General features: G+C 67.6%; 55 protein-coding genes and 1 tRNA gene. 13 read left to right on the top strand and 43 right to left on the bottom strand.

Annotation, left to right across the window (positions count from 1 at the left end; all coding sequences use genetic code 11):
• Window positions 1-16: 16 nt before the first annotated feature.
• On the top strand, window positions 17-994 hold the full coding sequence (locus A5706_RS14340; RefSeq protein ID WP_068131613.1) for an NAD(P)H nitroreductase: 978 nt from the start codon (window positions 17-19) through the stop codon (window positions 992-994).
• 61 nt (window positions 995-1055) lie between these two features.
• Entirely contained in the window at window positions 1056-1490 is a 435-nt protein-coding gene (locus A5706_RS14335; protein WP_068131610.1) for a pyridoxamine 5'-phosphate oxidase family protein, read from the top strand.
• A gap of 1 nt (window position 1491) precedes the next feature.
• Here A5706_RS14335 and A5706_RS14330 read toward each other — a convergent pair whose 3' ends face one another.
• From A5706_RS14330 to A5706_RS14280, 11 genes are all read right to left on the bottom strand, one after another.
• The gene (locus A5706_RS14330) at window positions 1492-2841 is read right to left on the bottom strand and encodes a bifunctional lysylphosphatidylglycerol flippase/synthetase MprF (RefSeq protein ID WP_369831867.1); all 1350 of its coding nucleotides are present in this window, start codon (window positions 2839-2841) and stop codon (window positions 1492-1494) included.
• Window positions 2842-2919: 78 nt separating this feature from the next.
• Window positions 2920-3762: a slipin family protein gene (locus tag A5706_RS14325; RefSeq protein ID WP_068131646.1), complete on the bottom strand. Its 843-nt coding sequence runs from the start codon at window positions 3760-3762 to the stop codon at window positions 2920-2922.
• A gap of 95 nt (window positions 3763-3857) precedes the next feature.
• Window positions 3858-4352, bottom strand: a complete 495-nt coding sequence (locus tag A5706_RS14320; RefSeq protein WP_068131605.1) for a hydrogenase maturation protease — start codon at window positions 4350-4352, stop codon at window positions 3858-3860.
• Window positions 4349-5641, bottom strand: a complete 1293-nt coding sequence (locus A5706_RS14315; RefSeq protein WP_068131604.1) for a Ni/Fe hydrogenase subunit alpha — start codon at window positions 5639-5641, stop codon at window positions 4349-4351. The genes A5706_RS14320 and A5706_RS14315 overlap by 4 nt, the downstream gene beginning before the upstream one ends.
• Window positions 5638-6396 carry an oxidoreductase gene (locus A5706_RS14310; protein WP_068131602.1) on the bottom strand — a complete coding sequence of 253 codons (759 nt, stop codon included), beginning with the start codon at window positions 6394-6396 and terminating at the stop codon, window positions 5638-5640. The genes A5706_RS14315 and A5706_RS14310 overlap by 4 nt, the downstream gene beginning before the upstream one ends.
• On the bottom strand, window positions 6397-7212 hold the full coding sequence (locus tag A5706_RS14305; protein WP_068131600.1) for an FAD/NAD(P)-binding protein: 816 nt from the start codon (window positions 7210-7212) through the stop codon (window positions 6397-6399).
• A gap of 31 nt (window positions 7213-7243) precedes the next feature.
• Window positions 7244-8308: a 4Fe-4S dicluster domain-containing protein gene (locus tag A5706_RS14300; RefSeq protein ID WP_068131644.1), complete on the bottom strand. Its 1065-nt coding sequence runs from the start codon at window positions 8306-8308 to the stop codon at window positions 7244-7246.
• 66 nt (window positions 8309-8374) lie between these two features.
• Window positions 8375-9352 carry an NAD(P)H nitroreductase gene (locus A5706_RS14295; protein WP_068131598.1) on the bottom strand — a complete coding sequence of 326 codons (978 nt, stop codon included), beginning with the start codon at window positions 9350-9352 and terminating at the stop codon, window positions 8375-8377.
• 127 nt (window positions 9353-9479) lie between these two features.
• Window positions 9480-9704 carry a hypothetical protein gene (locus A5706_RS14290; RefSeq protein ID WP_068131596.1) on the bottom strand — a complete coding sequence of 75 codons (225 nt, stop codon included), beginning with the start codon at window positions 9702-9704 and terminating at the stop codon, window positions 9480-9482.
• A 98-nt stretch (window positions 9705-9802) separates the two neighbouring features.
• Window positions 9803-10957 carry a cation:proton antiporter gene (locus A5706_RS14285; RefSeq protein ID WP_068131595.1) on the bottom strand — a complete coding sequence of 385 codons (1155 nt, stop codon included), beginning with the start codon at window positions 10955-10957 and terminating at the stop codon, window positions 9803-9805.
• Window positions 10954-11391 carry a cupin domain-containing protein gene (locus A5706_RS14280; protein ID WP_068131593.1) on the bottom strand — a complete coding sequence of 146 codons (438 nt, stop codon included), beginning with the start codon at window positions 11389-11391 and terminating at the stop codon, window positions 10954-10956. The genes A5706_RS14285 and A5706_RS14280 overlap by 4 nt, the downstream gene beginning before the upstream one ends.
• Before the next feature lie 133 nt (window positions 11392-11524).
• On the opposite strand from A5706_RS14280, the gene A5706_RS14275 reads away from it, so the two are divergent.
• A complete protein-coding gene (locus tag A5706_RS14275) occupies window positions 11525-11914 on the top strand; it encodes a heme-binding protein (protein ID WP_068131591.1) in 390 nt (129 codons plus the stop codon).
• Between the two features lie 14 nt (window positions 11915-11928).
• Window positions 11929-12219 (top strand): hypothetical protein, encoded by a 291-nt coding sequence (locus A5706_RS14270; protein ID WP_068131589.1) that lies wholly within the window; start codon window positions 11929-11931, stop codon window positions 12217-12219.
• Between the two features lie 14 nt (window positions 12220-12233).
• Here the strand turns inward: A5706_RS14270 and A5706_RS14265 are convergent, their stop codons facing one another.
• From A5706_RS14265 to A5706_RS14240, 6 genes are all read right to left on the bottom strand, one after another.
• Window positions 12234-14453, bottom strand: coding sequence for an acyltransferase family protein (locus A5706_RS14265; protein WP_068131587.1), 2220 nt, complete (start codon window positions 14451-14453; stop codon window positions 12234-12236).
• Between the two features lie 75 nt (window positions 14454-14528).
• Entirely contained in the window at window positions 14529-15035 is a 507-nt protein-coding gene (locus tag A5706_RS14260; protein WP_068131585.1) for a MarR family winged helix-turn-helix transcriptional regulator, read from the bottom strand.
• Between the two features lie 41 nt (window positions 15036-15076).
• Entirely contained in the window at window positions 15077-16018 is a 942-nt protein-coding gene (locus A5706_RS14255) for an NADP-dependent oxidoreductase (RefSeq protein ID WP_068131583.1), read from the bottom strand.
• Between the two features lie 122 nt (window positions 16019-16140).
• Entirely contained in the window at window positions 16141-16524 is a 384-nt protein-coding gene (locus tag A5706_RS14250) for a DUF4267 domain-containing protein (RefSeq protein WP_068131581.1), read from the bottom strand.
• A gap of 19 nt (window positions 16525-16543) precedes the next feature.
• Window positions 16544-16855: an NIPSNAP family protein gene (locus A5706_RS14245; RefSeq protein ID WP_068131579.1), complete on the bottom strand. Its 312-nt coding sequence runs from the start codon at window positions 16853-16855 to the stop codon at window positions 16544-16546.
• A gap of 33 nt (window positions 16856-16888) precedes the next feature.
• Window positions 16889-17365 carry a DUF1772 domain-containing protein gene (locus A5706_RS14240; protein ID WP_068131577.1) on the bottom strand — a complete coding sequence of 159 codons (477 nt, stop codon included), beginning with the start codon at window positions 17363-17365 and terminating at the stop codon, window positions 16889-16891.
• A gap of 101 nt (window positions 17366-17466) precedes the next feature.
• Between A5706_RS14240 and A5706_RS14235 the strand changes: the two genes are divergently transcribed.
• Window positions 17467-18057 carry a TetR/AcrR family transcriptional regulator gene (locus A5706_RS14235; RefSeq protein WP_068131575.1) on the top strand — a complete coding sequence of 197 codons (591 nt, stop codon included), beginning with the start codon at window positions 17467-17469 and terminating at the stop codon, window positions 18055-18057.
• Window positions 18058-18487: 430 nt separating this feature from the next.
• Complete coding sequence (locus A5706_RS14230; RefSeq protein WP_068131573.1) at window positions 18488-19177, top strand: alpha/beta fold hydrolase; 690 nt, start codon at window positions 18488-18490, stop codon at window positions 19175-19177.
• Between the two features lie 58 nt (window positions 19178-19235).
• On the opposite strand, the gene A5706_RS14225 is transcribed toward A5706_RS14230, so the two are convergent.
• From A5706_RS14225 to A5706_RS14200, 6 genes are all read right to left on the bottom strand, one after another.
• Entirely contained in the window at window positions 19236-20078 is an 843-nt protein-coding gene (locus A5706_RS14225) for an MBL fold metallo-hydrolase (protein WP_068131571.1), read from the bottom strand.
• A gap of 103 nt (window positions 20079-20181) precedes the next feature.
• A tRNA-Met gene (locus A5706_RS14220) sits at window positions 20182-20255 on the bottom strand.
• Between the two features lie 66 nt (window positions 20256-20321).
• A complete protein-coding gene (locus A5706_RS14215; protein ID WP_068131569.1) occupies window positions 20322-20933 on the bottom strand; it encodes a DsbA family protein in 612 nt (203 codons plus the stop codon).
• Window positions 20926-22071: a glycerate kinase gene (locus tag A5706_RS14210; RefSeq protein ID WP_068131567.1), complete on the bottom strand. Its 1146-nt coding sequence runs from the start codon at window positions 22069-22071 to the stop codon at window positions 20926-20928. The genes A5706_RS14215 and A5706_RS14210 overlap by 8 nt, the downstream gene beginning before the upstream one ends.
• Window positions 22071-23759, bottom strand: coding sequence for an L-lactate permease (locus tag A5706_RS14205; protein WP_068131566.1), 1689 nt, complete (start codon window positions 23757-23759; stop codon window positions 22071-22073). The genes A5706_RS14210 and A5706_RS14205 overlap by 1 nt, the downstream gene beginning before the upstream one ends.
• Window positions 23760-25130, bottom strand: coding sequence for an FAD-binding oxidoreductase (locus A5706_RS14200; RefSeq protein WP_068131564.1), 1371 nt, complete (start codon window positions 25128-25130; stop codon window positions 23760-23762).
• 249 nt (window positions 25131-25379) lie between these two features.
• Here A5706_RS14200 and A5706_RS14195 point away from each other — a divergent pair, with 249 nt between their 5' ends.
• From A5706_RS14195 to A5706_RS14180, 4 genes are all read left to right on the top strand, one after another.
• On the top strand, window positions 25380-26240 hold the full coding sequence (locus tag A5706_RS14195; RefSeq protein WP_068131561.1) for a hydroxypyruvate isomerase family protein: 861 nt from the start codon (window positions 25380-25382) through the stop codon (window positions 26238-26240).
• Window positions 26237-27121 (top strand): 2-hydroxy-3-oxopropionate reductase, encoded by an 885-nt coding sequence (locus tag A5706_RS14190; RefSeq protein WP_068131559.1) that lies wholly within the window; start codon window positions 26237-26239, stop codon window positions 27119-27121. Before A5706_RS14195 ends, A5706_RS14190 begins: the two co-directional genes overlap by 4 nt.
• A gap of 4 nt (window positions 27122-27125) precedes the next feature.
• Entirely contained in the window at window positions 27126-28892 is a 1767-nt protein-coding gene (gene gcl / locus A5706_RS14185; protein ID WP_068131557.1) for a glyoxylate carboligase, read from the top strand.
• 90 nt (window positions 28893-28982) lie between these two features.
• Complete coding sequence (locus tag A5706_RS14180; RefSeq protein ID WP_068131554.1) at window positions 28983-29753, top strand: IclR family transcriptional regulator; 771 nt, start codon at window positions 28983-28985, stop codon at window positions 29751-29753.
• 8 nt (window positions 29754-29761) lie between these two features.
• On the opposite strand, the gene A5706_RS14175 is transcribed toward A5706_RS14180, so the two are convergent.
• The 7 genes from A5706_RS14175 to A5706_RS14145 form a co-directional block, all read right to left on the bottom strand.
• Window positions 29762-30763 carry an LLM class flavin-dependent oxidoreductase gene (locus tag A5706_RS14175; RefSeq protein WP_068131553.1) on the bottom strand — a complete coding sequence of 334 codons (1002 nt, stop codon included), beginning with the start codon at window positions 30761-30763 and terminating at the stop codon, window positions 29762-29764.
• The gene (locus tag A5706_RS14170) at window positions 30760-31383 is read right to left on the bottom strand and encodes a DsbA family protein (RefSeq protein ID WP_068131552.1); all 624 of its coding nucleotides are present in this window, start codon (window positions 31381-31383) and stop codon (window positions 30760-30762) included. Before A5706_RS14170 ends, A5706_RS14175 begins: the two co-directional genes overlap by 4 nt.
• Window positions 31383-32273, bottom strand: coding sequence for an alpha/beta hydrolase (locus tag A5706_RS14165; protein ID WP_197517828.1), 891 nt, complete (start codon window positions 32271-32273; stop codon window positions 31383-31385). The genes A5706_RS14170 and A5706_RS14165 overlap by 1 nt, the downstream gene beginning before the upstream one ends.
• 74 nt (window positions 32274-32347) lie before the next feature.
• Window positions 32348-33940 carry a UbiD family decarboxylase gene (locus A5706_RS14160; RefSeq protein ID WP_068131550.1) on the bottom strand — a complete coding sequence of 531 codons (1593 nt, stop codon included), beginning with the start codon at window positions 33938-33940 and terminating at the stop codon, window positions 32348-32350.
• 30 nt (window positions 33941-33970) lie between these two features.
• Window positions 33971-34678 carry a UbiX family flavin prenyltransferase gene (locus tag A5706_RS14155; RefSeq protein ID WP_369831866.1) on the bottom strand — a complete coding sequence of 236 codons (708 nt, stop codon included), beginning with the start codon at window positions 34676-34678 and terminating at the stop codon, window positions 33971-33973.
• A gap of 51 nt (window positions 34679-34729) precedes the next feature.
• Window positions 34730-35713, bottom strand: a complete 984-nt coding sequence (locus tag A5706_RS14150; RefSeq protein ID WP_068131546.1) for a methyltransferase — start codon at window positions 35711-35713, stop codon at window positions 34730-34732.
• A gap of 162 nt (window positions 35714-35875) precedes the next feature.
• Window positions 35876-37240, bottom strand: a complete 1365-nt coding sequence (locus A5706_RS14145) for an NAD(P)/FAD-dependent oxidoreductase (RefSeq protein WP_068131543.1) — start codon at window positions 37238-37240, stop codon at window positions 35876-35878.
• Between the two features lie 450 nt (window positions 37241-37690).
• Between A5706_RS14145 and A5706_RS14140 the strand changes: the two genes are divergently transcribed.
• Window positions 37691-38377 carry a helix-turn-helix domain-containing protein gene (locus A5706_RS14140; RefSeq protein WP_068131541.1) on the top strand — a complete coding sequence of 229 codons (687 nt, stop codon included), beginning with the start codon at window positions 37691-37693 and terminating at the stop codon, window positions 38375-38377.
• A 55-nt stretch (window positions 38378-38432) separates the two neighbouring features.
• Here the strand turns inward: A5706_RS14140 and A5706_RS14135 are convergent, their stop codons facing one another.
• From A5706_RS14135 to A5706_RS14095, 9 genes are all read right to left on the bottom strand, one after another.
• Entirely contained in the window at window positions 38433-39335 is a 903-nt protein-coding gene (locus A5706_RS14135; RefSeq protein WP_068131639.1) for an SDR family NAD(P)-dependent oxidoreductase, read from the bottom strand.
• Between the two features lie 129 nt (window positions 39336-39464).
• A complete protein-coding gene (locus A5706_RS14130; protein ID WP_197517827.1) occupies window positions 39465-42227 on the bottom strand; it encodes a LuxR family transcriptional regulator in 2763 nt (920 codons plus the stop codon).
• A 74-nt stretch (window positions 42228-42301) separates the two neighbouring features.
• Window positions 42302-45013: a LuxR family transcriptional regulator gene (locus A5706_RS14125; protein ID WP_082964367.1), complete on the bottom strand. Its 2712-nt coding sequence runs from the start codon at window positions 45011-45013 to the stop codon at window positions 42302-42304.
• A gap of 167 nt (window positions 45014-45180) precedes the next feature.
• Complete coding sequence (locus A5706_RS14120; protein WP_231985295.1) at window positions 45181-45642, bottom strand: cupin domain-containing protein; 462 nt, start codon at window positions 45640-45642, stop codon at window positions 45181-45183.
• Window positions 45643-45707: 65 nt separating this feature from the next.
• On the bottom strand, window positions 45708-46412 hold the full coding sequence (locus tag A5706_RS14115) for a nitroreductase family protein (protein WP_068131539.1): 705 nt from the start codon (window positions 46410-46412) through the stop codon (window positions 45708-45710).
• 25 nt (window positions 46413-46437) lie between these two features.
• Window positions 46438-47088: an HD domain-containing protein gene (locus A5706_RS14110; protein ID WP_068131628.1), complete on the bottom strand. Its 651-nt coding sequence runs from the start codon at window positions 47086-47088 to the stop codon at window positions 46438-46440.
• Between the two features lie 109 nt (window positions 47089-47197).
• The gene (locus A5706_RS14105; RefSeq protein ID WP_068131538.1) at window positions 47198-48568 is read right to left on the bottom strand and encodes an NAD(P)/FAD-dependent oxidoreductase; all 1371 of its coding nucleotides are present in this window, start codon (window positions 48566-48568) and stop codon (window positions 47198-47200) included.
• 88 nt (window positions 48569-48656) lie between these two features.
• Window positions 48657-49307 carry an HD domain-containing protein gene (locus A5706_RS14100; RefSeq protein WP_068131626.1) on the bottom strand — a complete coding sequence of 217 codons (651 nt, stop codon included), beginning with the start codon at window positions 49305-49307 and terminating at the stop codon, window positions 48657-48659.
• A gap of 145 nt (window positions 49308-49452) precedes the next feature.
• Window positions 49453-50154 (bottom strand): alpha/beta fold hydrolase, encoded by a 702-nt coding sequence (locus A5706_RS14095; protein ID WP_068131535.1) that lies wholly within the window; start codon window positions 50152-50154, stop codon window positions 49453-49455.
• Window positions 50155-50651: 497 nt separating this feature from the next.
• Between A5706_RS14095 and A5706_RS14090 the strand changes: the two genes are divergently transcribed.
• On the top strand, window positions 50652-51566 hold the full coding sequence (locus A5706_RS14090) for a GlxA family transcriptional regulator (RefSeq protein ID WP_068131624.1): 915 nt from the start codon (window positions 50652-50654) through the stop codon (window positions 51564-51566).
• 24 nt (window positions 51567-51590) lie between these two features.
• The gene (locus A5706_RS14085) at window positions 51591-52607 is read left to right on the top strand and encodes a TIGR03617 family F420-dependent LLM class oxidoreductase (RefSeq protein WP_068131533.1); all 1017 of its coding nucleotides are present in this window, start codon (window positions 51591-51593) and stop codon (window positions 52605-52607) included.
• A 20-nt stretch (window positions 52608-52627) separates the two neighbouring features.
• On the opposite strand, the gene A5706_RS14080 is transcribed toward A5706_RS14085, so the two are convergent.
• The 4 genes from A5706_RS14080 to A5706_RS14065 all read right to left on the bottom strand — a co-directional run.
• The gene (locus A5706_RS14080; protein WP_068131532.1) at window positions 52628-53959 is read right to left on the bottom strand and encodes an FAD-binding oxidoreductase; all 1332 of its coding nucleotides are present in this window, start codon (window positions 53957-53959) and stop codon (window positions 52628-52630) included.
• Between the two features lie 7 nt (window positions 53960-53966).
• Window positions 53967-55664: a thiamine pyrophosphate-dependent enzyme gene (locus tag A5706_RS14075; RefSeq protein ID WP_068131531.1), complete on the bottom strand. Its 1698-nt coding sequence runs from the start codon at window positions 55662-55664 to the stop codon at window positions 53967-53969.
• A gap of 76 nt (window positions 55665-55740) precedes the next feature.
• Entirely contained in the window at window positions 55741-56406 is a 666-nt protein-coding gene (locus A5706_RS14070) for a helix-turn-helix domain-containing protein (protein ID WP_068131529.1), read from the bottom strand.
• 98 nt (window positions 56407-56504) lie between these two features.
• The coding region (locus A5706_RS14065; protein WP_156767115.1) for a hypothetical protein at window positions 56505-56734 on the bottom strand (230 nt) is incomplete at its 5' end.

The raw sequence follows: 56734 nt of genomic DNA, 5'->3' as shown, positions 1-56734 counted from the left end.
AAGGGAATTGACGGTCATGAAAACGACGGTGGACACGCAGACTCTCAGGCAAGCGGTGCAGCTCGCGTGCCGGGCTCCGTCGGTACACAACAGCCAGCCGTGGCGGTGGGTCGCCGAGGACGGGACTTTACGGCTGTTCGTCGACCGCGACCGAACGGTGCCGGGCACGGACCGCTCCGGCCGGGAGGCGATCCTCAGCTGCGGCGCCGCGCTCGATCACCTTCGGGTCGCCATGCGCGCCGCGGGATGGGGCGCGGACGTCGAACGCTTTCCGAATCCGAACGACCCCGACCATTTGGCGACTGTCGAATTCCACTCCGTCGAGTACGTCACGCGCGCGCAGCGCGATCGTGCCAACGCGATCCTGCACCGCCGAACCGACCGGCTCCCGATGGGGCAGCCCACCTACTGGGACCTCTTCGAGCCCGTGCTGCGCAGCACCTTCGACGAGAGCCTGGTGACACTCGACGTGCTCCGCGACGACGCGCGACCCGCGCTGGTCAAGGCGTCACAGCTCACCGAGTCGCTGCGCCGCGACGACGCGACGTATCACGCCGAACTCGAATGGTGGACTTCGCCTTTCGCGATGAACGAGGGTGTGCCGCCGGGCGCGCTGTTGTCCGGCAAGGAAATTCGCCGCGTGGACGTGGCGCGGGAATTTCCGGCCAGGACGGAACAGGATCGCCGTCCCGAGGTCGCGGTGGACTGGTCGAAGATATTGGTGCTGTCCACCCCCGAAGACACCAGGGCGGACGTGCTGCGGTGCGGCGAAGTGCTGTCGACCGTGCTACTGGAATGCACGATGGCGTTCCTGGCGACCTGCACGCTGACCCACCTGATCGAGCTGGACGAAAGCCGCGATGTCGTGCGCGGCCTGCTGGAACACGACGGCCAGCCGCAGGTGCTTATCCGCGCCGGCATCGCGCCGCCGATGGAAGCGACACCCGCGCCGACCCCCAGACGTGCGCCGGAGGAAGTGCTGAGCATTAGCTAGCTAAGCTGGCCCGAACGGCCAGGCGGTTGAACGACTTTGACCTATCGAAGAAAGGTGGCTGATGTCCATAACCGATGATGGCGTGACGATCCTGCCGGAGCACGAATGCTGGGAGCTGATGTCCGGCGTGGCCTTGGGACGACTGGTCACCAGCGTCGACGGCGTGCCCGAGATCTTCCCCGTCAACTTCGTGGTCCAGCACAAGTCGATCCTGTTTCGCACGGCGGAGGGCACCAAGCTGGTCAGCACCGCGATCAACAACCGCGTGCTGTTCGAGGTCGACGAACACAACGTGGCGGAGGGCTGGAGCGTGATCGTCAAGGGCAGGGCCCGCTCGCTGCGCACCGACGAGCAGATCCAGGAGGCCGAACGCGCGCAACTGTTGCCGTGGCTGTCCTCCGAGAAGACGCACTACGTGCGGGTGCTTCCCGACATGGTCACCGGCCGCCGGTTCCGGTTCGGGCCGCCGCTGCTGGGCAGCCGCGACCGCGCCTGAGTCATCTCACCAGTCGCTTGCGGCGCGGGCGCGGCATGAACTCGAGCGACAGCAACACCAGCAGCGCGGCCGGGATGTGGTGGGCGCACAGGACCACGTACCGTCGCTCGGCCACGCAATGGAACTTGTTGAGGTAGCGGTACAGGGACTCCAGCCGGATCAACGGATCGAGCAGGTGGATCAACCGATACGCGGCCCGCTGCAGCGGCGTCGGGTTCGCCGCGTCGAAGATCTCCGGGAAAGCGGCGAACGCCAGCGAAAGCCGGAGCGCTCCATTGAGTTTCGCTTCTTCGATCATGTCCACGCTGAGGCGCTCGTCGACCCCGTTCGGGGCGTCGGGGCGGCGGAACGGTGCGTCGAGGCTGACTTCCAGTCCCGCGTCGGCCGTGGTGTAGCGGTGAAACGCCACCACCCGCCCGGACCGGTCGCGCGCGATGGCCAGCTTGATGCCGGGATAGCGGCCCTGCAAAGCCCCGTCCAGGTTCATGCTGAACCCGCGTTCGGTCCGCGCTGCGCGGTGCGCGGCATACAGCACCTCGGTCAGCTCGGCGGAGAGCGCTTGATCGAGTTCTTGCTCGTCGACGATCTGTGTGGTGACCCCGCTGTTGCGGGTGCGCTGCACCGCCTGGCGCAAGTTGCGAAAACGGCGCCCCGCCAACGTGAAGCGCGGGACGTCGACGACGACGTCGCGGCCGATCGGCACTGCGATCATCTGCTGGCCGACGACCTCGTTGCGCCACAGGCTGACGTGCCGCTCCCCGGCGGCCAGCACGATGATCTGCCAACCGCGGCTTCGGCACATGCGGACGAAATCGTCCACCAGCCCGTCGAATTGGGTGGCGTCGCCGATCGGGTCCCCGCTGACGACGGCGAACCCGAGCCGGGTGCGGTAAGCGATCGCCGCGGAGCGGTCCGCGTTGAAGTGGTAGCTCTTGGACGAGTGCATGGCGAAGGGCGCCAACGGGTCCTCGCGGGTGGCGTCCACGAGCGGCCACACCTGATCCAGCAGCTCCGGTTGCGGTTTGGCCGTCGTCGGCAAGACGAGCGCGAGCCCACTGCCGGCGATGAGGAAGTTCCCGAGCACGCCGTACGAGAGGAAGTGCGCAAACACTCCGGCGCCCAGCGCGGCGGCGGAGATCAACGCGTGCCGGGCGGTGACCGGCCGGCCAAGGAAGATGCCGCGTGCAATAAAGGCCGCGGCGGCGAGCAGGGCCACCGACCACCCGAATCGCCCGGGGGCGACCCGCTCGACGCCGAGGTGTTCGCGCACGGCCAGCAGCAAGAACCAGCCCAGGGCAAAGGCCAGGATGATCACGCTGCCGAGGCGGGCCGCCGCGACATCGGCTCTCACCAGAACCCGCTGACGAGCGCGAGCCGTGACCACGCCACCGGTTTTCTGGCTAGTTCTCACGGCGGACTCGCGCGACGTTCACTGCAGGGGCGCGGCATGGACCAGCTTGTCGTCGGCCATTTCGACGGCTTGCCGGGTGGACCTCGAGGCGTCCGACTCACGGGTCAGGAAGGCGGTGAGTTCTCCGATCGCGGTCATCAGCGGGGCGGGGAAAACGATGGTGGTGTTCTTTTCCACCCCGAGTTCGAGCAGCGTCTGCAGGTTGCGCAGTTGCAACGCCAGCGGGTGCCTCATCATGGTGTCGGACGCGTCGCCGAGGGCCGCCGCGGCTCGGGCTTCCCCTTCCGCGGCAATGATTTTGGCTCGCTTCTCCCGCTCGGCCTCGGCCTCGCGGGCCATCGCGCGCTTCATGCTCTCCGGCAGCTGAATGTCCTTGAGCTCCACCAAGGTCACCTCGACGCCCCACTCCACGGTCGTGGTGTCGAGGATCTGGCGAATGCTGCCGTTGATCTTCTCGGTCTGGGCGAGCACTTCATCGAGGGAATGCTGTCCCACGACGTTCCGTAAGGTCGTTTGCGCGATCTGGTCGATGGCGGCGTTGACGTTTTCGATCACGACGACGGCCTTGCGGGCATCGACGACGCGGAAGTAGGCAACCGCGGCGATGTCGACACTCACGTTGTCGCGGGTGATGATGCCCTGCGACTGGATCGGCATCGTGACGATGCGCATCGAAATCCGCCACAGGCGGTCGATGATCGGAATGATGAACCGCAAGCCGGGTTCGCGCACCGCGATAACCCGGCCGAGCCGGAAGTGCACGCCGCGCTGATATTGCTGCACCACTCTGATCGATGCGAGCGCCAGGAGCACCACGACAACCGACCCGGAAACCGCCCAAATCGCGGCGATCTGGCTCATGACGATCACCTCTCCATGGCACCAAGACGCGCTGCGGCGACAACGCCATATCACTAACGCTAGGGCCGCCGCCGGCCTCGGTCAGCGGCCAAAAGTCACCGCCCGTCAGACCGAAGGGCCCTTCCGGGTCGCCTCGAGTTGATTTCGGCCACCGTCATGCCCACAACCTCGGGCACCGCGCGCGCAACCCGGGGGGTCAAACCGGTCCCGTGACCGGTGTCGGCGACTTCCACCGTCAACAGCACCAGTTCGTCGGGCACTCGTTCGAGCGCCTCGCCCAGCGCGTGCGTGCGAACGATATCGATGCTGTGCGAACTCAATCCGCCACTAGCCGCCACGTCGCTCAGGCCGCACCGCCGCACGCGGCCGGGCGTCGGCGGCGTCCCGACCGCGGCGTCGATCACCACCGCGAGTGTGGCGCCCGACCACGCGTCGAGCAGGCCCGTGGGTTCGGCGATGTCGGTCACCACGCGAACCGCGGGCAGCGCCAGTCGGTCCAGCTCGGCGGCCACGGCGACGCCGACGCCGTCGTCGCCGCGGTAGCGGTTGCCCAGGCCGATCACGACGGTCCCGCCCGAAGCGGACGTCATCCCCGTTGCACCGTCAACGTCAGAAAGTGCGCGGAGCACGAGATGCACGGGTCGTAGCTGCGAATCAGCTGCTCGCATAGCGCGGTCAGCGCGGCGTCGTCGAGGGCGAGGTTTCCGGAAACCAGGTTGGCCAGGTCGGCTTCGATGGCCGCCTGGTTCTGGGAGGTGGGCGGGATGATGGTCGCCGCCGAAACCAGCCCGTCCTCGCCGATGCGGTAGCCGTGGTACAGCAGGCCGCGGGGTGCCTCGCTGACGCCGTGGCCGACGCCGGCGCGCGCCGGGACCTCGACGAACGGGCGGGCCGGGCGCTGGTATTCGTCGATGATGCGTAAAGCCTCTTCGATCGCGTAGACCACCTCGACGGCGCGGACGATGATGCTGCGGAACGGGTTTCGGCATTCGACCGTCAGGCCGGCTTGCGCGGCCGCCTGCGCCGCGACGGGCGAGAGCGCCGAGGAGTTCAGCGAGTACCGGGCCAGGGGTCCGGTCAGGTGGCGGCCGCCGTCGAGCGTCGCGTGCAGGGCGGTGGAGTGGGGCACCTGGGACTCGACGACGTGCTCGGTAAACTCGGCGACGGGAAACGGCGGGCCGGCGCTGCGCGCTATGGCGCCGTTCTCGATGGGGTATCGGGCGGACGCCGTGAGCGCAAGGAACTCGTGGTCCAGCTCGAGGTCGGGGAATTCGAAGCGCGACACCCATTCGACGGTCGCGAGCGCGTCATCCAGGGCCCGGCGCAACTGCTCTTCGAGCGGCGCGAAGTCCGATCGCGTTGGCACCGAATAGAATCCGCCCAGCCGCACGTTGACCGGGTGGATCGCGCGACCCCCGACGAACTCCATTAGCCGGTTGCCCGCCTTCTTCAGCGACAACCCGCGCTCGACGTCGCGCGCGTGGTCGCGCGCCATGCCGATGATGTCGGGGTAGCCGAGGAAATCCGGCGCGTGCAGCAGGTAGATGTGCAGGATGTGGCTGTGGATCCATTCGCCGCAGTAGAGCAGGCGGCGCAGCTCGACGAGCTCCTGGTCCACCTCGACACCGCAGGCGTCTTCGATCGCGTTGCACGCGCTGACCTGATAGGCGACCGGGCAGATGCCGCACACCCGCGCCGTCAGGTCGGGCGGCTCGGTGTGGGCGCGTCCGCGCAGGAACGCCTCGAAAAACCGGGGCGGCTCATAGATGTTCAGCTCGACGCTTTCCAGTTGTCCGTCCTTCAACGCGACACGCAGCGCGCCTTCGCCCTCGACGCGGGTCAGCGTGCCCACGCTCAGCGTGCGCGTGGACGGGTTCACTGATTGCTCCGTTCGGCGGAGAAGGTGGTCACATTGAACGTCGAGAACACCCGGTCGACGTCGCCGTCGGACATGCCGTCGCGGCGCAGCAGCGGGATCAGCGTCGCGGTCCGGGGCGCCGCCGACGGCCCAAAACAGCCGAAGCAGCCGCGATGGTGCCGGGGGCATAGCGCCCCGCAGCCCGCGTGGGTGACCGGGCCGAGGCACGGAATCCCTTCTGAGACAACGACGCACGTGACGCCGTGGAGCTTGCACTCGGTGCACACCGTCTTGGCCGGGATCTGCGGTTTGCGCCCGATCAGCAGGGCCGCCAGGGTGTCGAGCAGCTGGCCGCGGTCGATCGGGCAGCCGGGCAGCTGGTAGTCGACCTTGACGTGCGCCGACGCCGGCGTGGAGGTCGCCAGCGTGTCGACGTACTCCGGTTTGGCGTAGACGACGGAGGCGAACTCGGCGACGTCGGCGAAGTTGCGCAGAGCCTGCACTCCCCCGGCCGTCGCGCACGCACCGATGGTGACGAGAACCTTTGACTGCTCGCGGATCTCGCGGATGCGCTGCTCGTCGTGGTAAGTAGTGACCGAGCCTTCGACCAGCGACACGTCGTACGGTCCGCCGACCATCGCGCTGGACGCCTCGGCGAACGTGGCGATCTGCACCTGGTCGGCCAGGGTGAGCAGCTCGTCCTCGCAGTCCAGCAGGGTGAGCTGACAACCATCGCAGGACGCGAACTTCCACACGGCCAGTGTGGTCGGGCTCATCTAAAGCTCCTTCACGGAAAGCAGCGGGCCGGCCACGTCGTAGCCGACGACCGGGCCGTCACGGCACAACAGCAGCGGACCCAGCTGGCAGTGACCGCACCACCCGATTCCGCATTGCATGTTGCGTTCCAGCGACACCCGAATGTCCTGGGCGGCCACGCCTTTCGCCAGCAGCGCCTCGGCGCCGAACCGCAGCATGGGCTCCGGCCCGCACAGGAAGGCGGTGGTGTTCCCGGGGTCGAGCGTGAGCCGGTGCAGCGGCTCGGTGACCAGGCCGACCTCGCCACGCCAGCCCTGGACCGGGACGTCGACCGTGACGTGCAGTTCGATCTGCGGGTCGTCGGCCCACTTTTCGAGTTGTTCGGCGAACACTAAGTCCGCCCGCGAGCGCGCGCCGACGATGAGCGTCACCTTGCCGTAGCTCGACCGTCCGGCCAGCGCGCCCAGCACCGCCGGACGCAGCGGGCACAGCCCCACGCCGCCGGCGACCAGGACCAGGTCGCGCCCGACGGCTTCCTCTAGTCCCCAGGTGGTGCCGAAGGGACCGCGGACGCCGATGACGCTGCCGGGTTCGGCGTTGTGCAGGGCCCGGCTCACCGCCCCCACCGCGCGGATGGTGTGGGTGATCGAGCCGTCGGTCACGGTGGGGTCGCCGCTGATCGAGATCGCGGCCTCGCCCACGCCGAACGCGTAGAGCATCATGAACTCCCCCGGCAGCGGGGCGCGCAGCGACTCGCCGACGGGCTCGAGGCACAGCGTCGCCGAATCGGGACTCTCCACGATGCGGCTGCGCACCCGGTACGGCACCGGCGCCATCGCCGATGCCGGCTCACTCCGTTCAGTCCGTTCAGTCACTGCCGGCCATCTTGTTCATCTCCGCGGTGATGTCGATGCCGGTGGGGCACCAGGCGATGCACCGGCCGCACCCGACGCAGCCCGACGTGCCGAACTGGTCGTGCCAGGTACTCAGCTTGTGGGTCAGCCAATGCCGGTAGCGCGACGCCCCGGACTGGCGGACGCTGCCGCCGCCGTGGACGTAGGTGAAGTCGAACTCGAAGCACGACGCCCAGTGCCGCCAACGCTCGGCGTGCTCGCCGGTGAGGTCGCTGACGTCCTCGGTGGTGGTGCAAAAGCAGGTCGGGCACACCATCGTGCAGTTGCCACACGTCAGGCAGCGGCTGGCCACCTCGTCCCACTGCGGTGATTCCCGCGAGGCGATCAGCAGCTCCCGCAGGTCCGTGTCCGGCATCCGGCGGCCCATGTGCTGGGCCGCTTCCTCGACATCGGCACGTGCGGAAGCGATTTCGTCATCGCTCGCGGCCCGGTGCGCCACCGCCGCGAGGACGTCGGCGCCTTCCTCGCTGCCGACGTCGACAAGGTATGACGGCGCGTCTTCGTCGAGGCGCTCCGTCAGGGCCAAGTCGTAGCCCGGCCCGGCCGCGGGCCCGGTGCCCATCGACGCACAGAAACACAGCCCGCCCGGCTCCGTGCAGTTCACCGCGACGATGAAGGCCCGTCGCCGCCGGCCGACGAAAGAGCTGTCCGGATACTCGGAGCGGCCGAGCACCCCGTCGAGGGTCGAGATCGCAGCCAGGTCGCACCCGCGCACGCCGAGGAACGCGTAGCGCGGCGCTGGCCCATCGGGTTCGGCCTCGCTCATCCCGTCCCGGGTGCCGGCCCACAGTCGCTGCCGCGGCGGATGCAGGAACTGTTTGAACGACTGCGGCCCGGCCGAGTGCCCGAAGGCGGCGGCGTCGTCGCGGCGGCGCACCCGATAATGCCCGGGAGAGACATCGACGCCCCAGCCGCGCGGCAGCTCGTCCGCGGACTGCAGCTCCGCCAGCACGATTGCGTTGTCCCGCAACGTCGGACCGACCACGCGGTAGCCCCGCTCGATCAGCACCTCGACCAGCCGGTGCAGCCCGGCCGCGTCGAACGACGCGACCTGGTGATGTTCGCCGCCTCCGCTCCCGGACACTTACTCGTTGACCCACTCGACGAAATCGGTCAACTCGCGCCGCGGCGTCGCGGGCAGCGGGTCGGCGTTGATGGGCGCCCAGCCCACCCGAAGCAGCATCTGCGGGTAGTTGCCGCCCCCGAAGATGTCCGAGCGAACCAGTTCGCGGGTCTCGGCGATCTCCAGTGGTTCGGTGACCGGGCAATTGGCCAATCCCATCGACGTCGCGGTCAGCAGCACCGCGCTGGTGGCCTCGCCGGCCCGCAGCCGCGCCAGCCGGTCGTCGGTCCGCGTGCCCAGCGCAAGCACGACGGCGTTGTCCTCCGAGGAGGACGATTCGGGCGCCTGCGGCAGCGTGGGGCCGGCGAAAAACCGCCCCGGTATTTTCGCCGCGGGGTCCGAGGGCGGCGTGCTGTGCGCGGGAACGCCCGCCACCGACGCGTAGCGCCCGCTCCACGCCGTCAGCTCGGCGAGGTAGTCGCGATTGAAGTGCTCCGCAACGGATTCGGCGACGATCTTGTTCAGCTTGTCGAGGTCTTCGACCTGGCACAGCGTCACGCCGTTTCGGGCGGCCCGGGCGGCCATCAGCGCGATGTCCCCGATCGGCACCGGCCAGGAGCTGTAGTGGCGACGGTCGGTGCGGCGCCGCGGTATCGCCGCGGCCAGCGCGATGTCGACGGCGTCGGCCGGGTACGGCGATAACTCGATCGCGGCAAGGTGATTCGGGTCGTCCGGGTTCGGCAGCCGGGTCACCTTGGACAGCCACCCGACGGCGGCAAACGCGACGACGCAGTGATGCAGGGCCGTGCCGCAGCTCAAGATCAGGTCCCGGCCGTCCGGGTCGGTGTTGGGCAGTTGGCGTTCGGCGTCCGCGTACAGGTGCAGGCTGGTGTCGTCGACCCGCCACCGCCACGGTTGCGTGTTGTGCACCGAGGGGGCGCGGCCCGCCAGGGTCAGGCCAGTCCGGACTGTGCCGGCATCCGGAAAGCGCGCGTTCATCGCTCCAGTTCCCTTCGGTAAAGCTTCGTCACGTCCACGATGGCGTAATCACATGGGGCGATGCGAGAGCAGGACGGCACTTGGCAAAAGGACTTTGGGCCAATTGCGGAGCTCGACATGACTAGTCCTAGGCCGCGATGACGGCCACGTCGACGGAGAGCTGATCGCCGACCGCGCGGGCCGCCGCCCAATTGCCGACGCGCACCGCCCGTTCGAGGTCGTCCGCCAGCGGGCTGTCCGCGCCCAGCTCGGCGAGCCAGGCCGACACCACGTGGGCGATCTCGTTACCGGGCACCGCGACCGTGCGGCCTTGGTGCAGGCGATCGGTAACGCGGTACATACGATCCCTCATGACAGCCCCCTAGATCGGCCTAGGGTTTCATCCGACCACCGCGCCGCGCGCGCCCGTAGGGCCGAATGGACCCGGATGGGAGTGCTTCGGTCCCTTGGTCACACGGGGTTCGTCGCGGCCGGCCGGCCGCGCGCCGCCAGCGCGCCCGCGAGCGACGTGCTCGCGACCGTCAACAAGGCGCCGAACATCAACGCCGAGGCTTCGCCGGGGACGAGAAGGTGTTCCTCGGTGCCGATGGTGGCCGCGGCCACCGGCACGCCGAGCTGCGCGGCGGACAGCACCGCCAGCGTCAGCGGCTGGCCGAGCAGCCGTCCCACGCAATGCGCCAGCACGGCACACAGACCCAGGCCGAGCCCCAGCAGGATGAGCTTCGGGTGCGCGCCCAACTCGCGCACCTGTAGCGAGGCGCCCAGCCAGACGAAGAACAGGGGGCTGAAAAACCCCTCGGTGATACCGAACAGCTGGCGCGCCAGCCGTCGCGGTTCGCCGACCATCGCGATCACCAGACCCAACGCGAAGCCCGCCAGCATGATCGACACGTGGGTGCTGGTTGCCAGCGCCGCCAGGGCGAACAGCACGACCAGGTTGGTGCGCAATTCCAGTGCGAAGCGTTGCTTTTCGGAGTACTTGTGCAGGCGCTGCCGCCAGCCCTTGCGGTCGGCCGCGCGCAGGACGATGAACACCACCGCCGCGCAGGCCGCGACGGCGAGCGCACCGAGCGCCGCGACCGGAGCCCGGCGCAGGTCAATTACCAACGGCAGCAACACGATACTCGCGGCGTCGGCGATGGCGATCTGCACCGTCACCGACAACACGTCGGGCCCCTGCAGCCGCAGCGAATCGATCACCGGCAGCGCCAGCGCCGCCGACGAGGACGCCATCAGCACCGCGTAGAGCGCGGCGTGCCCGGTGCCGAACGCCTCGGCCAGCCCGAAGCCGAGGACCGCCGCGGCGGCGCCGACCGCGACCGCGCGCAGCAGCGCCCGCGGCGCCGCCGAGCGCAACTGGGGGTCGCGGATCGGAACGTGGGTGCCCACGACGAACATCACCAGCGCGAAGCCGATGTTGGCGAGCAATTGCAGGGTCGGGTTGGTGTCGTCGATGATGCCGAAGCCGGTCTTGCCGACGACGAGCCCGGCGGCGAGCTCGCCGATGATCACCGGTATCCGCAGGTGCGGCACCGACGCCAGCAGCGGCCCGGCGAAACCGATCGCGGTCAGCAGCGCCAGGGTGTGGAAGCCGAACGTGCTCATTCGAAGTCGCAGCCGGGGTTGGGTGCGCTGTCGGAGGTGGGCGCTCCCGCCGGATCGATGTAGGTCACATCGAGGACGAGTGGCGTCGTCCCCAGGTTGCGGGCGAGGTGAACGTGCTGTGGCCCCGTCGGATCGGTGATGGCGGCCCCGGGGCCGTAAACGCCGTCCTGCTGGCAGTCCGACCCGTAGTGGGTCAACACGCCAGACTTGATGACGCCGTAAATCTCGCCCTGGTGTGTGTGCCAGCCGGTGCTTCCGTTTGGTGCGACCGTGATTTCGCTGACGATGTAGTCCTTGCCGTCGACGGTTTGCTTCGACAGGGTGACCGCGCTGACCCCGATCGGCGGCGTCGCGTGCGCCGTCGCGGGCATCACGATGGCCGTCGCCAACGCCGCTGACACGAATCCGGCGGTCCGCGCGCACAAATGGTTCACTGCATCCCTTCCTGTCGGCGCCTTAGGACATTAACGGAATCTGGCCCCGACGAGGCCGGTCTTGCCAGCTCGCGCCCCTTCCGGAACCGACGAGGTTGGCAGAAGATGATTTATGCGCAGGAAGGAGCCCGCTATGTTTCGCCCAATCTCCATTCGGCGCCGGCTAATCGTCGGTGCGATCGGCGCCGGCGCGGTCGCCGGCACGCTATTGGCCACCGCGGGGACCGCCGCGGCCGATCCGCCGTCCCGGCCGGCCAACTGCACGGCCGCCGACATCGCCGGTGTCGCAGCGGGTGTCGCCGCGTCGCTGTCGACCTACCTGTTCACGCACCCGGACGTGAACGGGTTCTACACCGGCCTTCAGGACCAGCCCAAGGACCAGATCCGCGACAACGTGCAGAACTATTTCAACGCCAACCCGCAAGAGCAGGCCGACCTGGAGAACATCCGCCAGCCGCTGGCCGACGCCAGGCAGCGTTGCCAGTGGACTCCGCTGCTGGGCGACAGCAGCGCCACCCCCTAGCGAAGGAGATAGCGATGAATCTGTGGGCGCGGTCGTGGACCGCCGCGGGGGTCGCGGTGTTGGCCCTCACGGCGGTCCCGGAAATCTATGCCGTCGTGCAACCCCCCGGCGTGGCCAACGCCGACGTCTGCGCGAGCGTCGGTCGGCGCATTTCGGTGAGCGGGTGCACCAACGTCGCCGACACGGTCAACACCTACGCCCCGCCGCCGGGCGACTATGCCCCTCTGCCGCAAGACTTTCCGCCACCGAACGTGAGCGTGTGCGCCGGTGTCGGCCGGCGAGTCCATGTGAGCGGCTGCACCTAGAAGCGGTGTGGGCGTCAGCCCCCGGCGAGCGCGCGGTCGGCCAGCGCCGCGATCGCCGGTGCCATCAACCGGGAGTATTCGAGCGTCAGGTGACCGGCGTCGACGTAGACCAGGGTGTTGCCGACGACGACCGGGCAGCGCTTCGCGGTGCAGAACAGTTCGGAGAGGTCCGCGTACTGCCCGCCGCCGGCTTTGACGGCCGCTGCCTCGGCGGACATGCCGGCTCGGTCGAACGCGTATGACATGGGCGGCGAGCATGCCGTCGCGTCCTCGAGGTGCTCGGACAGACAGCCTGGCACCGAGGTGGTCAGGTGCGGAAGCGGCCCGAGCACCAGCACCTTGGCGCCGGTCTCGCGCAGTTGACGCACCAGGCGGGTCAGGCCGTCGTTCCAGGCCGGGTCGTACGAGGTGAAGCCCGAGCGGAATCCATTGCTGTGGGTGGCGGTGTACCCGCGGAACACGCTCACCATGACGAGCGCGGGGTGCTCGGCGCGGAGCCGATCCATGATCTGACCGCGCCACTGCCCGCAGCGCTGGATGTATTCGACCAGCGGACTGACCAGTGGGTTGGCGATCGGCAGGTCCATCATCGGGCAGGCCGCCTTGGCCATGGCTTCAAGTCGCCAGGGCCGCTGCGTGCCGATCTGCTGGAACGCCGGAATCCACATCGACGAATGCGAATCGCCGACCATGGCCACCGTCGTCTTGGATTTGGTGTCGCCCATCGCGCACTCCGGCTGCCCGGCTTGCAGGGGTGCGCGCAGGCAGCCGTTGAACAACATGGCCCCGATTTCGCCCGCCGCGTCGCCGACCGTCGGCTTCAGGTTCGACGGGACGGCCTTCACATCGGCCGATGCCGCGACCGCGGCCTGCACCTGCGAGAACACGTCCTGCACCGCCGCGTCGTAGGCCTCGATGTTGGTACCCGTCGGCACGGGCCCGGCGGTGATCGTCAGCGGCGCCGCCTGCGCGCCGTGCGCGACCGCGACCGGCATCGGCAGCGAAGACACCCACATCAGCAACACCGCGGCCACGCAGGCCGCCGCCGACGTGGCGAAACCGCCGACCGCCAGACTTTTCGCCGGCGACTTGCGCAGGACAGCGGCGTATCGCAACGGGTTCTCGATGAAACGCAGGGTGAGCCAGCCCAGCCCGCCGGAGACGACGACCGCCGCCACGAACCTGCCGGCCAGGCCCAGCGGATGGCCCACGATGATGGGTGCGAACACCAACACCGGCCAGTGCCACAGGTACCACGAGTAGGACAGCCGTCCGATCGCCCGCATCGGGGACCATCCCAGGACCCGCCCCGCGCCCCGGTTCGGCGTCGAACAGCCGGCGCCGAGCACCAGCGCGGTGCCCAGGACGGGCAGCAGCGCGGCGGTGCCGGGATAGGGAATGTCCGGGGTGAAAAGGACGCAGGCCCACAGGACCATGCCCGTCCCGACCCATCCCGTGATCACCGCGGCTCGCGCCGGAAGCCGGCTCCAGTACTCGGCCGTCAGGGCCACCAAAGCCCCGAGCGCCAACTGCCAGGCCCTGGTGAAGAGCGAAAAGTACGCCGCGAGCGGCATCACGTAGGTGATCAGCAGCGACAGCGCGAAAGACACGGTCGCGATCACCGTCACCAGGGCCAGGTACGGCCTCTTCGACACGGGCGCGTCGGTCTTCGTGCGCCGGCGCAGGCGGCGGATCAGCCACGCCGTGCCGACGATCAGGGGCGGCCACAACAGGTAGAACTGTTCCTCCACGCCCAAGGTCCAGTAGTGCTGGAACGGCGAAGGCGTGCCGCCGGCGAAATAGTCGACCTGTTGGACGATGAACCAGAAGTTCGGAACGTACAACGCGCAGGCGATGGCGTCCTTCAGGGCGCCTTGGGCCTGCACGACGGGCAGCAAGACGGCCGCGGCGATCGCGGTGATGACGCCGACCGTGGCCGATACGGGCAGCAGTCGGCGGGACCGGGCCCCATAGAACTTCCGCAGTCCGATGGTGCCGGTGGTACTCACCTGGCGCCAGAGCTGCCCGGTGATGACGAAGCCCGAGATTTCGAAGAAGATGTCGGGGCCGACGAAGCCGCCGCTGACACCGGGCATCGAGATGTGAAAGCCGAGGATGGCCAACAGCGTGAAGCCGCGCAAGCCCTCGATATCGTTGCGGAATCCGGTCTCTGCCGGCCGCTGAGCCTGCGCCCGTTCGACGGGGCGAACGGTGTCGGCCTGGCGCGTGGTCACCGGCCTATGGTCCCAGAGGCGCTCCGGCTTGGGACGGAAATGGCCGCCGAGAAACCTGTGAGACCGTTTCCCCTGCTAGCGGCGACGGCGCGGGGCGGCGGAGCGCGGCGGCCGAGCACGCATGTGGTCGCGGGCGCGGCTCATCACTTCACCCAGGGTGCGCACGTCGCGGTCGGACAGCGAGTCGAACAGCAGTTCGCGCACCACCTCGATGTGGCCGGGCAAGACGGTGGCGACCCGGGCACGGCCCGCCTCGGTGATGCTGACGACCGTGGCGCGCTGGTCGTCGGGCGAACTGGCGCGGGTGATCAGGCCTTCCTTTTCCAGCAGTCCGGCCTGATGAGTCAGCCCGGAGCGGCTGTACACCACCCCGTCGGCCAGCTCGGTCATGGTGAGGGGGCGTTCGGCGTCGGCAAGTTTGGCCAGGATCTCGAATTGCACGTAACTGAGGCCGCCGTCGGCCTGTAACTGCTCCCGCACCGCGTACTGCAGCAAGCTGACCGCCTCCATCAGCGCGAAGTAGGTCTGCAGCTGGACCGGGTTGAGGGCCTTGACCACGCCTGGAGCGTAATGCTTCGACATCGAAGTTCCACCGGCTCGAGGCGTGGCCTCGGCGGCCCGGGCTACTCAGTGGCGATCAGGATGGTCTTGCCGTGCAGGCGGCCCGAGTCGGAGTCCTCGTGCACCGCCGCGGCCTGCTCGAGCGGGCGGCGATCGGCGACCTCGATGCGCAGTTGCCCGTCGTCGACGCGGCGGACCAGCCCGGCGAGCTGGGCGGCGTCACTGCGGACGAAGACCCGCTGTGTGCGCACTCCGCGGCCGGGATTCTGCGGCCCGAAAACCATTGTGCCGACATGGAATCCGCCGTCGGCGACGACGCCGATGAGGGCTTCGGTCTGCTCGTCGGTGGTGCTCACCAGGTTGAGCACCACGTCGAACGGTGCGCCCTCGACGTCGATCGGCGAGCGGGTGTAGTCGACGTAGTCGACGATGCGGTCCGCGCCGAGCCCGCGCAGCCGCTCGGCGTCGCGCGCCTTGGCGGTCGCGGTGACGACGGCACCGGCCTGCTTGGCCAACTGAACGGCGTAGCCGCCGACCGCACCGGAGGCGCCGTTGATCAGAACCGACTGACCGCCGGCCAGCCCGGCGATCTCGAACAGGGCCTGCCACGCGGTCAACGCGGGTTCCGGCAGCGCTGCCGCATCGGCCAACGGCACCGACGTCGGGGCGGCGGCCAGCGATTCGGCCGGCACGACGGCGAACTCGGCGGCGGCGCCGTCGGCGTCCAGCGGCAGGAAGGCCACCACGGCGTCGCCGACGTTCCAGCCCGTCACGCCGTCGCCGATCTCGGCGACGGTCCCCGCCACGTCGACGCCGGGGATGTGCGGGAAGTCGATCTTGTACACCTCGGCCAGGTAGCCGCCGCGGATGCCGGCGTCCACCGGATTGAACGAGGTGGCGGCGACCTTCACCAGCACCTGCCGCGGGCCCGGCACGGGGCGCGGGGCCTCCTCGACCCGCAGAACGTCGCTACCGCCGTATTCGTGGTACCGCAGAGCCTTCATGATGTCCCTCCTCGAGTTGATTGCTTCGAGTTCGAAGCAGTTACGGTGCCTACAACTCGCTTCGATGTCGAAGCAATTCCCGGGGCGTCAGGTGATCGTCGTCATACCGCCCGAGGTCAGGCTCAGGAGACGAGCAGCAGCGCCGTGGTGACCAGCATGACGGCGGCGGTGACGCCGTGGACTCCCCATGCGATCGACTTGGAGCCGCCGTTGCGTAGCACGATCGTCGCGTCGGCGAGCGGAATGATGGTGGCGGCCAATGTCGCCCAGCCCACCAGGTGCGTCGCGCCGGCGACCATCAGGACGACAACGACCAGGCCCGAGGCGATGTCGCGCACGCCCTTGACGCTCAGGTAAGCGCCGACGCCCGGTTGGTCCAGGTCGGGCAGCACGCCGTAGCCGGCGGCGGCGACGCGCGGCGCGACGAGGAAGCGCGCGCCGATGAAGATGATGCCGGCGGCGAGGAGCCCGGCGAGGACGTAGCCGATGATGGTGGTGATGGTCATGTCGAGTACTCCTGGTTCGTCAGTGAATTGGTGAAAAAGATGTCGGGTCAAGCAATGTCGTTTGAACGTCGACGATGTCCTCGACGTCGAAGCCGGCCATGTCGGCGGCGAATTCCGGGCTGGTCATGATGCGCCGCGTGAGGTGGTCCGGGTCGGCGTCCGGTGGGTAGCCGATCAGCGCGACGAGCCGATTGGCACCTTGCTCCGTCCAGACCCCGTGGGTGGTGACCCCGAACGCCTCGAAGGTAGGGAGGTGCCGCGCCCAGTGCACCGTCGCGTACTGTCGTAGGGCTGCGGGCGATCGCAGGGTGTAGATCCTGAGCTGAAACATCGAAATCTTGCTCCTCGCAGTGTGATTCGGCTACTAGATCATCATCACCGCACATAGGGCGGCCACGGCCAGGCCCTGCAGCGATGCGCGAACGTTGATGATCGAATCCCATTTCTCTTGCAGCGCATGACCGTTCGGCAGCGTCCGGCCCGCGTCGGCGGCCGCTGTCATTTGCCTGTTGATGGGCGCGCTCACCCGGGTGTAAAGAGCGAGCCAGATCACCAGCAGGACCAGTGCGGCGCCCGCCGCGATCGCCTGCGGCCACTGCGCACCGATCGCGGCCAGGACCGCGCTCGCCGCGGCGGCCACGATCCCGAGCACTCCGGGCAGCGGCATGCGCCCGTCTCCGTATCGGTGCACGCGGCCCATGACGGCGATCAGGGCCGCGTCGTCGACCGACGCCAGGGCCGGTCGCATCACCATCGCGCAGAACACGTCGGTGCCGTAGACCACCGCGGTGCCCAGGACCGCGATCAGTGCGGCGGCCCGCGTGATGTCGTGCAGAACCATGTCGTAGCTCCCCTCATTCGTAGGTGTTAGCAACGCTAACCCCCTCACGTCATTACGTCAATAGCGTTGCTAGTTTTTCTAGCTGTGATATCTTGGAGCGCATGCCCATCGAGGAGCGTCGTGAGCGCGATCGGGCCGCCCGTCGCCGGCTGATCGTCGGAACCGCGCGCAGGCTGGCCGAGGCCGAGGGCTGGGATGCCGTCACCACGCGGCGGCTGTCCACCGAGATCGAGTACAGCCAGCCGGTGTTGTACAAGCACTTCGCCGGCATGGAACAGATCGCCGATGCCGTCGCCCTCGACGGGTTCGCCGAGCTCGCCGAGGCGGTCCGGGTCGCCCGCTCCGACGCCGATGCGCCCAGCGACACCCTGACCCGGATCGCCCGGGCCTACCTGGATTTCGCGCGCGACAACCCGGCGGTCTACGACGCGATGTTCACCCGCGCGACCACCCTGCGCTTCGCCGCGCAGGACACGCCGCCCCAGCTGATCGCGGCCTTCGAAGCGTTGCGCCAGGCGGTCGGCATGGTCGCCGGCGACCAGGACGGCGACACGCTCACCGAGGTTTTCTGGGCCGCCCTGCACGGGCTGGTCACCCTGGGCCGGACCGGACGACTTCGCCCCGAGTACGACTCGGAACGTTTGCAGCTGCTCGTCGATGAGTTCGCCCGCAGACGAGAAACGACGCGCTAGGCCAACCGTCGGTCCCCACGTCATGACGAGCAGACGGAAACCTACGGCGAGCCCGGGAATCCGATTATTGTGGAACGGTCGTGTTCACCGCGCGAAGGAGCTGCCGACGGTCAACAGAGGCAAGACCCCGCCGACCGACCCGCTCACACCTGGCGAACGCCGTGCGATGCGGATAGCGGTCGGCGTTTTCGTCGGGGCTATTGCCGCCGGCTCGACAGCATGGGTTTTGACCGACCACTCGTCGGACCCCTACGACCGATCGGGTGATGGCTGCGTGAATGTCACGTTCGCGAGTTCGATGGGTGGCGCACTCCAGCACGCATGTGGTGATGCCGCTCGTGACTGGTGTCGCGCCGTCTACGCGCAACATGACGCCCACGCTGAAGCGGTTCAGGCCCAATGTCGCGTCGCGGGGATTGTGCCGTAGGGCATGGTTAAGGTTGGCGGCTCGGCACCCACGAATGTCGTTCTGGTGCATGGCGCTTTCGTGGACGGATCTAGCTGGCGGGCAGTTCATGATCTACTCACACAGGATGGTTGCCGCGTTGCCGTGGTGCAGAATCCGACCCTGTCACTGCAGGGCGACGCTGCCGCAACGCGGCTGATCGTGGACGAACAAAGCGGGCCGGTCGTGCTGGTGGGGCACTCCTACGGCGGCGCGGTCATCACCCAGGCGGGCACCCACGACAAGGTCATAGCCCTGGTCTACATCGCGGCTTTCGCGCCGGATAAGGGCGAGTCGGTGAGAACGTTCTACGGCGACCCGAACGAGGCGGGGTCACCACTTGTATCGGCGCCCGGCGGGTTCCTGTTCCAGGACCGGCAGGGGTTCCATGAGTCATTCGGCGCCGACCTGTCGCCCGAAGATGCCGCGTTCATGGCCAGCGCGCAGGTCCCGTTTGCCTTGGAAGCCATGGCTGAGCCGGTCACCGAAACCGCCTGGCGCAGCAGGCCCAGCTGGTATCTGGTCGCAACCGAAGACCGCATGATCCCAGCGTCAGCCCAGCGCGCAATGGCGCAACGGGCCGGTGCCACGACCATCGAGGTGCCCGCCAGCCACGCCGTCTACATGTCGCAGCCGGCCCAAACGGCAGCCCTCATTCGGCAGGCCTGCCCCTAGGCGAATCGCGCCACACGCGTCGCATCGCCAAGCCGTTGGCCATGAACGCGAAGGACTTTCATAAACCGGGCTTGAACCTGTAGGTCTCGCCATGAGCGAGGTAGACGAACTCCGTCCTCGCGGTCGAAGTCTGCGCGGCCTTCTTGAAGTCATCGAGTCCGGACAGGAATACCGAGAAGTCGTTGTAGTGGATGGGGATGGCTGTGCGAGGTTTGGTGATCTCGACAGCCTTCACTCCTTGCTCGCCGGTCATCGTGACAACCGTGACGAGGAAGGTGGTGCCACCCGTGTGAATGAGACCGAGGTCTATGCCGGGGTAACGACGCGGGATCTCCTCGAGACTGTCGAATAGCATCGTGTCCCCGGTTATGTAGAGCCGGTACAGGTGATCGGACTTGCGGCCGAAGTCGAGCAAGTGCCCGTTAACCGGCATCAACAGCGCGTTTACCGCTTCGTCGGTGGCATGCTTGCCCGGCATGGCGGTGATATTCAGCGTCGCGTCCCCTTTCTTCACCAAGAGGGACTCCCAGGTGTCGAGGGGATAGCCCTGCTCGAAACCGAGGCCGCTGAGCTTGTCCACCGCGTCAGCCGTTGAGACGATGGGCAGTTTCTTGTCGAGCTCTTGGGCGGCGACGTCATCGAAATGATCGCCGTGATAGTGCGACAAGACGACCAGATCGATCGGTGGCAGGTCAGCGATCTGGCAAGCAGGCTCGACCTCGCGGCGAGCCCAGATGCCATGTCCGAGGTTCACGTGCTCGCCTTTGTGAAGGAAGGCGGGATCCGTCAGAATCGTCAGTCCGCAGAAACGGATCAGCGTGGTGGCGTTACCGATGAAATAGACGTCGCCCTCGTCGAAATCTGCTGCTCCACCGCGTGTTAGCTCTAAGGCAGTCGTCATCGGCTCTCCTTCAGCTGAAGGCGGACGCAGCCCCGAAAACCGGCCAGGGGGATAAACCATGTCTCGGGACACCTGTCAACGATGTCCCGAGACATGACACTCGTAGCGGGGACAGGATTCGAACCTGCGACCTCTGGGTTATGAGCCCAGCGAGCTACCGAGCTGCTCCACCCCGCGTCGGTAAATGACAGGTTACCGAACGTGCGTCGCGGCGGCCAAATCGCGGGCTGACCAGGCCGTTTCTCAGCGATGCACGCGCGCGGTCAGGTTGCCGCAGTGCACGAAGTCGCGCACCGGCTGCAGGCCGATCATCAAACGCCCGTCCATGAGCCAGGCCGGTGTGCCGTCGACGCCGCGGTGCCGCGCGACCCACTCGGCCTGCCCGACGGAGGCCACCGCGCTTCCGTCGGCCAGGGCGGCGCGCATGCGGCCGACATCGACGCCCGCGGCCAAGGCGTGCCGGTCGATGACGGCCTGGTCGTCGATGTCCTCCCCGAAAACGAAGTGCGCGTCGAACAGCAGGCGGTGCAGTTCGGCGAAGGCGGCGGGCTGGTTGAGCCGCGCCCACTCGGCGGCCGCCAAAGCCCGGCGGCTGTGCGGTATCCGCGAGGGCCAGCGCAATGGCATCCGCACCGCCCGGGCCTGCCGCTCGATGGTCGCGTACCTCGGCCCGTGGCCGTGCCGCATCGGCAGCCCGCCGGGCGGCATGCCGGGGTGCGCCTGGAATGGCAGCAGGACGACGTCGAATCCCGCCTCGGCGAGGATGGCGGTCCGGTGCTGCCCGACGTAGGAGAACGGGCACGCGAAGTCGTACCAGTGCAGCACCGTGCGTTCGTCGTAATAGGACTCAGTCATGATTTCCTCCCTGGCGCGGCGTGCATTCCCGGATAAGCGCTTCGGTGGCCAGGCTGAGCAGGCTGGCGGCGTGCGTGGCGCAGCGCCGCAGATCCGGCTCGAATTCGTTGAGGGTGCGGACGGCCGCGAAGCCGGCCGCGCGGGCCTGGGCGCTGGTCAGGGTCGAAACCCCCGCGATGGCGAACGTCGGCACGCCGTGCCGGTGGGCGCGTCGGGATACGCCGACGGGTGCCTTGCCACGCAGCGACTGGACGTCCAGGGATCCCTCCCCCGTCACTACTACTTTGGCGCCCAACAGGTTTCGGTCCAGCTCGATGAGTTCGAGGATCATGTCGATGCCGGGCCGCATGCGCGCGCCCAGCACCGATAGCGCCGCGAAACCGACGCCGCCCGCGGCGCCGGCCCCCGGCCGATTGCGGCAATCGGTGCCGGTCGCGCGGTCGACGAGGTCGGCCCAGCGGGAAAGATCTCGCTCGAGCGCCGCAATCTGGTCGCCGTGAGCGCCCTTCTGGGGTCCGTAGACGATCGCTGCGCCGTGCGGTCCGCACAGCGGGCTGTCCACATCGGCGGCCAGCGTGAAGGCGCTCTCGCCGATGGCCGGATGCAACCTGCTCAGGTCGAGCCGATCGGCCTGCGCCAGGCCCGCGCCGCCGGATGGGATCGGATTGCCTTGGTGGTCAAGGATTTTCGCCCCCAGCCCGACCAGCATGCCGGCGCCGCCGTCGGTACTCGCGCTGCCCCCGACGGTGATGACGATGTCGCGGCAGCCTTCGTCCAGCGCCAGGGCGATCACGCTGCCCAACCCGTAGGTGGTGGCTGTCATCGGCGCGGGCGTCCCGGACGGGAGCCGCTGCAGGCCGCAGACGTCGGCCATCTCGATGACCGCCCGCGTGCCGGTGCGGGCGTAGGCGGTGTGCACCCCGGCGCCGGTTGGTCCCGTGACATAGGCGTGCATGCGCTGGTATCCGGCGGCCAGCACGGCATCGAGGGTGCCCTCGCCGCCGTCGGCGACGGGGCAGGTGATGGTGGTCGCCTGCGGATCGGCTCGCCACACGCCCTGCGCCATCGCCCGCGCGGCTTCCTCCGCGCGCAACGATCCCTTGAATTTGTCGGGCGCCAGGACGATGTGGCCGCCCATCAAACGACCATCCAGCCGAGCCACGGGGTGCTTTGCAGGTACACCAGCACACACATCAGCGCCAGCAGCAGCAGGCTCCACTTGAATACCGTGCGGAACAGGTCCCCCTCTTTGCCCTTCATCTGCACCGCGGCGGTCGCGATGACCAGGCTCTGCGGCGAGAGCATCTTCCCGATCACGCCGCCCGACGAGTTGGCCGCCGCCAGCAGGGTGGGGCTCAGCCCGGCCGCGTGCGCGGCGCTGACCTGCAGCACCCCGAAGAGCGAGTTGGAGGAGGTGTCCGATCCGGTGACGGTGACCCCGAGCCAGCCGATGATCGGGGCGACGATCCCGAGCAGGCCGCCGGCGCCCGCGATCCACAGGCCCAGCGTGGTGGTCTCGCCGGACAGGTTCAACAGGTACGCGAGCGCCAGCACCAGCCCGACGGTGAGTGCGGCGCTGCGCAATTGGATCGCCGCCTGCGCGTATGCCCGCACCGCCTGGCCCACCGAAGTCCGTAGCACGAGCATGGTGAGCAGTCCGCTGACGAAAAGCAAAGTGCCGGCGGCGGAAAGGAAGTCGAGCTTGTAGGTGGTCAGCGGGGAGACCTTGTGCGCGGCGTTGGCGACGTGCAGCCCGGGCCACGCGATGCTGGTGCCGCCGTGCTTGAGCAGGGCGGTGAACGGCTTCCACATCGACAGCGAGAAGATCACCGTTACCATCACGTACGGCGCGTAGGCCAGCAGGACGTCCTTGCGGGAGTCGACCACCTCGTCACGCACCCCGCTCGCCGCGGGCGCGGTCAGCACCGCCCCATCCAGGCGGCCCAATGCCGCTGCGGCGCTTTCCGTTTCATGTGTTACCGCCACCTCTTCCGGCGCGCCGGTCAGTGGCGCCTTCGGACGCCACACCCGCAGCAACAACACGATGGAGCCGGCGCTGATGATCGATCCGGCGATGTCGGTGAGCTCCACGGAAAAGAAGTTGGAGCAAAGGAATTGGACGATCGCGTAGACGCCGCCGCCCATCGCGGCCGCCGGCCACGCATGCTTGAGGCCGTTGCGACCGTCGACCATGAAGATCAGGATGAACGGCACGATGCAGGCCAAGATCGGTGTTTGCCGACCGACCATTGCGCCGAGCGTGTCCAGCGGCAGACCGGTGACCCCCGACAGCGCGACGATCGGGATTCCCAAGGAGGCGAACGCCACCGGCGCGGTGTTGGCCACCAGCGCCACCGAGGCGGCCTTCAACGGCGAGAAGCGCAGCGCGACCAGCATCAGCGACGTGATGGCGACCGGGGTACCGAAGCCGGCCAGGCCCTCGATCAGCGCGCCGAAGCAGAACGCGACGATGACGGCCTGGATCCGGTGGTCCGGGGAGATCGACGCCATGGACCTGCACAGCACGTCGCGATGGCCGGTCTGCACGGTCAGGTTGTAGATCCAGATCGCGTTGAGCACCAACCACATAATGGGGAACATGCCGTAGGCGAACCCGAGCACGGCCGAGTCGGCGACCTGCGCGACGGGCATGTGATAGACGCCCCACGCGATGAGGGCCGCGGTTCCGACGCCGACGGCGGCGGCGATGGGCGCGCGTACCCGAAGCCCGCCGAGCAGGACGAACATGATGACCAACGGCAGCGCGGCGACGGCGGCGCTCCAGCCGAGGGAATGCGCGACGGGGGTGAAGTCGGGTTGAAACATCTAGAGCACCGCCCCGGGGTTGAGGATGTTCTGCGGGTCGAGGGCCCGCTTGATGCGGCGGGTCAGTTCCATCACGTCGGGGCCCACCTGATCCGGCAGCCAGGCCTTCTTGAGCCGCCCCACCCCATGCTCGCCGGTGATGGTGCCGCCGAGTTCGAGTGCGAGGTGCATGATTTCGCCGAACGCGAGGTGCGCGCGGCGCGACTGGTCGGGATCGCTCGGGTCGTGCACGATCAGCGGGTGGGTGTTGCCGTCGCCGGCGTGCGCGATGACCGCGCAGACGATGTCGCGCTCCTTGGCGATGGCCTCGATGCCTTCGACCAGCGCGGGTAGCGCCGGCAGTGGCACGCCGACGTCCTCGAGCAACAGGTCGCCGAGGCGCTCGACGGCCGGGATGGCGAACCGCCGCGCGGCGGTGAACGCCTCGCCCTCGTCCGGGTCGTCGGTGGCGAAGACGTCCGTCGCATTGGCGTGCGTGAAAACCTGTGCGATGAAAGCCATTTCGCTCTCGCGGTCGCCGGGTGAGTCGGACTGGGCGATGAGCATCGCGCGGGCGCTGAGATCCAGGCCCATCCTGAGGCGGCTTTCGACCGCGGCGATCGTGGTGTGGTCCATGAACTCGAGCATCGCGGGCCGCATGACGCGGGTGATGTTGCAGACCGCTTCCGTGGCGTCGCGTACCGACGAGAACGAGGCCACCACGGTGCTGGCCGGCGGCTGCGGGGGCAGCAGTCGCAGCGTCAGCTCGGTGATGACGCCGAGCGTGCCCTCGCTTCCCACGAACAGCTTGGTCAACGACAGGCCGGCCGAGTCCTTGAGGCGCGGCCCGCCGAGTCGCACCACGGTCCCGTCGGCGAGGACGACTTCGAGCCCGAGAATGTAATCGGTTGTGACGCCGTACTTCACGCAGCACAGGCCGCCCGCGTTGGTCGCGGCGTTGCCGCCGATGGAACAGAATTCGAAGGACGACGGGTCCGGGGGATACCACAACCCGTGCTCCGCGACCGCCCGCTTGACCTCGGCGTTGGTGAGCCCCGGCTGCACCACCGCGGTGCGCGTCACCGGGTCGACCTCGACGTGGCGCATCAGCTCGGTGGTCAACACGATGCCGCCGTCGAGCGCGGTGGCGCCTCCCGACAAACCGGAACCGGCGCCGCGCGGCACCACCGGAACGCCGGCCGCGGTCGCCCAGCGCATCACCGCCACAACGTCCTCGGTGCTCTTGGCCCGCACCACCGCCAACGGGTGCCCGGCGTCGGGATCTTTGGCCCGGTCTTGTCGATAGCTTTCGATCACGTCCGGGTCGGTGAGCACAGCCACGTTCGGGATGCTGGTGAGCAGGCCGCCGCCGCGTTCGTCCAGTGCCGTCATTAACGCGTTCCATTTCGTATGTCGGAATTGCTATTTCGTGAATGCCACCGTGGCATGGCTCACGTTTGACTGTCAAAGGAAACCCGCGTTGTCAGTAAGTCCTGCCTCCAACTGCACCGCGGCTGACCGGCCGTCACGCAGGAAACGGCTCCCCAGCGGTTGACAACCCACCCGCGGAAGGCCTTCACTGATTCCGTTATTCGACTTATTTATTTCGTATTGCGAAACCAGTACCGGGAGGGAAGTGCCGTGTCGCCAGCGACCTACACGGTGAACTGTTCGATCCTGTTCACCGATCTGCCCGTGCTCAAGCGGCCCGAGGCCGCCCGGCGGGCGGGCTTTGATGCGGTGGAATTCTGGTGGCCGTTCGCCGAGGCGGCACCGCCGGACGGGGACGTGGAACCGTTCGTCCGCGCCATCCGCGACGCCGGGGTTCAGCTGAGCGGGCTGAACTTCGCGGCCGGTGACATGCCCGCCGGCGACCGGGGCATCGTGTCCGACCCCGCGTCGGTGACCGCGTTCCGGGACAGCGTGGACGTCGCCGTCGACATCGCGAAGACGCTGGGCACCCGAGCCTTCAACGCGCTCTACGGAAACCGCGTCGAGGGCTTTTCGGCGGCGGTCCAGGACGACATCGCGGCCGAGAATCTCGCGTACGCGGCTCAGGCCGCCCAACGCATCGGCGCGACGGTGCTGATCGAGCCGGTCAGCGGCGCGCCCCGCTACCCCCTCAGGACCCTGGCGGACGCGGTCCGGGTCGTCGAGCGCGTACGCAGCCGGTCGGGGTACGAAAACCTGCGCGTGCTGGCCGATCTCTACCACCTCTACGTCAATGGCGACGATGTGGCTGCCGCGCTGCATGCGCATGCCGACCGCGTCGGCCACGTCCAGATCGCGGATGCGCCCGGTCGCGGCGAGCCGGGGACCGGCGAGATCGCGCTCGACAAATACGTCGGAATACTGCTCGATCGCGGGTATGACGGGTATATCGGCCTGGAATACAAGCCCAGCCGGCCCGACACCTTCGACTGGCTGCCGACGGCAGAGCGGGGCCGCGGCGGGCTCAACATCGAATCGCTTGCGGCACACGCGGGAACGAGGAACCAATGAGCACCATCGCTTTCATCGGGTTGGGCATCATGGGCAGCCCCATGGCATGCCACCTGGCCCGGGCAGGCCACACGGTCATCGGCTATAACCGTTCGCCGGGGCGCACCGGCGCGCTCGTCGAAGCCGGCGGGGCCGCGGCGGAGTCGATCGGAGAGGCGGTCAAAGACGCCGACGTGGTGGCCGTCATGGTCCCCGACTCCCCCGACGCGCAAGACGTGTTGTCCGCGGAGGGCGGCGTTTTCGCGCATGCGCAGCCCGAAACCCTGGTGATCGACTTCTCCTCGATCCGCCCAGACGTCAGCAAGGAGCTGGCTGAGGAGGCGGGGCGACGGGGCCTGCGCATGATCGACGCCCCGGTATCCGGCGGTGAGGCCGGCGCCAAGAACGCGTCGCTGTCGATCATGGTCGGGGCCACCGATCGCGACTTCGCCGACGCCAAGCCGATCCTGGAAGTCGTCGGCAAGACGATCGTCCACGTCGGCCCCAACGGGGCCGGTCAGACCGTCAAGGCCGCCAACCAACTGATCGTCGCGGGAAACATCGAACTCCTCGCCGAGGCGATCACGTTTCTGCGAGCCTACGGGGTCGATCTGGAAGCGGCGGTCAAGGTGCTGGGCGGCGGCCTGGCCGGCTCGGCGGTGCTGGATCAGAAGGCCGCGAAGATGCTGGCCCGCAACTTCGAGCCGGGCTTCCGGATCGAACTGCACCACAAGGACATGGGCATCGTGACCAGCGCGGCCCGCGAGGCCGACGTCGTCATCCCACTGGGGACGGTCGTCGCGCAGCTGATGGCGTCCGCGCTCGCCAACGGCGACGGCGGCCTCGATCACTCGGGCCTGCTGCTGGGCGTCGAGCGGTTGTCGGGCCGCGGGGAAAGCTAGCCCGATGACCCGGATGCGCACGGTCGACGCGGCCGTCAGGATTCTCGAGATCGAAGGCGCCACACAGGCTTTCGGACTGCCCGGTGCGGCGATCAACCCGTTCTATTCGGCGATGCGCGCCCACGGCGGGATCAGGCACGTGCTGGCCCGGCACGTCGAGGCCGCCAGCCACATGGCCGAGGGGTACACCCGCGCCGCGCCCGGCAACATCGGCGTCTGCGTCGGCACCTCCGGCCCGGCGGGCACCGACATGATCACCGGGTTATATTCGGCCAGCGCGGATTCCATCCCGATCCTGGCGATCACCGGTCAGGCGCCGGTGAACAAGTTGCACAAGGAGGACTTCCAGGCCGTCGACATCGCCGCGATCGCGGCGCCGGTGACCAAGATGGCCATGACGGTGCTGGAGCCTGGGCAGGTGCCCGGCGCGTTCGCCCAGGCGTTCCACCTGATGCGATCGGGCCGGCCCGGGCCGGTGCTGATCGACCTGCCCATCGACGTGCAGCTCGCCGAGATCGACTTCGACCCAACGACTTACGCCCCGCTGCCCGTGTACAAACCCTGCGCCGGCCCCGCGCAGATCAACAAGGCGCTCGACATGTTGCAGACGGCGCGACGCCCGCTCATCGTCGCGGGCGGGGGCATCATCAACGCCGACGCGTGCGACCTGCTCGTCGAACTGGCCGAGGTGCTCAACGTCCCCGTGGTGCCCACGCTGATGGGCTGGGGCGCGATCCCCGACGACCATCCGCTGGCCGCCGGCATGGTCGGGCTGCAGACCGCGCATCGCTACGGAAACGCCAGCATGCTCGAGTCCGATTTTGTGCTCGGGATCGGAAACCGCTGGGCCAACCGTCACACCGGCGGGCTGGAGACCTACCGCCGCGGCCGCCGCTTCGTACACATCGACATCGAGCCCACCCAGATCGGGCGCGTGTTTCCGCCCGACCTCGGCATCGTCTCCGACGCCAAGGCGGCGCTCGAACTGCTGGTTGCGCTCGCGACGGCGCGGGCCGCCGCCGGCACGATGCCGGACTGGAATGGCTGGGTCGGTGACTGCCAACGCCGCAAGAAGACAATGCATCGCAAGACCCACTTCGACGATGTCCCTATCAAGCCGCAGCGCGTGTACGAGGAGATGAACCGCGCCTTCGGCCGCGACGTCCGCTACGTCACGGCGATCGGGCTCTCGCAGATCGCCGGCGGCCAATTCCTCAAAGTGTTCAAGCCCCGGCACTGGATCAACTGTGGGCAGGCCGGACCGCTCGGCTGGACCGTACCCGCCGCACTGGGCGTGGTCACCGCGGACCCGACCGCCACCGTTGTCGGTTTGTCCGGCGACTACGACTTCCAATTCCTGATCGAGGAACTCGCCGTCGGCGCGCAATTCAACCTGCCGTACGTCCACGTGGTGGTGAACAACTCCTACCTCGGGCTCATCCGCCAGGCCCAGCTGAACTTCGACATGGATTACTGCGTCTCGCTGGCCTTCGACAACATCAACGCCCAGGAAGACGGCGACACCGACCTGCCCAAGGGATACGGCGTCGACCACCGCAGCGTCGTGGAAGGGCTGGGCTGCAAGGCCATTCAGGTCACCGAGCCGTCCGGCATCGGCCCGGCGCTCGCCCGGGCGCAACAGCTCGCGCGCGAACACAAGGTCCCCGTCGTGGTCGAGGTATTCCTGGAGCGGGTCACCAACATCGCCATGGGCACCGAGATCGACAACGTCACCGAACACAACGAGCTCGCGACGCTGCCCGCCGACTGACCACGGCGCTGCTTGCTGTCGACGTCAATTCCGTGATACGAAAAAGCGCAGGCGGGATGACGGGCCCTCGGGGCTGGATCGGAAGCGGTGATGGCTCGCGAAGCTGCACGTACGGGCGGCGTTCAGTCGGTGGAGCGGGCGTTCGAGCTGCTCGAGATCCTGGCGACAATGGGTGGGTCGGCCGCGCTCGGCGATCTCGCGGCACGTTCGGACCTGCCGGCGCCGACGATCCACCGGCTCGCTCGCACCCTGGTCAGCATGGGTTACCTGCGGCAGTTGCCCAACCGGCATTACTCGTTGGGGCCCAAGCTGATCCGGCTCGGCGAGAGCGCGGCACAGCTCGTCGGCACGTGGTCGCGGCCGCATCTGCTGGAGTTGGTGGAGCGCACCGGTGAGACGGCGAACATGGCGCTCATGGACAACGACATGGCCGTCTACGTCGCGCAGGTGCCCTCACCGCACTCGATGCGGATGTTCACCGAGGTGGGCCGGCGCGTCTATCCGCACTGCACCGGCGTCGGCAAGGCGCTGCTGATGCAGCTGCCCAACGACGCGGTGCGTGCCCTGGTGGCGCGAACCGGGATGCCCGCCTCCACCGAGAACTCCCACACGACGCCCAAGGAGCTGCTGCGGGACATCGAGCTGTGCCGTTCGCGCGGCTACGCGGTCGACGAGGGCGAGCAGGAGGTCGGCGTGCGGTGCTTCGCCGTGCCGGTGCCCGACGCACCGTCGTTGACCGCGATCTCGATCTCCGGCCCCGCGGCGCGCGTCACGCTGAAATCCGCCACGGAGATCACTCCCCTGCTGAAGCGGGTCGCCCGCGACATCGCCTCGGAGTTCGACAAGGAGGCCGCGCTTTAGAACCGCGGTTAACCGCGGACCGCCGCCATGAACTTGTTGAGCTCACGCGGAATGTCGGGACTCGATGGTTCGAAGATGATTTCGGTGGCACCGGCGTCGGCCATCGCGGCCACGGCCTCTCCGACCGTGTCGGCTGTTCCGCTCAGGGTGACCGACGGGACGGAGGCGTAGCCTCCGGCGCGCCAAGCGGCCAGGTCGGCCTCATTCATCTCGACCATGGTGCCCTGATGAATCTGTAGGTGGCGCAAGCGTTGTGGTACCTTCTCGACCACCTCTACCCAGGCGGAGCCGCCGGGCATCTCGCGCAGCGCGTCGGCGCCCTTGGTGGTGTAGATGAAGTGATATGCCGCTGCCCACGCGGCGCCCACCGCCGATCGGACCCGTTCGCCGGCCAGGTCCTCCCACTCGTCGAGGACGGTGCCCATGGTGGCCACCACCGCGCGCGTGAAGTCGCGCTGGCCGGGAACGACGTCGAACATCGAGATCACTCCATCGGCGCCGAGCCGCTTGGCGACGCCGGCGCCCTTGGGTCCGGTTGCCGCCACCAGCAACGGTATTCGCAGCGGCAGCGCATCCGCCTGCGTGGACGGCAGCATCAACTTGACGGCCGCGCCCTCCCAGTCGACGACCTCACCTGCGAGCAGCGCCTGGTAGGCACGGATGTAGTCCTCCATATAAGACCATCGGATCGGCGGCTGACCGACGGCAGCGCGGCTGGAGAACCCGGTGCCGAACGAGGTCACAATGCGCCCCGGCGCGCGCCGATGCAGAGAGACGGTCTCGGCGGCGTTGACCAGCGGGTGGCGCTGCGTCGGAATGAGTACCGCGGGACCCAGCTCGATCGTCGTGGTCCGCTCCGCCGCGCGGTGCAAGCCCAGCCAGACGTCATCGCCTCCGAACGGAGTGTCGTAGAGATAGGCCCTCCGATAGCCCAGTTTTTCCGCGGCGACGATGTGCTGAGCCGACTCGAATGATGGTGGTAGCGCCATGCTTACGTCGATTGCGGTCATTTGCTGGTCCTCTCTGATAGCCCTCGCTGAGCCAACGCATTTTGGGCAATGCGCTCGAATTCCGACATGGGCACCAGCCCGGCCACCAACCTGCCGCCGAGCAGCCACGCGGGTGTGCCGTAGACGCCGCACTGCTTCCCGGTCCTTTCCAACAAATCGACCGCGGCGTAGGCAGTGCCGTCGGCGAGCGCGGTGCGGAGTGCGCCCGCGTCCACGCCGGCCTTTACCGCGTGCCGGTCGATGACCTGTTGATCCTCGATGTCTTCACCGAGAGCGAAGTGCGCCTGGTACAACCCCCGCTGGAGCTCGTCGAAGGCGGCCGGCCGGTTGCGGCGAACCCATTCGGCGGCGGCTAAAGCCCTCCTGCTGTTGGGGATTCGATCCGGCCAGTTCAGCACCAGTCCCTCCGCTGCCGCCTCCCGCTCGAGCATCTCGGACCTCGGCCCCTGACGCGGACCGATAACGAGACCGCCGGCCGGGATGTCGGGATGCGCCTGGAATGGCAGCGAGATGACCTCGAGGCCGGCCGCCACCAGGAGGGCGGACCTCGACTGCCCGATGTAGCAGAACGGGCATATGAAGTCGTACCAGTGCAGTACCGGTCTCGGCGCGTCACCCATCAGTTCCTCACTGGCGGAGACGCTTTCAAAGATCCGCGCAGCACGTCGATCGCTTGGGTGATCGCCGCCTTCGCCGCGGCGGTCCCCCGCAGGGCGTTCAGCATCATGAAGTCATGAATCGTGGCGTTGTAGCGGACGCTGGTGCAACGCACCCCGGCGACGGTGAGCTTGCGGGCATAGGCCTCTCCTTCGTCGCGCAGGACGTCGCATTCGTCCACAACGACGAACGCCTCGGGCAGTCCAGCGAGTTCGCCGACGTCAGCCTTCAGCGGTGAGGCGAGGACGTCGTCGCGCCGATCCAGATCGGGCAGGTACGCATCCCAGAACCAGGCCATGGCCTTGGCAGTCAGGTGCGGACCTTCGGCGAAATCACGGTAACTCGGGGTGTTTTGCGACGCGTCGGTCACCGGGTAGTACAACGACTGGTGAACGAAGGTGACATCGCCGCGCCGCCGGGCCAGCAAGGCCAACGCGGCTGCCAAATTGCCGCCGGCCGAGTCACCGGCGACCGCCACGCGGGTGCCGTCGAGACCGGCACTCAAGCCGTTTCGCTGGATCCAGCGCGCGGCCGCGTAGGCCTGCTCGAGCGCGACCGGATAGCGGGCCTCCGGTGCGCGATCATATTCGACGAACACGACGGCGGCGTGCACGCCCACACAAAGCTCACGCACCAGGCGGTCATGGGTCGCGGCGCTGCCGAGCACCCATCCGCCACCGTGCAGGTATAGCACGGCCGGTAAAAGGCCTTTCACCCCAACCGGTTTGACGAGGCGGACGCGCACCTGGGCGCCACCGGCCCCGACGGTCATCCATGCGCTGTCGACGTCGGGCTTGGCGACCGGAGACGACTGGATATCCTCCAGCCCGTCGCGCGCCTCGGTTGGCGTCATTTCGTAGACTGGCGGTGAATGGGCTGCAGTGTCAGCGAATTCGGCTGCGGCCGGCTCGAGGGCGGAATCTGCTATCACACTTCCGGCATCCGTTTGCTGAGTTTCTGCAGGGTCAGCATTTCGCGGCCGCCGTCGTCGAGATAGGGGATCCCGATCCCGTATTCCTCCCAGCGGCTTGCGATTTTGGACTCCAGCGCAGGTTCGAGCCTGTCGGTCGGCGGGAAGCGACGCCCACCCCACTCCGGGCGCGGGTCGACTTCCCAGCTTCGCGTGGCGTCGATGAGCACCCGTGTCCATTGGCCGGCGCCGTATTTGTTGGTGTCATTCAAAGCCGGTGGTGTCGACGGATCGAGCGATGAGCCGAGACCCGGGCCGAAGAACGCGATATCGCCGAGGCCGGCGTTGACCCGGTAGGACATGGCCCAGTCCAGCGCGACCGGGTCGTGCAGGTCGATGTCCTCCTCGACGACCATGACGTTCTTGTGAAACCACACCGATCCGCCCGTCCCCCACAGCGCCGAGGCGATCTGCTGCGCGTGGCCCCGGTACCGCTTCTGGATCTGCACGAGAGTGTTTTGGCCGTTTGTCACCTCCGTCATCCACAGATCGGTGATGCCACCAATCCCGAGGTCGTCGAGCACATTCCAGGTGATCGCCGACCGCGCAAAGTTGACGATGCTGTCTTCGTTGAAGCATCCCGGCCGGATCCCCTCGAGGGTGCCGCGCAGCACCGGATCGTTGCGGTGGGTGATCCGGGTGACCCGCAGCACCGGCGCCGGTGCCGCGCCACCAATGAAGCCGGGGTACTCAGCGAAGGGGCCCTCGACGACGAAGGTCGCGGGGTCGGGATCGATGAAGCCCTCGACGACGATTTCCGCGGTCGCCGGGACGTGCAACGGCACCGTTTCACAGGCCACCAAGTCGACCGGGCGCCCGAGTAGGGCCCCCATCATGTCCCATTCGCAGATGTTTTTCGGGAACGGGCTCCCGGCGCAGAAACCCAGCACGTCGTGCCACCCGTAGACGACGGCGACCGGCATCGGCTCGGGCTTGTACTCCTCCATATGGCCGCCCCAGCCCTGACTGGGCACCAGGAGCTTGGCGATCTTGTCGCGGTCGACGATCTGGCCCCGGTAGCAACCGATGTTGTCGCGTCCCGTCACCTTGTCCTCGGTCACCACACCGCAGAACGTGTCGATGTAGCGACCACCGTCCTCGCCGTGCCACTTTGGGACCGGTAACTCCCATAGATTGATGTCGTCGCCCTCGAGGATATTCTCCTTGACCGGGCCGGTGTCGACCACGCGCGGCGGGATCGGTTTCTTGAACGCCTCCCGGAGGTGGCGCACGATCCCCGAGTCGCTGGTGTCTTCGGGCAGCCCCAGCATCAGCTGAACCTGACGCCGGCTGCCAAGCGCCGACGTCAAAAGCTTTGTACACCGGGTGTTCTCGTGGCCGACGATGTTCTCGAACAGCAGCGCCGGGCCGCCAAGACAAAGGTTGGCGCGGGTGATCGCACCGATCTCTTCGTCCCAGTCGACGGGGGCCGTGATGCGGCGCAATTGGCCGGCGGCTTCGAGGGTGGCCAACCAGCTGCGCTGATCGGGTCCAGCTTCCCCGTTCGTCGCCTGGGCCAAACTGGTGGGAAGGCTTGTCCCCATGGTCATTTCGTTCTCCTCACGCGATCGGGGCTTCTTCTAACGGTGGTTGTTGACCAACCAGTCGTCGGCTTCCGCGAGGTGCCGGTGACCGTTCACGCGGACCGGAGTCTGATCCTCCTTCCACCGGTTGATCAGGTTGTGTTCGATCCCGAGTTGATCGATGACGCGCCCGACCACATAATTCGTCACTTCATCGACCGAAGTGGGCCGCGCGTAGTAGGCCACCATCGGCGGGAAGATCACGGCGCCGGCGCGCGCCAGGTAGTGCATGTTTTCCAGGTGGATCTCGCTCAACGGTGCCTCCCGCGCGACCAGGACGAGCTTGCGGCGTTCCTTCAGCGTGACGTCGGCGGCGCGGGTGATCAGGTTGTCGCTGAAGCCGATCCGGATGGCGGCTAACGTCTTCATGCTGCACGGGCAGACAACCATGCCATCTGTGCGGAAAGAGCCACTCGAGATCCCCGCGGCGAGATCGCGGGCGCTGTAGGTATGGGTCGCCAGTGCCCGGACCGCCTCGACACTGGTGTCGGTCTCCATCTTGATCGTCGCCCGCGCCCAGTCGCTGAGGATCAGGTGCGTCTCGATCCCCAGCTGTCCGAGTGCTTCCAGCAGACGGATGCCCAGAGCGGCTCCGGTCGCTCCGGTCATCGCTACCACTAAGCGCATCGTCTTCCTCCTTCGGCGAGTCGCATGGCCCACGGCCGCGATCATCAAAGTTTCGGGCGTTCCGAGCGGCGGTCGCATCCGCCGGTGGCTAGCCATCGCGGCCAGTTTCTTGGCTCGCCGGCTTCCCGCCTAGGTTGCGCGCGCCTCGACGATGCCGAAGTCCGTTCCGGTGTCGATCACCTGAGTCATTTCGAATCCGGCTCGGTCAAGCAGTCGGCGATATTCGCGCGCTGTTCTTCCGCGCCCGTCATTGACCAGCAACATCTCGATATCGATGACCTTGCCGATGACATCACCGTGGTGTTCCGGAATTACACCCTCGACGAGCAGCAATGACGCGCCGCTGGCCGCCGCCCTCCGCACGTTCTGCAGGATGCGTAACGCGGCCTCGTCGGGCCAGTCGTGGATTATGTGCTTGAGCACGTACACGTCGCCCCCGGCGGGTACCTCCTCGAAGAACGAGCCTTCGACCAGCCGAACCCGGTGCGCCACATCAAACTTCCCCAATAGCGATGGCGCTTCCACAACCACGTCGGAGAGGTCGAACAGGATGCCCTGGGCATGCGGCGCCGACTTCAGGATGGCAGCGAGCAGGCGGCCATGGCCGCCCCCGATATCGACGATCGTGCGGTATGGCGTGAAGTCGTACGCCTCGACCAGCGGTCCGTCTAAATATGCCGACAATCCCGTCATCGCGTCGTTGAAAATTGCGCTGAATTCGGGCTCGTCGCGCAGATAGTCGAAAAAGCCCTTACCGCGCAGCGCGGGAACCGGCGAAGTCCCGGTCCTGATCGCCCGGGTCAGCAGGCTCCAGAGTTCACGGTGCTGCGGTGCGCCCACGAATCGGGCCATGGCCGCCACAGATACCGGGGAATCCGACCGCAGGACGTCTGCTCGTGGAGTCAGCTCATAGCGACCGTCGTCGCGTAGAGCGAATATCCCCTTGCCGATCAGTGCCCGCAGGGCCCTGCGCAAGGCGTCCGGATGCGCTCCCACTTTGCTGGCGAGTTCCTCGAGCTCCAATGGCCCGTCGGCGAGCGCATCCGCCACTCCCAGGTCGGCCACTGCGGTGATCGTCTGCGATACCCACGCCGCGAGCACTAACTCCTGCATCGCCCGCGCCGGGGAAGACGTAGGTTCGTCAAAGGACGGTGCCTCAGAAATACTCATGCAATCTCCTCAGTTCGGTTACCGCGAAATACGAAAACGTCCGGGCTTCCCATCGCGCGTGGGCCACAGTGGATTCGGGACTTCTGCGCCGACAATGCGGGCCATTTAGGCGTGTTTCCCCCGTCGCTTTTTGTCGCCCCTAGTCAGGCGCAGCATCATCGGCAGGCTCACCAGCCGCGACGGCGGGTCAACCATGCTGATTAGCCGCAGGAATCGCTGCATCACCGCGGGGTCGGTTTCGGCAGCGGCCAGCACCCGATCCAGGTAGGCGTTGGTGATCTGCATCGACAGCGGCCGGTGCCCCTCGATTTGGGGCAGGGTCAGATCCCAACTCACCGCCGTTTGCCATGCCACGCGAATCGCTTTTGCGGCGGAGCGGAAGAACCGTTGCGGCAGATAATGGTCCCCGCGCTGCAGGCACTGCCGTAAGACGACCGCCTCGGTTGCCGCAACCGACATGCCCTGCCCATAAGTCGGATTGAAGCTACACATCGCGTCGCCCACCACGATCAGCCCCTCGGGCATGTGTGTCAGGCGGTCATAGCGGCGCCAGCGATTGGACGGGAAGCGGTACTGGACGACATCCCCAAGTGGTTCGGCGCGACCAGCCGCCGCCACAACGTGCGGAGGTGCCATCTCGGCCAGACACGAGAGCACCCCTGCCCGATCGGTGGGAGGGCTTTGTCCGGCGACCGTCGAAACACCGATGGTGTAGGTGTTGTTCTCGCCGGCGACCATTCCGCATCCCACGGGGCGTCTGGGCTGCGGTCCGGCTACGACCAGGTTCTCGTGCAAGATGCCTCGCGGCATATACACCGGGAGACCGGAATAGCCGAGTCGCACGCGCAGCTCGTCTTCGCGCGGACGACGGTAGCCGAGGTCGTCGAGAAACAGCGGTGTCCGCGACCCGCGTCCGGTGGCGTCGACCACCAGGTCGGCGGATAGGGTCGCCTTCGCCCGGGAACGGCGCCGCGCGAGCACGACACCGGTCACGCGGTGGCGCTCCCGGGTCGACGTCAATCGCACGAGCTCGTGACCGCCGCGGATCTGCACATGGGGAATGGCGCTCACTCTGCGCCGCAGATTCCACTCGAGAAAGGGTCGGCTCACGTAGTAGGTCACCAACGACTTGGGGTTGGGGATCTTGCCGGACCGAAGCAGATGATGTCCGCCGCAGAACATCCAGAACCGCGACAGGTCACCGTCGTTCCACACCCGCCCACCGCCGGCGACCAACTGGTCGAGCAGGCCTGGGAACAGTTCGTCCATGATCTGGGTTCCGCGCGCGAGCGGGACGTGGGGTAGCCCGCCTTGCGGCACTCCACGGCGGATCGTTGGTCCGTCCGGTAGCACATCACGATCGACCACGGTCACACTGCTGAAGAAGTCAGCGAGCACCCGGGCCGCCAAGAGCCCACTGATGCCTCCGCCGAGAACGACCGCGCTGTCGCGAACTTCAGGCGCGACCATGCTTGTGCGGTCTCCTCGCAACCGAAAGTTGACGATTGGTTTCTGCTAGGAAACGAATCATTGCTACCGGCGTCCAGCGGTGCGGAATCCTGAACGTGACCGTTATGCCGGCGACAGCGCACTCGACCAGTGTTGCTACCCGCTCAACGTTGTGCGGGCGGGTAAACGCAGTCATATCCCAAGTGCCCATATTCACACTCCTCGTTGATGAATAGTTGTGCGGTCCAGAGCAATCCCGAGAGACTGGTTCGTCCAGTCCCGTCTTCCAGTGCTGCTGTCGCGTTTCAACATGACCCTGGCCGTCCCTGCCGAGATGACCGAATTTGTGTTCCGATGACCGGAACACCCCAGGGCAGCGCGGCTATTTTGCGGCAAGACTGCTGTAAGGCAGCTTTGAGGGCGTCGTCTATCGGGTCCGCGTTCGAGTCGCGGAATAGCTATCATCACCTGGTGGGCTCAGAGAGTTTTGATGAGTTGTCGGGCGCTGAGTTGGCCGGATCGGCCGAACAGGAATCTGCGCCGACGAGTGCGCTGCACAGCGCCTTCGCGCTACTCCGCGCGCTCGGTCGGATTCAACGGCACCCGGTCGGGGTCACACGACTCGCCTCGGAGACGGGTATCCCCAAAACGACGGTGCACAGACTTCTCGAGCAGCTCGCGGAAGAAAACGTCGTGCGGCGCGAGGACCGAAGGTGGACCCTCGCCGCCGGCCTGCATGAATTGGACCGTCGGCGTGGCGATCTGGCCCGCGTGGCACAGCCCCGGGTGCGATCCATGTCGCTGGCCACCAATGCGTCAATATTCCTTTACGACGCGTCGGGCAGCCGATTAAGCGCCATGTGCCGCGCGTACGGGTCGGGGTTTGCCGGCATCTTGAGCCCCTCCCAGCAGTCCCTGGGGGCCGAGAGCCCGGAATCCGCTGCCTCTCAAGCGCTCTACCGTGGGTCCATGGCGTCCGAGTACGGCGCGGTACACCCGGAGTGCTCGTGCATCGCCACACCGTTCGCGCTTCCCTCGGGCGAACCCGGGATCATCGCTTTCGCTCACCCCACGCGAAAAGACCTCGAATCATTCAAGCGACCGCTGGACCGCGTCGCAAAACTCATCCAGTCCGACATGCACCGCATGGCGTGCTGACACTGCCGGCCGCCACCCGGCGCCGGGCGGGCTGCCGCGGGCGCCATCCGGATTCCTAAGCCAACCCGGCCGGTCTCAACAGATCCGACATCCCGACGCGGTGCAGCATCTCTGCCCTGAGCCGGTCGAGCACCGCGAAGCCGACGTCGGCGCCGTCTTGCGCCGGGTCGATGTGAACGCGAAACGGGCGCTGCCCGAACGGGGTCTCGACGACCTCGACGACCGCGTCGGCAACCACGGAGGCGTCGGCGTCCGGAGGCACAATGACTTCGAAGGCCTCCCTAACCCGGGCGCCGAGACCCGCGTACGGTCCGGTCTCATACTCATCGACCACCGTCCGGTCCGCGGGTGAGCAGGCATCGGCGAAGTGGTTGGTCCCGCTGGTGAACGCGCCGGGAACGATGATGGAAGTCTCTATGCCCCATCGGGTTAACTCGCATGCATAGGCCACCGCGAGCGAGTCCATCGCGGCCTTCGCCGCGAAATACGGTGCCAAATAAGGTGGCGTCCCCCCGGCGCAACTGCTGCTGGACACCCACACCAAGAGGCCGCGGTGCTGTCGCCGCATGTGTGGCAGCACTGCCCGGTTGACCCGCTGCGTGCCAACCACGTCGACGTCGTACAGCTCGGCCAACTGATGTGGGGTGAACGCCTCGGCCGGACCGAAAGCCATACGACCGGCGTTGTGCACCACCACGTCGATGCGGCCGTTGGCGACGAAAATCCTTTCGATCGCGGCGTCCACCGAAGAGTGCGACTGCACGTCCATTTCAACTGTCCGCAGCTCAACGCCATTGTCCTTCGCGAAGTAGCCGATCGCTTCGACCTGAGATGCGTTGCGGCCGTTGGTGTCACGCATCGACGCGTAGACCGTGTGGCCCGCCAACGCGAGCGCCTCGGAGCTCAGCCGACCGAAGCCACTCGCTGCGCCGGTCACCACAATCACTTCCTCACCCATCAAAGAAGCTCCGTCTCACTCACGTGTGCGGCTATGCGTCGAGCTTGGCACCGGTGAGCCGGCAGTCGCATCCGCCGGTGGCTAGTCGATCGGTGAACGCCGCGCCAACCTCGCCACGTTCTTCTCCGGCTAACTCAAGACATATTCGAGCTGGCTGCGAGAGGTGATGTCGAGCTTGGCGAAGACCTTACGCAAGTGGTACTGGACAGTTTTGGCGCTGATAAACAACCGGTCGCCGATCTCGGGGTTGGACAGCCCATCGCGGGCCAGGCGGGCTATCTGGGTCTCTTGGGCGGTCAGTTCAACGGTGCTCGTAATGGCTGTGCGTTTGCGGGCGGTTGTACCGATGGCTACCAGTTCGCGCTGCGCTCGCTCCGCGAACGCAGCCATACCCATGGTCTCCAGCATGTGGAGAGCAGTGTGGAGCTGCTCGCGCGCGTCGACGCGTCGGCGTTCCCGGACTAACCACTCGCCGTAGACCAGGTGTGCGCGGGCGAGCTCGGTGCGGACGCGGCTGCTGCTGAAATGCGTGATCGCCGACTGGTAGAGGCGCTCGGCGTTCTCCCCCTCCGAGATCAGTGCGCGCGAGCGCTTTTCCACCCCGAGCGCCCAGTCGGTGCCGCTGGCGGCAGCCATCTCGGCCAGCCAACGGACGGCGACGGTCGCGGTCTCGGTCATCCCGCTGCGTACGGCGGCCTCTATGAGCTCTGCCACGGCCCAATTCGCTATGCCTGGGTAGCGGACATCGGGGTACTCCTGGTGGTAAAGAGCCAGCTGGGCGGCGGCCATCGCCTCCGGGTAGTCGCCAAAGCCGTTGTGCAACACGGCCCTCGTCCACTCGGCGCACGCCACCCCGATGCCTTCGCCGCGCTGGGCCACCTCCCTGTTGGTGGCCTCGATCAGGGCGAACGCCTCTGCCTTCCTTCCGCGCATCGCGGCGAGGCGCATCGCGGTGTAGGGCGCAAGGTTGCTGCCCGTCGCCTCCGTGACCGTCGATTGCTCGTCGATCAGGCTGCTCGCGGCGGTCAGGTCGCCGACCCACAACAGCATCATGGCCCGCGTGCTCAGGGCAAGCGGCAGCTCGTTCAGGGCGCCGACCTTACGGGCGAGCTGGAGGTAGCGGACCGAGAGTGCGTCCCAGCGCGCGTCATCCCACAGGTGCAGGGCCACCAGGTTGATGAGCCACATCCAGCGCAGCTCCTCCTCAGGCGACATGCGCCTGCCGAACGTTGTCAGCGCGTCCTGCAGCCTGGGCACCGCTGCGGCGTACCCGTCGACGAAGTTCGCCGCCAGGCCGTCAAGAAGGACGTCGGGCGGGCGGGGAGCGTGCGGTGGTCGCGGGGCCGCCGCTGCGGCTCGGGCCACGGCTAGCACGCCGCCGCCGCGGCTGGCCAGGCGCCCAGCGAACGCCGCGGCGTTGATGGCGTCGAGGTAGGTCTCCCTGGCTAGACCGGGCTCGATCGGCTCGAAGCGCCTGGCAGCCATCAGCAGCAGGCGGGGAGCGTCGCCACCCCGGCTGGTGGCGAACGCGATTTGAGCCCGCAGAAGGTCGACGCGCGCCCGTTGCAGCTCGTCGAGCGGGCCAGCTTTCGCCATAGCCAGCAGGGCGGCCGCCGCATCGAATGCGCCCGCCTGTACCTTCGTGTGCGCCGCGGCGAGCGCCCGTCCGGCCCGCCTCGCCCGGTCGGGCGTCAACCGTGCGGCGCGTTCGAGAAACGCGGCGGCGGCGGCCAGCCCGCCCCGCGCCAGTACCTGGTCGGCGCAGCGCTCCAGCTCCTCTGCGATGTCAGCGTCCGGGCCCGAAGCGGCCTCGGCCAGATGCCAGACGCGGCGGTCGGGATCGAGTGCTGCATTGGTGACCTCCGCAAGCGCGCCGTGGACCGCTCGGCGCTCGGCGGGTGACGCCGACCAATAGGTCGCCGAGCGCGCCAGGGGGTGCCGAAACCGCACCCGGGTGTCGATCTCGGCCAGACCCGCCTCCGCCGCCTCGGCCGCGGCCGAAGCCGAGATACCCAGCCGCTCCGCCGCAGACCAGACCAGCGCTGGATCGCCCGTGGGATCGGCTGCAGCGACCAGGAGCAGGCGTTGGGCGTCTGCGGGCAATGCGGCGTGGCTACGTCGGAAGCTCTCCTCGACGGCACCTGCGAGCGGCACCGCCGCGGGCAGCCCGAAACCGCCGGCAAGTTCTGCCGGGGTCATGCGGCGTGGCAGCTCCAGCAAGGCCAGCGGATTACCGCCCGTCTCAGTGACGATTTGCTCGCGCACCCGTCCTTCCAGTGACCCCGGCAGTGCCGAGTCAAGGAGCGCACGCGCATCTTCTTTCGGCAGACCGCGGACTTCCAGCTCCGGCAGGCCGGCCAGTTCCACTCCGGGCACTCGGGTCGCGAAGACAATGCCAACCGCTTCCGCCCCGAGGCGGCGAGCGACGAACGCAAAGGTCTGCGAGGAGGCGCGGTCCAGCCACTGCTGATCGTCGATCAGGCACAGTAGCGGCTGTTCGTCGGCCACGTCCGACAACAAGCTCAGGACGGAAAGGCCGATCAGAAACTGGTCCGGCACCGACCCGAAACTCATGCCGAATGCAGTCTCCAGGGCTTCCCGCTGCGGCGCCGGAAGGCGCCCAAGCCGATCGAGCATGGGGGCGGACAGCTGGTGCAACCCGGCGAACGCCAGCTCCATCTCCGACTGAATCCCCGCAGCGCGCACGACCTTGCAGCCCGACGCCTGCGCGGCCAGATACTCCAAGAGGGCCGTCTTGCCGACACCCGGCTCACCACGCACAGTGAGAGCCCGACTCTCGCCGGCGCGCACCGCGGTCACCAGTCCGTCGAGCACACCCCGTTCGGCTTGACGACCAATCAGGCTCAGCTCAGTGCCCTCGCGCTGCGACACAGAACCGACGCTATCCGAGCCTCCGGCCCACCGCACGCAAGGTTGTTACCTCCGCAGCGGGCAACGTCGGCGAGTCAGAGGACGCGAGCGAGCTGGCTGCGTGAACTGATATCCAGCTTCGTAAACACTTTTCGCAGGTGGTATTGGACGGTTCGAGCGCTGATGAATAGCCGCGCCCCTATCTCGGGGTTCGACAGCCCGTCACGGGCCAAGCGCGCGATCTGGGCTTCCTGCGCGGTAAGTTGTCCTCCCTCGGCGGAAGCGGTCGTGCGTTTGCGCGCGGTCTCCCCGGTGGCCTGCAGCTCGCGCCTTGCCCGCTCGGCGAAAGCCTCCATTCCCATAGCGTCGAGCATCGCGTGCGCCATTCGCAGCTGCGCCCGAGCGTCGGTGCGACGACGCTCGCGACGCAACCATTCGCCGTACAGCAGGTGAGCGCGGGCCAGTTCCGCACGAATGCGGGTGCGCGCGAGCCGCGCGATCGCCTCGCGGTACAGGCGCTCGGCATCGGCGCCGTCTGACAGCAGTGCGCGCGAACGTACTTGAACACCCAGTGCCCAATCGGTGCCAGCGGCATTCGTCAACTCCGTAAGACGAGCAAGCGTGTCCGTCGCGGTGTCGGTCCTGCCACAGCGCGCTGCCGCCTCGACGAGTTCGACCAGGCACCACCCCGACGTGCCCAGGTCCATTTGATGTTCGACAGCGTGTTGCGCGGCGGCCATCGCCACGCTGTAGTTTCCAATGCCGTTGTTGAGCAACGCTTCCGCGTGCTCGCCTACGCTTAGCCCGATACCCTCGCCGCGGCGCATCACGTCTTTCGTCGTCGATTCGACGAGCGCAGAAACCTCAGCCTGGTCGCCACGAAACGCGGCCTGCAGCAGGGCGCCGTAAGGCGCGAGCCCGGCGCCTGTCGCCTCGGTCACTACCTGCACTTCCTGCACGAGTGCCTCAGCGGCCCTTAGTTCACCGGCGAATAGGTGCATAACTGCGCGCGTGCTCAAGGCGAGCGACAGTTCCGTCAATACGCCGGTGGTACGGGCAACCTCGACGTGCCTCTCCGAGAGCACATCCCAGCTCTTGTCATCCCAGAGATCCAGCGCGGCGATGCCCGCCAGCCACAAAAACCGCAGCGCCTCGCCCGACGACCCAACCGCCGCGCTCACCGCGCGGCGCAAGGTCTGCACCGCCACCGCATACCGGTCGGCGAACCGCGCGACATAGCCGTCGAGCAACAGGTCGGACAGGAGCGGTGTTGGCGGACGTGGCGATGCCGCGGCGGCGCGGGCCACGTCCGCGACCCCGCAACCGGCCGCCAATCGACCGGAGAACATCGCCGCCGACATTGCCTCCAGATATGTTGCGCGCGAAAGCGCTACGTCGACGGGCTCGAGCTGTTTGGCGGCCTTGAGCAGCAGCGGCGGCGCGTCACTACCGCGGTTGGTGACGAACGCCAGCTGAGCGCGGACCAGGTCGACGCGTGCACGCTGGAGGTCGTTCAACGGCCCGGCCTCGGCTCGAGCTATCAGGTCCAGCGCAGCATCGAATGCACCGGCTTCGACCTTGGCCGCCGCAGCGTCAAGAGCGCGCTGCGCGCGCTTGCCCGGGTCGAGGGTTAAAACCGTGGCGCGCTCAAGAAAGGCTGCGGCGGCGGCCACCCCACCACGCGCGCGCGCGCGATCGGCCGAACGCAGCAGCTCGATGGCGATGTCCTCGTCCGGCTTAGCCGTGGCGTTGGCCAGATGCCAGGCACATCGGTCCGGATCCAACGTCGAATCTGTGACACCCGCGAGGGCCCGGTGGACCCGTTGCCGTTGCAACAGCGAACCCGAGTGGTAAGCCGCCGAGCGGGCGAGCGGGTGCCGGAACCACAGCCGAGTGCCGAGCTCCACCAGGCCGGCATCGACCGCCGGTGCGGCAGCGTCGGCGCCGACCCCCAGTTGCGCTGCGGCTGACCAAATCAGGGCCGGATCTCCCGTCGGCTCCGAGGCCACTACGAGTAACAGCTCGCGGGTCGGACCTGGCATGGCGCTGATGCGCCGCCGGAAGCTCTCCTCGACGGTTCCGGAAAGCCTTGCGGCGCTTGGCAGTCCGAATCCGCCCGCCAGCTCTTGGGCACTCAGTCCGCGCGGCAGCTCAACCAATGCGAGTGGATTGCCGTGCGTCTCGGCGACGATCTGATCGCGTACCTGCGCGTCCAGCGGCCCGGTCAGCACCGTGTCCAAGAGCGCACGGGCTTCAGCATCCGGCAGGCCACCCACCTGGAGGCGTGGCAACCCCGCGAGGTCGCGACCCGGCACTCGCGCGGCGAAGACCAGCCCGACGGATTCGGCGACCAGGCGCCGTGCCACGAACGCAAGCACCTGCGCGGACGCACGGTCGAGCCACTGTTCGTCATCGATCAGGCAGACCAGCGGCCGCTCGTCCGCCGCCTCGGAAAGCATGCTCAGGAAGGCCATTCCAACCAGAAACCGGTCCGGTGGCGGCCCGGCGATCATGCCGAAAGCCGTCTGCAGAGCCTCGCGCTGCGGCCCGGGAAGCTCCTCGAGGTGGTCGACCATCGGGCCGCACAGTTGGTGTAGCGCGGCGAAGGCAAGCTCCATCTCGGATTGGACACCGGCCGCACGTATCAGGCGGCAGTGGAATGCCCGCCCCGCCAGGTAATCCAGGAGCGCGGACTTCCCGACGCCCGCCGCGCCGTGAATCAGCAGCGCGCGGCTTTCCCCGGCGGATATCGCTTCAACAAGCTGATCGAGAACCGCGGTTTCGGCTTGCCGGCCGATAAGCTCCACGGCCCCCCGCCTACTTGGCAACCTCGATCGGAATAGGCACGACTCGACGCTATACCAGCACGATGCCTACCCGTAGGCGGTACGCACGTCGGATACCGCGATCAGTGTGACGATCTTCGGTGACAGCGACGAAATCTCGGCCTGTAACCGCCTAAGCTGGCCGCCCGTCACCCCGAGAACGCGGGCACGGTGATACCGACCGCGGCGTTTTCGTCCGGCGTCGCCAGCCGGTAGCCGTAACGCCCCGCAACCTCGACGAAGCGCGCTACCTCGCAGGCGGTCGGTGGCGCGGAGCCCACCGGCCGGCCGACCTCGCGAAAAAACCGGCCCATGCGCGCCGTCGTGATGATCAGGTCGACGGCCGGCTCTTGTGAGACGTTGCGGTGTGCGTGCGGGACGTCGCCCGGCACCCGAACGTAATCCCCGGCGGGAGCATCGCGCCATTGAAGGTCGCCGCCAACCTCGACAAGCACCTGTTGGCTGCCCGCCAGGATGTAGAAATCCTCGAAGTCGTTGTGGCTGTGCAGCGGGATCACCACCCCCGGCGGGATGACCGCGCGCATGACGCAGAACTGATCTTCGTCCGGCGGAGTCATGAATTCCACGACAGGTCCGAACACTTCCAACATGTCCGCATTATTGGCTGATGTCATGCTGTTCTCACGGTCCAGGCGACGGAATGGTTCCCGCACCACTATCCGACCGCGGCTAATCCGGTCTCCGCCTTGCCTTCAGGCGACCACAGCGGCTCCGGCACCTCGACACCGAACGGCGCATCCCAGTGGTTGCGGGACGAAACCTCGTGCACGGGGCGACGATTGGCTGCCACGCCCCACTTACCCAGTGGGTAGCCGAGGGTCAGCATGGCCGACATCTTCCAGCCCTCCTCGACGGGCACGCCCAGCATCTCGTTCACCTTGTCCCGGAAGTTGTTGAGCACCATCGTCATGACGCCGCCGACGCCCTCGGCCCGGGCGGCCAGCAGGGCGCTCCAGATCGCGGGGTAGATGTTGGCGCCGCCGAGATCGTCGATCGCGAACACGAAGAGCAACAGGGGAACCTCGTCGAAGTGGTCGGCCAGGTAGTTGCCGGAGCCCTTGATCCGGCGCATCGTCTCGGCGTGGGCGGCGAGGTCCGCGCCGGGCCCCGGCACCACCATCGGTCCCTGCCCCGTGCTGAACTTCTCGTATTCGAGGGCGCGGGCCTGCCGGAACAGTTCGCCGAACTCGTGGATGAGTTTCGGATCGTCGACGGCGACAAAGTGCCAGCGTTGAGTGTTGCCACCGTTGGGTGCCCGGACGGCCGCATCGAGGATGCGGGCCTGCACGTCCAGCGGGACCGGGTCCGGCCGCAACCGCCGCATCATCCTGGTGGTGTACAGCGCCTCGTGGATCTCCATTTGTCCGCTCCCTTCCATGGGTCGGTTATTCGGGCCAGTTGCTGTTGAGAACGAAGTCGACCATGTTCCCCCGCTTGAACGCAGGGTCGAAGTGCGCCAGCACGTCGGCGTTCATCGTGCCGAAAGTCGTGTCGGGGCGGTGCTTCATGCCGTCGTTGAAGGCCGCCAGGATGCGGTTCTTGAAGTCCGGACGGGGATGGGCGGCGGTCACCGCGTCGACCGCGTCCGGGTCCAGGGCCTCGAGCCCCACGCCGACCACGTCGGTCTTGACACCGGCTGCCAGCAAGGCGGTTTCGGGGTCGAGGCGCGCGGGAACCTCGGGCGTCGAGTGCAGGGCGATGCCGAGCCACACCTTGTCGGCGTCGGCCTGTCCGACGCCGCGCTCGAGCAGGAAGTCGCGCGCCGTGTCGGCGCCGTCGATCTCGAAGCGCTGCGTCGACGCCCCGTAGCGCGCGGTGAGGCCGAGGTCGTGGAACATCGCGCCCACGTACAGCAGCTCCGGGTCCGGAGCCAAGCCGAGCCGGAGCCCGTGCAGCGAGCCGAACAGGAACACCCGCCGGGAATGGTGGAAGAGCACGTCGTCTTCGGCGCCGCGGATGAAGTCGGTTGCGTCCCGGACCACTGCCGTGTCGGGGATGACGATGCCGGCGACCGTCTCGATGGACTGGATTGCCATGATCGCTTCTCCTTCGTGGACTAGCTCCATCCTCCGGTGCCGCGCGGCCATTCACCGGTGCCGTTCGGGCCGTCTTTCCCACAGAATCCGACACGCGTCCACGGTGTCCTTACCTCGTTGCGGATATGCGCTTGCGTGGTCTGGCGATCGTCTGCAGCATCGTCGACGGATGGAACAACTCGGCGCGTTCGCTGACCATGTTCATCATCCGCAGGAACTTCTGGACGATCACCGGCTCGGTCTCCGCGGCGGACAGCACGTGGTCCAAGTAGGCGTTGCGGAGCCGCATGGACACCGTTCGATTCCCGGCTATTTGCGGCAACGCCAGGTCAGAAGCCACGGCGGCCCGCCACGCCACGCCGATCTCTTTGGCGGCCTGCCCAAAGAACCGCCGCGGCAGGCCTTGTTCGCCTCCCTCGAGACAGTCACGCAGGATCAGCGCCTCGATGGCGGCCACCGACATTCCCTGCCCGTACAGGGGATTGAAGTTGCACATGGCGTCGCCCATCACGATCAGCCCGTCGGGCATGCGCTCCAGCTTGTCGTAGCGCCGCCACCGGTTGGAGGGGAACTTGTACTGCGCGACATCGGTGAGTGGTTCGGCGGACCGCGCGGCGGCCAGGGCATGCGGGGGCGCGACGTCGGTCAGGCTGTTGAGCAGAGCCGCGCGGTCGGTGGGCACCGGCCGCCCGGCCATCGTTTGCACGGCGAGCACGTAGGTGTCGTCTTCTCCCCCGAACATCGCGAATGCGACGGGACGCCCGGGCTCGGCCGCGTTGATGATGAAGTTCTCCCGCAACGTGCCCGGCGCTACGTAGACGCGCATGCTGGCGTACGTGACGTGCACCGTCAATTTGTCTTCGCGTGGAGGCCGGTAGCCGAGTTGCTCGAGCAACAGCGGTGTCCTCGAGCCACGCCCGGTGGTGTCCACGACAAGATCGGCCGTCAGGGTCCGTTCGGCACCGGAGTCGCGCGGAGCCAACACGATGCCCGTCACGCGTTCGCGCTGCGGGGACGAGGTCAGCCGCACCACGTCGTGGGCATCGAGGAACTTCACGTTGGGAATGCCACGCACGCGGCGACGCAAATTCCACTCGAGAAATGGCCGGTGCGCATGGTGAATGACGATGGACTCCGGGTCGGGGACCTTGCCGGAACGAATCAGCGGATGCCCAGAGAAGGTCAACCAGAGCCGTGACAGGTCGCCGTCGTTCCAGACGCGCGCCCCGCCGGCGACCAGCTCGTCGAGGAATCCGGGGAACAGCCGGTCCATGATCCCTGCCGCCCGGGTCGGCAGGGTGTGGGGTTGGGCGCCCTGCGGCACTCCGCGGCGGGTCTGCGGCCCGTCCGGCAGGACGTCGCGTTCGACCACGGTCACGGTGTCGTAGAAGTCGGCAAGCACCCGCGCGGCCAGCAGCCCGCCGATGCTGGCCCCGAGAACTATTGCGCTGCCTTTGGATTCGGACGCGGTTGTCGACAAGCTGTCTCCTTGTGCCCAGTGTTGAGAGATCGGTGGCGTAGCGATGCGCCCGCGCAGGCGGGCGCATCGGAATCAAATAGAGTGACGCCTATTCGGGCCAGGTGTTGCCCAGGATGATGTCGACGAAGTTGTCGCGGGCGAACGCCGGGTCGAAGTGCGCCAACACGTCGGCGTTGACTGTGCCGAACGTGCTGTGCGGGCGGTGCTTCATGCCGTCGTTGAAGGCGGCCAGGATGCGGTTCTTGAAGTCCGGCCGGGGATGGGCGGCGGTAACGGCGGCGAGGGCCTCGGGCGACAGGTCGTCGCGGCCGATGCCCAGGACGTCGGTTTCGACACCCGCTGTGACCAAGGCGATTTCGGGTTCGAGGAACTCGGGGATGCCGGGCGTCGTGTGCAGGGCGATGCCCAGCCACACCTTGCGGGCGTCGGCCTCGTCGACGCCGTGCCGCAGCAGGAAATCGCGGGCCGCGTTGGCGCTGTCCACCTCGAAGCGCAGGGCGGATGTGCGGTAGCGCTCGGTGAGGCCGATGTCGTGAAACATGGCGCCGGCGTAGAGCAGTTCCAGGTCCGGTTGCAGGCCGCGGCGGCGGCCCTGCAGCGCACCGAACAGGAACACCCGGCGGGAATGGTCGAAGAGCAGATCGCCTTCGGCGTCGCGAATGTACTCGGTGATCTCGCGCACCAGCGGGGTGTCCGGTACGACGACGTCGGCGATGGTTGCTATCGGCTGAGTAATCATGATCATCTCCTGGGTTAAGCGACCTGCAGCCAGTCTGCGGGCGCGCGGCCACGTCGACCCATGGCGATTGCGCCGTCTTTACCCCAGATTGCGACAATGGAACCGTCGCGGAAGTCGATGCCGCGCCCCCGAGTGGTGGTCATCGTCAAGCGGCGAGGATTGCGTTAGCCACCTCGTCGGGGTGAGTGAGCAATCCGTTGTGCGTCCCGGGAACCATGACTGGCCGGACCCCGATCCGGGCGGCGGATTCGGCAGCCGGTCGGGGCATGGCCACATCGTCCTCGCCGGCGATGTAGGCCATCGGAATACCGAGATCGCCCGCGTCGAAGTCCAGAGCGCCGAGGAAGTAGCCACCGGGCTGAGGCGTCAGCAGGTCGGCCACTAACAGCTGCACGTCGCGAGAGACGCCCTGCATCAGTTCCTGCTCAAGGTATTCCAGGGTGGCCGGCACGGCGCCAACCGGCGATTCTGTCATCCACCGCAGCGCGGCGAAGCGCTTGTCGGCCGGATTCTCGTCGATCATGGACCTGAAGCGCACCGGCACATGCGCGTTGTAGTACACGAGCTTCTCCACTCGGCGCCCAAGCAGCCGCGCGGCGCCTGTCGCGGGAAATCCGCCCCAGCTGTGCGCGACCAGGATGACGTTGCCGGGCGCCAGCCGTCGCACCTGGTGGGCGATGTACTCGATCGCATCTCGGAGCTCGTAACCCCATGGGTTATCACCGTCATTCATCCCGGGCAGAGTCAACGTGATCACCCGGTGACGCGCCGCGCGAAGCCGCTCCGCGACCGGCCGCCACGACCAGGCTCCGTGCCAGGCACCCGGAATCAGAACGTACGTCGACACGTGTTCTCACCGCGTCCGTAGGTGCCGTGCTCGTGTCGGGTGGCGCGCACGCTCGCGGCCAGATCCCAGGTGTCGTTCTCGCTTTTTTGCATTGTGTCCTTATCTTGTTGAGTGCAAACGCTTTCGGATCCGCGACCATCCCGCAGCGTCGTCACCAGGCGGGACAGTTCGCGGCATAGCCTGCCGAGTCTGGGGTGCCTCTATTCGGGTCATGAGTTGTTGAGGATGATCTCCACGAAGTTGTCACGCCGGAACGTTGGGTCGAAGTGTCGCAGCACATCCGCATGCACCGTCCCAAAGGTGCTGTGCTCATGATCAACCTGCTGAGTTGGGCGATACTGGCCGTCTGCACCGCAGAACGCAGCGAGATCGTCAATCGTTAACCGGCCACCGCAAGCCGGCGCGACATCTTTCCCACAGGTTGCGACAATGGGCCCGTGGCTGAAGCTGGTGCGCGGTCGCGGGTTGTGGTCATCGTCGTCTTCGATGACGTGACGATGCTGGACGTCGCGGGGGCGGGCGAGGTCTTCGCCGAGGCCAACCGATTCGGCGCCGACTATCAGCTGAAGATCGCGTCGGTGGACGGCCGCGACGTCATCACCTCGATCGGCACCCGGTTGGGCGTGACGGACGCGCTTTCGTCGATCGAGTCGGCCGACATCATCATGGTCGCCGGGAGCGACAACCTGCCGCGGCGGGCGATCGATCCCGCGCTCGTCGATGCGGTCAAGTCGGCCGCGGACCGGACCCGGCGCCTGGCGTCGATCTGCACGGGGTCGTTCATCCTGGCGCAGGCCGGCCTGCTCGATGGCCGGCGCGCCACCACGCACTGGCATGACGCCCGGTTGTTCGCCCGGGCCTTTCCTGACGTCGCCGTCGAACCGGACGCGTTGTTCGTCCGCGACGGCGACGTCTTCACGTCGGCCGGGGTGTCGTCGGGCATCGACCTGGCGCTGGCGCTCGTCGAAATGGATCACGGCACCGAGCTGGTCCGCGACGTGGCCCGGTGGCTGGTCGTCTATCTCAAGCGCGCGGGTGGTCAATCGCAATTCTCGACTCTGGTCGAGGCAGAGCCCCCGCCGCAGTCGCCGCTGCGCAAGGTCACCGAGGCGATCGCGGCCGACCCGGCGTCCGACCACAGCGTCAAAACGCTTGCCGCGCAAGCCTCCCTGAGCACGCGGCAGCTGACCCGACTCTTCCAGTCCGAACTCGGCACGACGCCGGCCCGCTATGTCGAGATGGTGCGCATCGACGCCGCCCGCGCCGCGCTCGACGCCGGCCGCGGCGTCGCCGACACGGCCCGCATCGCCGGGTTCGGCAGCGCCGAAACCCTGCGGCGCGTGTTCGTCGACCACCTCGGCGTCTCGCCGAAGGCCTACCGGGACAGATTCCGGACCGCGTCCCGCGGCTAAGTGACGGGAGCATACTGTTCCGCCATGCACATCGACGTGATGGCGATCCCGCAACCGTTGGACCGGGTCGGCGACCTGGCCCGTCGCACGCAGGCCGCCGGATTCTCCGGCCTGCTGCTGACTGAGACCGGGCGCACGCCCTACCTCAACGCCGCCGTCGCCTCGCAGGCCGCGCCTGGCCTGGAGCTGTCGACCGGTGTCGCGGTGGCCTTCCCGCGGAGCCCCTTCATCACCGCGGCCACGGCGTGGGAACTCCAGGAGGCGACCGGCGGGAAGTTCCGGCTCGGCCTCGGCACGCAGGTTCGCACGCACGTCGTGCGGCGCTACGGCGTGGCGTTCGAGCGCCCGGGCCCGCGGCTGCGCGATTACGTGCTCGCGGTGAAGGCGTGCTTCGCCGCGTTCCGGACGGGCAAGCTCGACCACCACGGCGAGTTCTACGATCTCGACTTCATCAGCCCGCAGTGGAGCGCCGGGCCCATCGACGCGCCGGACCCGAAAGTCGATGTGGCGGCGGTGAATCCGTGGATGTTGCGGATGGCGGGCGAGGTGGCCGACGGCGTGCACGTCCACCCGCTCGGCGAGCCGGGGTATCTCGCCCGTCACGTCGTGCCCAACATCGCGGACGGGGCGGCGAAGGCGGGGCGCTCGGCGTCGGACATCGCGTTGATCGTGCCGGTGATGACGATCGTCGGCGACACCGACGAAGAGCGCGACCACGAGCGGGAGTCGGTGCGCGCCAGCATGTCCTTCTACGGCAGCACCCCCAACTACGCGTTCATCTGGGACGAGGCCGGGTTCGAGGGGACGACGGCGCGCATCCGCGAGAGGCAGAAGGCCGGGGACTTCGCCGGGATGGCGGCCCAGATCAGCGACGAGCACATCGCCGCCTTCGCCACCGAGTCGACGTGGGACGGGCTGGTCGACGCGCTGACCAAGAAGTACGGCGGGATCGCGACGCGGTTGGTCCTTTACAACGCGCAGGGCGACCGCGAGCGCTTCGAGCGCTACGGCGAGGTGGCCCGGCGTATCCAGGGACGGTAAGGGTTAGCATCGCGCCCCGCCTACCGGCGACGCACGACATTGGATCTCTTGTCCTCGCTGACGCCGGGAAGTGGGATGGCGGTGAAAACACCGTCGGGGTCGTAGTGTTTCTTGGCGGCGACGAGTCGGATGGCATTCTCGCCGTACGCATTTGCGATCTGCTCGTGGTCGTCCGGCCCGAGCAGGTTGGCGTAGCCGCCGGGCAGCGCGTGCGGGGCAAGCGCGGCCGAGGCCGCGTCGGCCCAGGCGCTAGGTCGGGCGCTGTCCTCGCCCTCCCAACCGGCGACGATCTCGACGACGAAATGTGGGCGTCGGTTCGCGAAAGCGGTGTCGTCCGGGGCGATGACGGTCGAAGCACCGTGACAGTGGTGAATGGAGATGCCGCTAGGGGTGGTCAGTGTCCGGCCGATCTCGAGGAGCGTATCGATGACCTCTGGCGTGTAACCCGCGATCGTGCGGGTGCGAATCGCCCAGCAGTGTCCACGGACGTCCCACGCGGCGAACAGACTCGGCCATTCGCGGTACGACATGGACGCGACTTGGGCGCTCAGCGGCGTTCCAAGCTTAGTGAGCGCATCGACGGCGGTTTGGCCGGAAAGAAGATCGCCGCTCCAGGCCGGGGCTAGAAAAACCGCCGGAGTGCGGTCCGGGCCGGACATCACTCCGCTTTGCACGGTCAGCTCGTCCGGTGCCGTCGACAACACCTCACCAAGCCCACGCCACACCGTCGCCGCCTGCGACCACGGAAACAGGATCATTCCGCCGATCAACCGGTCGAGCGGATGCAATTGGACGCGCATGGAAGTGACCACGCCGAAGTTGCCGCCACCGCCGCGCAGTGCCCAGAAAAGCTCCGGCTCGTGAGTCGCGTCGGCCGTCACGATCCGACCATCCGCCAGGACGACCTCGGCGCCGAGCAGGTTGTCTGACGCCAGGCCGAACCGCCCGTTGAGCGGTCCATAACCCCCGCCGAGCGTCAGGCCGGCGATGCCGACACCACCGCAGCTGCCAGTGGCGGCGACCAGCCCGTACGGCGCGACCGCGTCGATCAGGTCGGCCGCGATGACACCCCCGCCCACTGTTGCGACCCGGGCCCTGGTATCGACTGTGACACTTCGCATCCCGGACATGTCGATAACCAGGCCGCCGTGGCAGACCGCGCGACCCGCCCAATCGTGGCCGCCGCCGAGCACCGAGAGCCGCATCCCGCGCTCCCGCGCCACACGGATGGTTTGCGCTACGTCGCCCGGTGACTCGACCCGTACGATCAATGCCGGACGATGTTGCACCGCCCCGTTCCAGATCAACGGCGCACCGTTGGCGGCCGCGCCGATCGCATCGGTCTCACTCATTTGGCTCCTACGGTTGGACTACGACGTCGAGCAAGAAGGTCTGTCCCGACGCGACAGCGTCGAGCGCACGGTCTACTGCCCCGGCCAGCTCGTCGCGCTTCTGCACGCGTTCACCCCTACCGCCGTAGGCTTCGGCCTGCTTCACGTAGTCGGGTGTTGGCTCAATGACGTTGCCGACGAAGTTCTCTTCGCGGACCGCAGCGCCACCGGGGTAGTACTTGAGGAGATTCCGGGTTTGGGATGCGTATTGCCGGTTGTTGCACAGCACGATGAACAGCGGGACGCCGTATTCCTGTGCGAATCCGAGGGCAGCCGGAACGGGATTGTAGTGCCAGGCGCCGTCGCCGACGATGCAGACGACCGACCGACCCGGCCGCGCGAGTTTGACGCCGAGTGCGGTGCCCAGCCCGGTGCCCAGTGCCCCCGCCCACCCGCGATACTGCTGGAAAGGCTTGCGGGCGTATAGGAATTGAATCATCTGCGGCACTTGAGACGTGATCTCATCGACACAGATCGCGTCGTCGGGCAGCGTCTCGTGCAACGCGTCGAACAAACTGGCCGCGGGAACGAAATCGGTTGCTTGCGAAGCCAACTGGCGAGCGTCTTCGATGCCTTTGGCGCGGACGCTTTGCGTATAGCCGGCCCACCGCTCGCCGGACTTGGCCGGCGCAGCCGAGCGCGTTCGCAGATTGGAGGCGAGGGCGGCCAAGTTGTGCGGGAGGTCCCCCGCGACCGCCTCTGTGGTGGGGTAGCCCCAATAGGCGGCTCGCGGGCGCAGCGGGTCTTCCTCGAGGTGGATGACGGCGCACCCTGGGCGTAACACCGTATTTGGCGGATGCCATGGTCCGTTGCAGCCGGCCACGAGTACGGCGTCGGCTTCGCCCAGCACCGCTTCCACCGGCCCCGCCCCGTACAGCGGATGCGACCGCGGGAAGTTGTGATAGGCGGGATTCCAGAATTCGAATACGGGCGCCGACAGCGCCTCGGCAATTTCTACCAGGGCGTTGCGGTCCGCGCCAGTGCGCCCGCCGTGTTCGGTGATGATGATGGGATTGGTTGCGCCCATGAGAATTTCGGCCACTCGCTCGATATGCTCTGGTGTCGCGACCACCGGTGCGGGGGAAACCCACGCGGGGACGCCGGCGTGACCGTCGGCCATCAACAACTGAAACGGAACCTCCAGCAATGTCGGTCCCGTTGGGACGGACTCGGCGATGAAGCGGACCCGCCGGAGTTCATGAACAAGATCGGAAGGCGTGCGTGCGCGCTTCGCCCACTTGACTACGGCTTCGCCATGCCGCGCCGGGCCAGCATGGTCGGTCAGCAGTGAGGGCCATTCGGCACCGGGATCGCCGTCGGGGTCATCACCGTAGCTGAGCGTGTCGGGTGACAGCACCATCATGGGCGTGCGCTCCTGCAGCGCGGTGCTCAGGGCCATCGACGCGTTTTGAACTCCCAGCGATGTCGGCAGGAAGACGACCTGGCTTCGGCCGGTGGCCTTGTAATAGCCCGATGCCAGGCTCACCGCCAGCGACTCATGACGACAACGGAAGTAGCGCGGCGTCATGTCAACGGCCCGCCGGGCGAGCGCTTCCCACACCGGCGCCATCACGGCGATGGGAGAGGCGAAAATGCAGTCCACGCCCTGAGATTCCAACTGCGCCAGCAATACTTCCGCGCCGTTCTTGGCCGCATCTCCCGTCACACTTGCGACGTTAAGAAGCGACGGGCGCCCCGGCCAGCCCGTGCCCACTCAGTGGGTTTTGCCGCCGGTCACCCGTTCACGGCGTGCGAAGGAGACTGACGATCCGGGTTCCGGTGGCCCTGGTGGCAGCCAGCAGTCCGAGCGGAGGGCGCCGTTGGGCGATGACCGTCGACACGGCAGCCGCCCCATCGCCCCCGAGAGGAATCGCTATGGCAACGCAGCTGAGATTCGCCTGTACGTCGCCGGCATCCACTATTGGTGCGGTGCGGCCTATTTCGGCGTAGGCGCGGGCGGCCGCCGTGCCCGACGGCACCTTGGCTCCGGGCTCGGCCGTGAACACCCCTGGGACGCGGGCGTCCACCGCGTCCAGGAACACCGGTTCACCGCCGATCACCGCAGACAACTGAACCGCAGCCCCCGTGGCGGTTGCGAGTTCGGCGATCGGTCGACGGGCGGCCACCCGCAGTTGACGCTCCGGGCTCACCCGCGAACCCAGGCCCAACAGGCTTGCGCCGAGTCGATAGCGGGTCCCTTCACGCCTGACCGCCCCGACTGCGATCAACTGCTGCAGCAGCCGACGGACCGTCTCCCGCGGGATCCCGCTCGCATTCGCCAAGTCAAGCACCCGCACCGGTTCCAACGCACCCACGTGTTCGAGCAGTTCGAATGCGCTCTCGATGACGCCCCGACTCTCGTGGCGAAACGAACCGCCCGTCGCGCCCGCATGCCTTTCCGAGGACATGCCCACCGTCGACTCCTTTAGCCTCCCGTTGCCGGCACCGATATCACGCCGTGCAAATGCCAACGCGCGAACCCGTGCAATCTATGCCGGCCCCGCATTTACTTGGTGGCGTTGTACTTGTTGATCGCGTCGTCCAGCCGTTGCAGCGCCGCGCCGTAGCCGGCGAAATCACCCTTCTTCTGGGCGTCTTTCGCCGCGCCGAGCGCGGCCTGGATCTCCTGCAGGGCAGCGGCTTTGGCCGGCGACAGCGTCGTCGAGCCGTCCGGCGACGGCGGCACCACCGCGGTGGGCGGCGGCGGCCCCGGGGGAGCGGCGGGGGCCGGGGGGC

It is taken from the genome of Mycobacterium sp. E796 (assembly GCF_001672815.1).
In the GTDB taxonomy this organism is placed as follows: domain Bacteria; phylum Actinomycetota; class Actinomycetes; order Mycobacteriales; family Mycobacteriaceae; genus Mycobacterium.
This window is presented reverse-complemented; position numbering and strand designations above follow the sequence as displayed.

Coding starts and splice junctions, on each gene's coding strand:
- A5706_RS14340 (WP_068131613.1), top strand. CDS start 17: ATGAAAACGACGGTGGACACGCAGACTCTCAGGCAAGCGGTGCAGCTC.
- A5706_RS14335 (WP_068131610.1), top strand. CDS start 1,056: ATGTCCATAACCGATGATGGCGTGACGATCCTGCCGGAGCACGAATGC.
- A5706_RS14325 (WP_068131646.1), bottom strand. CDS start 3,762: ATGAGCCAGATCGCCGCGATTTGGGCGGTTTCCGGGTCGGTTGTCGTG.
- A5706_RS14320 (WP_068131605.1), bottom strand. CDS start 4,352: ATGACGTCCGCTTCGGGCGGGACCGTCGTGATCGGCCTGGGCAACCGC.
- A5706_RS14310 (WP_068131602.1), bottom strand. CDS start 6,396: ATGAGCCCGACCACACTGGCCGTGTGGAAGTTCGCGTCCTGCGATGGT.
- A5706_RS14305 (WP_068131600.1), bottom strand. CDS start 7,212: ATGGCGCCGGTGCCGTACCGGGTGCGCAGCCGCATCGTGGAGAGTCCC.
- A5706_RS14295 (WP_068131598.1), bottom strand. CDS start 9,352: ATGAACGCGCGCTTTCCGGATGCCGGCACAGTCCGGACTGGCCTGACC.
- A5706_RS14290 (WP_068131596.1), bottom strand. CDS start 9,704: ATGAGGGATCGTATGTACCGCGTTACCGATCGCCTGCACCAAGGCCGC.
- A5706_RS14285 (WP_068131595.1), bottom strand. CDS start 10,957: ATGAGCACGTTCGGCTTCCACACCCTGGCGCTGCTGACCGCGATCGGT.
- A5706_RS14275 (WP_068131591.1), top strand. CDS start 11,525: ATGTTTCGCCCAATCTCCATTCGGCGCCGGCTAATCGTCGGTGCGATC.
- A5706_RS14270 (WP_068131589.1), top strand. CDS start 11,929: ATGAATCTGTGGGCGCGGTCGTGGACCGCCGCGGGGGTCGCGGTGTTG.
- A5706_RS14260 (WP_068131585.1), bottom strand. CDS start 15,035: ATGTCGAAGCATTACGCTCCAGGCGTGGTCAAGGCCCTCAACCCGGTC.
- A5706_RS14255 (WP_068131583.1), bottom strand. CDS start 16,018: ATGAAGGCTCTGCGGTACCACGAATACGGCGGTAGCGACGTTCTGCGG.
- A5706_RS14250 (WP_068131581.1), bottom strand. CDS start 16,524: ATGACCATCACCACCATCATCGGCTACGTCCTCGCCGGGCTCCTCGCC.
- A5706_RS14245 (WP_068131579.1), bottom strand. CDS start 16,855: ATGTTTCAGCTCAGGATCTACACCCTGCGATCGCCCGCAGCCCTACGA.
- A5706_RS14240 (WP_068131577.1), bottom strand. CDS start 17,365: ATGGTTCTGCACGACATCACGCGGGCCGCCGCACTGATCGCGGTCCTG.
- A5706_RS14235 (WP_068131575.1), top strand. CDS start 17,467: ATGCCCATCGAGGAGCGTCGTGAGCGCGATCGGGCCGCCCGTCGCCGG.
- A5706_RS14230 (WP_068131573.1), top strand. CDS start 18,488: ATGGTTAAGGTTGGCGGCTCGGCACCCACGAATGTCGTTCTGGTGCAT.
- A5706_RS14225 (WP_068131571.1), bottom strand. CDS start 20,078: ATGACGACTGCCTTAGAGCTAACACGCGGTGGAGCAGCAGATTTCGAC.
- A5706_RS14215 (WP_068131569.1), bottom strand. CDS start 20,933: ATGACTGAGTCCTATTACGACGAACGCACGGTGCTGCACTGGTACGAC.
- A5706_RS14210 (WP_068131567.1), bottom strand. CDS start 22,071: ATGGGCGGCCACATCGTCCTGGCGCCCGACAAATTCAAGGGATCGTTG.
- A5706_RS14205 (WP_068131566.1), bottom strand. CDS start 23,759: ATGTTTCAACCCGACTTCACCCCCGTCGCGCATTCCCTCGGCTGGAGC.
- A5706_RS14200 (WP_068131564.1), bottom strand. CDS start 25,130: ATGACGGCACTGGACGAACGCGGCGGCGGCCTGCTCACCAGCATCCCG.
- A5706_RS14190 (WP_068131559.1), top strand. CDS start 26,237: ATGAGCACCATCGCTTTCATCGGGTTGGGCATCATGGGCAGCCCCATG.
- gcl (WP_068131557.1), top strand. CDS start 27,126: ATGACCCGGATGCGCACGGTCGACGCGGCCGTCAGGATTCTCGAGATC.
- A5706_RS14180 (WP_068131554.1), top strand. CDS start 28,983: ATGGCTCGCGAAGCTGCACGTACGGGCGGCGTTCAGTCGGTGGAGCGG.
- A5706_RS14175 (WP_068131553.1), bottom strand. CDS start 30,763: ATGACCGCAATCGACGTAAGCATGGCGCTACCACCATCATTCGAGTCG.
- A5706_RS14170 (WP_068131552.1), bottom strand. CDS start 31,383: ATGGGTGACGCGCCGAGACCGGTACTGCACTGGTACGACTTCATATGC.
- A5706_RS14165 (WP_197517828.1), bottom strand. CDS start 32,273: ATGACGCCAACCGAGGCGCGCGACGGGCTGGAGGATATCCAGTCGTCT.
- A5706_RS14160 (WP_068131550.1), bottom strand. CDS start 33,940: ATGACCATGGGGACAAGCCTTCCCACCAGTTTGGCCCAGGCGACGAAC.
- A5706_RS14155 (WP_369831866.1), bottom strand. CDS start 34,678: ATGCGACCGCCGCTCGGAACGCCCGAAACTTTGATGATCGCGGCCGTG.
- A5706_RS14150 (WP_068131546.1), bottom strand. CDS start 35,713: ATGCAGGAGTTAGTGCTCGCGGCGTGGGTATCGCAGACGATCACCGCA.
- A5706_RS14145 (WP_068131543.1), bottom strand. CDS start 37,240: ATGGTCGCGCCTGAAGTTCGCGACAGCGCGGTCGTTCTCGGCGGAGGC.
- A5706_RS14135 (WP_068131639.1), bottom strand. CDS start 39,335: ATGGGTGAGGAAGTGATTGTGGTGACCGGCGCAGCGAGTGGCTTCGGT.
- A5706_RS14120 (WP_231985295.1), bottom strand. CDS start 45,642: ATGTTGGAAGTGTTCGGACCTGTCGTGGAATTCATGACTCCGCCGGAC.
- A5706_RS14115 (WP_068131539.1), bottom strand. CDS start 46,412: ATGGAGATCCACGAGGCGCTGTACACCACCAGGATGATGCGGCGGTTG.
- A5706_RS14110 (WP_068131628.1), bottom strand. CDS start 47,088: ATGGCAATCCAGTCCATCGAGACGGTCGCCGGCATCGTCATCCCCGAC.
- A5706_RS14100 (WP_068131626.1), bottom strand. CDS start 49,307: ATGATTACTCAGCCGATAGCAACCATCGCCGACGTCGTCGTACCGGAC.
- A5706_RS14090 (WP_068131624.1), top strand. CDS start 50,652: ATGCTGGACGTCGCGGGGGCGGGCGAGGTCTTCGCCGAGGCCAACCGA.
- A5706_RS14085 (WP_068131533.1), top strand. CDS start 51,591: ATGCACATCGACGTGATGGCGATCCCGCAACCGTTGGACCGGGTCGGC.
- A5706_RS14080 (WP_068131532.1), bottom strand. CDS start 53,959: ATGAGTGAGACCGATGCGATCGGCGCGGCCGCCAACGGTGCGCCGTTG.
- A5706_RS14070 (WP_068131529.1), bottom strand. CDS start 56,406: ATGTCCTCGGAAAGGCATGCGGGCGCGACGGGCGGTTCGTTTCGCCAC.